Source organism: Bifidobacterium mizhiense (genome assembly GCF_020884755.1).
GTDB lineage: Bacteria > Actinomycetota > Actinomycetes > Actinomycetales > Bifidobacteriaceae > Bombiscardovia > Bombiscardovia mizhiensis.
Map to the genome: position 1 here is coordinate 230,686 of NZ_BPWE01000002.1, position 57,671 is coordinate 288,356.

Sequence of the window (57,671 nt, forward strand, 5' to 3'; positions counted from 1 at the left end):
GGAACAATCGGCCAATCTCCCGGCTGACAGGTAGACTTGGGGCATTATGGCAGCATTTTCATCTTTGACCGATCGGCTCTCCCAGGCCTTCACCCATCTGCGTTCCAAGGGGAAGCTGACCGAGGCCGATATCGATGGCACAATCCGCGAGATCCGCCGCGCCCTCCTGGATGCCGATGTCTCCCTGGACGTGGTGCGATCCTTTACCGGACGCATCCGGGAACGTGCCCTGGGCGAGGAGGTCTCCAAGGCTCTGAACCCGGCCCAGCAGGTGGTCTCCATCGTTTACGACGAACTGACTGACATCCTGGGCGCGGGAGTGGATCGACCACTCAATTTCGCCAAGAACCCGCCCACAGTCATCATGCTGGCTGGCCTGCAGGGTGCCGGCAAGACCACGTTGGCCGGCAAGCTGGGCTACTGGCTCAAGGATGCCGGTCACACCCCCCTGCTGGTGGCGGCCGACCTGCAGCGGCCCAATGCGGTCACCCAGCTCCAGGTTGTCGGTGAACGCGCAGAAGTACCGGTCTACGCCCCCGAGCCGGGCGTGCAGACCAGCGGATCCGAGCTGGCGGCTCCCGGACAGGTCACAGGCGATCCGGTCAAGGTGGCTGCCGATTCGATCAGAGTGGCCAAGGACAAGCTCTACGACGTGGTCATTATTGATACGGCCGGCCGGCTGGGCGTGGATCAGGAGCTGATGGAGCAGGCACGCAATATCCGCGATGCCGTTCACCCCGACGAGATCCTCTTCGTCATCGATGCCATGATCGGCCAGGACGCGGTCGCCACAGCCAAGGCCTTCGACCAGGGCGTGGACTTCACCGGCGTGGTCCTGTCCAAGCTGGACGGCGATGCCCGTGGCGGCGCAGCCCTGTCGGTGGCCTCGGTGACCGGCAAGCCCATCCTCTTCGACTCCAACGGCGAGGGCCTCAAGGACTTCGAGGTCTTCCACCCTGACCGCATGGCCTCCCGCATTCTGGATATGGGCGACATCCTGACCCTGATCGAGCAGGCACAGCGCCAGTTCGACGAGGAGGAAGCCCGTAAGGCCGCCGGGAAGATGTCTGAAGGCAGCTTCGGCCTGGACGACTTTCTGGAGCAGCTCCAGCAGGTCCGCAAGCTGGGCTCCTTCAAGAGCATCCTGGGCATGATCCCGGGCATGGCCCAGCACCGCAAGGAGCTTGAACAGTTCGATGAGAAGGAAGTGGATCGAACCCAGGCCATCATCCAGTCGATGACTCCTCAGGAACGACGCGACCCCAGCATCATCGACGGCTCACGACGGGCCCGAATCGCCTATGGCGCCGGCACTACGGTCTCGGCTGTCAACGGCCTGCTGCAGCGGTTCGAGCAAGCGGCCAAGATGATGAAACGCATGACCAATGGCAGCCGCTCGATCCCAGGCATGGGCGGCATGGGCGCTGGCGGCGGCAAGAAGGGCAAAAAAGGTAAGAAAGGCCGCAAGGGTTCCCGTTCAGGCAATCCCATGAAGCGGGAGGCCGAAGAGAAGGCGTTACGCGAGCGCCTGTCCGGCAAGGGCAAATCCTCCGGCGGCTCGGCCTTCGCCAAGCGCCCTGAGACTCCGCAGATGCCTGAAGGCCTGCCGGATCTGCCCCCCAACCTTGGCGGTGGACTAGGCGGCCTCTTCGGCGGCCGCTAACCGCCTCCCTCCTGCAGGAGACAATGGCACGTGAACACCCTTCTCTGGATTCTCTTGGGACTCATCGCTTTGTGGATGGCCCTGCGCTTCCTGCCGGCCGGAGCCGACTGGCACCGTCCTCTGGTGGAGCTGATCGCTCTGATCGACCTGTTGGCCGTTCCCCTGCTGGCCATACTGATATGGACGGTCTTCACACGCGCCTGGCCTCAATGCCTGTTGGCGTTGGTAGAACTTATCCTGGTCAGCTGCCAGCGACTGGGCTACCGGCTGCCTCCAGCAGACCGGACCAGCCATCCATCTTCCGACCATGGACTGAGTGTCATGACTTTGAACTGCCGCTTCGGCCGAGCCGATCCTGAAGAAGTCGTGCGTTGCGTGCAGGCCTATGGAATTGAAGTGCTCGCCCTGCAGGAGGTAGAGGGAAGACTGCTGGAATCGCTCCAGGATGCAGGCCTAAATCAGCTCCTGCCCTATCTGACGCAAGGGGTTGCAAACCCTGAAGACAACGGTGGCCACAACGTTATTTTCTCGGCCAACCAACCCGTCAAAGCTTCGCCATCGGCCGTGAACCTTCCGGCAGCTGCAATACCCCTGGTCGAGCTCAAGACCAGCTGTGGGCCGATTCGAGTGGCCAGCGTCCATCCCAAATCACCCCAACGAGGTGCCAGACAGTGGGGCATAGGTATCGCTGCGCTGACCAAACTGACCCAGCCGCCCGTACCAACCATCGTCATGGGCGATTGCAACGCCACCCTGCAGCATCCGACCTTCCGCGCCATGCTGGCCAAATCCGGGCTGCATGACGCTTCTTTGCACTTGAAAGCCGGTAGCCATCCGACTTTTCCCTCAGCTAGCGCGCTCCCTCCGTTGATCGAAATCGACCATATTCTGACGGACGGCGACCTGGTCCCGCAATCCATGCGTGCCCTCCGCATTCCAGGCAGCGACCACCGAGCTCTGGTAGCACAATTGACTCTACAGCGTCGGCTCTAGACACCGTACAGGCTTACCACCTGCCATATCCCTCGGTTGAGGTATACTTTTGCTGTTATTCATGTCCGGAGGAGCCCTCTCATTCCGACGGCCGTGAGGAACACGCCAGGAGCGCCACCATGCCCCACATGGAGACGCCGCCGGGCACACCAAGTACCAAGGAGAGCCGTTTTGGCAACCAGAATTCGTCTGAAGAGAATGGGCAAGAAGTTCTACCCCTTCTACCGCGTGGTCGTGGTCGATTCCCGCAAGAAGCGCGATGGCAAGGTCATTGAGGAGATCGGCACCTACGATCCCAACACCCAGCCCTCTTCAATCAAGATCGACTCCGAGCGCGCCCAGTACTGGCTGGGTGTGGGCGCTCAGCCCAGCGACCCTGTCTTCAACCTTCTGAAGATCACCGGCGACTGGCAGAAGTTCAAGGATCTGCCCGGCAAGGAGGGCACCCTTAAGGTGCCGCAGGCCGAGGTCGACGCCCAGGCTCGCATCGAGCAGGCACAGAACGAGGCCCAGAAGCTCAAGGCAGCCAAGTCCGAGGCTGATGCCAAGGCCAAGGCCCAGGCGGAGAAGGAAGCCCCCAAGGCCGATGAGTCGGCAGATGCCGCCCAGGCCGAGCAGGCAGCTGAGTAAGGCACATTCATCAAAGATTGGAAGGACCGGCTAACATGCTTGCACAGGCCGTTGAGCACCTGATCAGGAACATCGTGGACTTTCCCGATGACGTGTCGGTCAAGTCCCACGAGAACTCTCGCGGAGAGCTGTTGAGGGTACGGGTCAACCCCGAGGATATCGGCCGTGTGATTGGCAGGGGCGGCAGGACCGCCAACGCCATCCGCACCGTGATCCAGGCGCTGGCCGACCACAAGGTGCGCGTCGACATCATGGATGTGCGCCGGTGAGCCCCAGCCGGTCCACCAATCACGACCCGCAGGGTCCGGACCCTCAGCAGCCAAGGTTGCTGAGGGTCTGCCGTATCGGCCGCGCCCAGGGACTCAAGGGCGAGGTCAACGTATATGCTTACACCGACGAGCCTGAGCGGCGATTCGCCCCAGGTTCCCAGTTACAAACCAAGGACGGACAGGTTTTCACGGTAGCCTCCTCCCGCCGCTTCAAACAGCGTTGGATCGTCCTCTTCAAAGGGGTGGAAGACAGGAACGCCTCCGAAGCACTGAACGGCATCGAACTGTATGTCCAGGCTGATCCAGCCGAGGAGCTGGCACAGGAGGATGCCTGGTACCCCGAGGATCTGATCGGACTCGAGGTTCGCATGGCCCCAGGCAACTCACTGGGTGAGCCTGCCGGACGAGTAGTCGGCCAAGTCAGCGACGTGCTAGACGGTGTAGCCCAGCAGCAGCTGCAGATCCGCATGACTACCGAAGAAAACGACGACGACGCGGAAGGGCTGATACCCTTTGTCGAAGCCCTGGTGCCCCAAGTCGACATTGAAAATGGGTACGTGGCCATCGATCCGCCTGGAGGACTTCTGCCCGGTCTGGGCTGAGTCCATCTTTCAACAAAACCGTAAGTGGGGAGTCAGCGCCCCTTTTCGAGCCGCTGACTCCCCACTTACGGGAATGCGCCTGCCTAAGCAGGAAATCTTATTGAGCTACATGTCTTCAACCACCAGATATGTCATATCCAGGGGGCCATGTACGCCCACCACGATCACCATCTCGATGTCGCCCGTGTTGGAGGGGCCGGTGATGAAGTTGATGTTAGAGGTCTTGAGCTCGCCCGAGACCAGGGCCGGATCATAGTAGTCCATGGCCTGCCGGGTTCGGGGCAGGATCTTGGACTTGCGGATGATGCTCAGATAGTGCACCGGCAGGAAGTGGAAGGCACGACCCTGACCCGGGGTGGTAGCCACGGTGATGGTGCCGGACTCGGCCAACAGGAAGTCCGCAAAGGCGATGGCCGTACCGGACTCGTCGGCGGTCTTGATGTTCTCTTCGCGGCTGGCTCCCGGCTTCCAAAAAGTAGCGGGCGGGTTCAGGCCGTCCCTCCACTCCTCCAGTCCGAAGTCTGCGAACAGGTCGGAGGTGGGCAGCATCACATGGTCACTGTCATCCTTGCGTGAATCGATGAACTCATCCAGAGCAGTGGGCAGGCCAGCCTTGGTGCAGGTGCGGAAGTCCACATGGACAGCCTCGCTGCTCTTCCGGGCGATCTCCAGCAGCTCATCCTGGGTGTGGCCAGACAGGGTGGTCTCCGGCAGATCGTTGACCGGCACCAGAGGATGATCCTTGAGCTGGTGGCGGGGCCGTCCGCTCTTCTTGGCCAGGTAATCCAGGAATACCTCACGATCGGTCATGCCTGCTGCTCCTTCTTGTGATGAGCGAACCAACTGCGGAAGTTCTGCCCGTGCTTGGGCGGATCCGGCAGATCACGAACCTTGGTCCATCCGCCGAAGACGAAGGGCATCCATTCCACGTGCCGATCACTGGCGAAGAGGTTCTTGGCTGTCTCCGGCTGCTTCTTGGATATGGGCGTCAGCATGGTGTGATCCACCCCTAGGGCGGTGCGGAAGAGCGAGGAATGGCCGGTGCCCAGGCCCATGACCCTCATGACCGTGTCGTCGATCAGATTGGCCTGGGACTGATCATCCATCATGATCCGCCTGTGCTCGATCATGAGCTGATGCAGGGGGATCTTGACCGGGCAGGTGGCCGTGCATGCTGCGCACAGGCTGCAGGCGTAGGGCAGGTCCCCGAAGTCGTCGTAGCCTCCGTCCAGCACCGGCGAAAGCACCGAACCCACAGGACCGGGATAGATGGATCCGTAGCCGTGACCGCCGATGTGCCGGTAGATGGGGCAGACGTTCAGGCAGGAAGCGCAACGGATGCACTGAAGAATAGGCTCGAAAACCGTTCCCAGAGCGTTGGAGCGCCCGTTGTCCAGAATGACCACATAGACATCGTCCGGTCCGTCCGACTCCTGGCCGGTACGTGGTGCGGTGTAGGTCAGATAGGAGGTCAGCTTCTGGCCGACAGCGGACCGGGCCAGCATGTTATCCATGGTCTCGGCCTCTTTCATGGTCGGCACCAGACGCTCCATGCCCATGACCACCACCTGGGTCTTGGGAATGCACATGGCCAGGTCGGCGTTGCCCTCGTTGGTCACCAGGTTGATCATGCCCGTGTCAGCCACAGCGAAGTTGCAGCCAGTGATGCCCATGTCGGCTTCGAGGAAGTGCTTGCGCAGAACCTTACGCGAGAAGCGAGCCATGTGCTGAGGGTCGTTGTCGCCCTTGTAACCCAGCTTCTTCTCGAAAACCTGCCGAACCTGCTCGCGGTTCTTATGCAGGGCGGGGAAGACCAGATGGGTGGGCTGATCCCAGTCGTCCTCTTCCAGGATGAACTCGGCCAGGTCGGTCTCCAGAACCTCCAGGCCGGGCACCGTCATCAGCGTAGGATCCAGGTTGATCTCACTGGTCACCATGGACTTGCTCTTGACGACGTGCTTGGCCTTCTTTTCGATGGCGATCTGCTTGATGTACTGGGCAGCCTCATCGTCGGTCTGGGCGAAGAAGACGTGGCCGCCGCGCTTCTCCACGTTGTCGGCAAACTCCTCCAGGTAGTCAGGCAGGTAGCGGATGACGTGCTGGCGAATCTGCTCGCCCAGGTCGCGCCACTGCTCCCAGTTGCCCAGTTCCTGGCGGGCAGCCTCACGCTTGACCCACTGGGCATCCTGGGCCTTGGCCACGGCCTGTTGGGCGAATTGATCCTGCTCGGACTCTTTGACCCTGGTCAGGAAGGGAGCCTTGCTGGTCCGCAGATATTGCGCGGCCTTCTTGCCATTGACCATGCTGCTCATACCAGAGCCCCCTCTTCCTTGGCAGCCCTGACGGAACCCACAGCCCCATCGCCAGCAGAGCGGCCTTCCACATACTTGACGCGGCTCATGTCCACGTTGTGATTGAGCACCTCAGCCAGATGCATGATGGTGATCTTCTCGCCGCGCCGGTTGAAACGGCCGCCGATGTTCATCAGGCAGCCTGGATCGCAGGAGATGAGGACACTGGCCTTGGTGCTGAGCACGTCATTGACTTTCTCGTCCACCATCTGCTTGGAGATCTCAGGCTCCTTCATGGAGAACATACCGCCGAACCCGCAGCAGTTCTCGATATGCGGCAGGGGAACCATGGTCAGACCCTTGACGTGGTCAAGCAGAACAAATGGGCTGGTCCGCTCCCCCAGCAGCCGTGTCATGTGGCAGGAACGGTGGTAGGTGGCCACGGCGTTGAGTTCGGCGCCCGCGTCCAGCACACCCAGCACACGATAGAGGAACTGCGAAAACTCATAGGTCTTGTCAGCCATGGTCTGAGCCTTGGCGGCATAGACCGGGTCGTTCTTGAGATGGAAGGGCAGCTCCTTGAGCATATTCACGCAGGAGCCCGCCGGACCCACGATGTAGTCGGCATCCACGCTCAGCAGGGCATCGACCTCGTTGCGCATGACCTGCATGCTCTCCTTGACATACCCGCTGTTGAAAGTGGGCTGGGCGCAGCAGATCTGCTGCTTGGGAAGGTAGGTGTCACAGCCGAACCGTTCCAGCACCTCCACCATGGCCTTCCCCACGTTCGGAAACATGAGGTCCACCACGCAGGTGGAGAATATTACTACTTTCATTACCGCACCTCTCTACAACCTTGCACGCCAGGTCCGAACCAACTCCGGATCGCGGAGAAACCCAACATCACTTGAACCCCTGATCCTTCCAACGCATCGCTGCCTTGCGACCAACCACGCCCATGGGGACACCGATGTGCAATCCTGAAAGGACCCATCATTATCATGGTCTCGACCTGGAATTCGCACCGTCGGGAATCGCCCACCCTCAGCTTTTGAACGTGTGAGATTTACCACATATATGCTACCACGGCAGGCTGGGAAGCGGTGGCATGTCAAGGACGAGCGGCGACTCATCCATTCGCTACAGTGGAATACAACCCTGCCAGTTCGTCCTCGGGAAGGGAAATCACGGCATGACCAACTACTTGCAGCTCCTCCTGCTCTATGCACCCGCCATCATCTTCGGCTTGCTCTTCCTCTGGGACCTGCACAAGGAGCCACGACAGTTCCGCAATGCCATCTGGTTCCTGCTCCTGCTCCTGACCCTGGGCGGAGCGCTTCTTCTGCAGTTCGGGATGCGCTGGCTGATCCTGCCCCTGGTCATCCTGCTCATTGCCTCTCCCCTCCTGGTGATCTGCTTCCTGCTGGCCAACACGGTCATCGTCATCCGACACGAGGGGATCTCCCTGACCACCCTGTTGCCGGGACTGCTTGCACTGGCCGTGGTGGCCTACATGTTTCTTTCGCCCCTCCTGGCTGGGTTTGGCGCCCCCTCATGGCTACTGAAGCTGGCTGGGCTGATCGATCTGGAAGCCACCTGGTTCTTCTTCTCCTTCCTGGCTCTGCTGCTCTATTCCAGCTTTTACAGGCTGCTGCCCCGCAAGCGTCGCTACGACTACATCATCATCCACGGAGCAGGTCTGCGCGGCGAAGAACCCACGCCTCTGCTCCGGGGACGGCTGGACAAGGCTGTGGACCTCTGGAAGCGGCAGGGACGCCTGGGGCGCTTCGTGGTCTCCGGCGGGCAAGGCCCCGATGAGGTCATCAGCGAGGCAAGGGCCATGGCTCAGTATTTGCGCAACTCGTGTGGGGTGCCAGCCGAGGCTATCATCATGGAGGACAGGTCGACCACAACCCTGGAGAACCTGCGCTACTCCAAGCAGATCCTGGATAACCGCTACGAGATGGGCACCGGGCCTGAGCATTACCGGGTGGCCCTGGTCACCAGCGACTACCACGTCTTCCGGGCCAGCGAATACGCCAGCAAGGTGGGACTGAATGCCGACGGGATCGGCTCACACACCAAGGGCTACTACTGGCCGACTGCTTTCATCCGGGAGTTCGTAGCCATCACCCGCATGCACTGGTGGCCCTACCTGGTCCTTGCACTAGGCTGGGCCGTCTGGGTCGGTATCTCATTGCTGAATTAACACCATTGGCCTTCCAGAAGGAATCAGAGGTCATACAACCTGAACCCCACCCTTATCCTGACGGGCCAGGCTACGCTCTAGGAACCAGGCCACCAAGAGGATGACCAGGACGATGAGCAAGACGAAAACGAAAGCCCAAACGGCCCCGAACTGGAAGGCCTGAGCGCCGGCATGAATCCCTCTGGCCTTGGGCATGCCCGTGATGATAGCGGCCAGAACGCCGGTCGAGGCGGCGCCTGAATACTGCTGAAGGGTGTTGAAGAGCGCGTTGCCGTCAGGCACCAGTTTGGCTGGGATATGCTGCAGTCCGACCGTGAGCAGATTGTTGAAGACGCAAGCCTGACCGACCATGTAACAGGCGTAGAGAAGAACCATCAGGGGGACGGATAAGTGCCGGCTGAGGACCAGGAAACCTAAGGCCGAGAAGAAGAAGGCAGTGCTTCCCACAGCGAGCAGTCCGCGCAGACCATGGCCATCCAAATAGCCGCCCGTGATGGGCTGGCAGAGGGCCGAGAGCAGGCTCCCCGGCAGCAGAAGCAGGCCGGCCACAGTGGAGGTCTCTCCCAGCACGGACTGGGCCATGTTGGGCAGGACAAATGTCAGGCCAATCTGAACGAACTGGACCAGGAAGTAGAGGATCAGGGCAAGGGTGAAGGTACGGTTCCGGAAGACCACGATGTTGATCAGCCTGGTGCGCTGATGCGTAAGGGCCCAGATCCCTGCAACCAGGGCCAGAACACCGATGAACAGAGACAGCCAGGTAATAGGACCGTGCACATCCAGGGTGCTCAGCCCCAGGGTCAGTCCAGTCAGGAAAATACCCAGAAGAAGGAACTGGAGCCAGGCAAAGGGTCCGACATGGGCGCTCTCCCTGTCTACTGAGATGAGTGCTATGACCCCAAAAACCAGCTCTATGGGCAACACGATCAAAAAGATTGCTCGCCAGGATAAGGCTTGGATAACGGCCCCGCCAAAGGTCGGCCCCAGGGAGGGCGCCAGAGCCACCGCCATGCCGGCGCTGCCCACGTAGCGACCCTGAATGTGAAGAGGGACCTTCCTCATAATCAGAGAGAACACTAAAGGAAGGGCGATACCAGTGCTGATGCCCTGCAAGAGACGTCCCGCCATAAGGACAGGAAAGCACGGAGCAAGGATGCACATCAGGTCACTGCCCAGGAATATTCCCACGCTGGCCAGAATCAATATACGGGTCGTGAATGAATGCTCCAGCCAAGCGGCGGCCAGAACCGTCAGGGCTACCACCAGCAGATAGCCGGTGGTCAGCCATTGGACCGTGCCCAGCCCGGTGTTGAAGTACCGGGTCATCTCTGGAAAAGTGACATTCAGCGAGGTCTCCAAAAGAACCCCGCAGAAGGCGAGCCCGGCAGTGCCGGTAATCAGCAGTTTTGTTCTCTTATCAACATGGTCGACCATGGACCGTCCGCTCCTCACATATCAGACTGTTCGCATAGCCATCACCACGGATCCGTACGGCATGACATCGTCCGATGCCGCTCTCATTGCTGTTTGCGCAACGGTTATAGCTCTCTGGCTGCGTTGATGACATCTTCCAAGGTGGCGCCGGGCTGACAACCGCATGCTACGACGAGCCGGTTCGCCTCCACAACTTTTGAAGACCCAGCCAGTGTAGCACCCGCAGACGCACCAATCCGTGTCCACTCCGAACCTAAACCAGTTTCGGTAAAGTTGGTGACATGCAAATCGATATCGTCTCCGTCTTCCCCGAGTACTTTGACGTAACTGGACTCAGCCTGCTAGGCAAGGCCCAGGAGAAAGGCCTGGTGACCATACGCGCCCACAATCTGCGCGACTGGACCCATGACGTGCATCACTCCGTAGACGATACGCCGGTAGGTGGCGGAGCAGGCATGGTGATGAAACCCGAAGTCTGGGGCCAGTGCCTGGACGACCTGCTGGACATGCCAGACGGATCGACTCAGCAACAACCGTCTACGGACCAGACAGCCGACCCCGCTGATGTTATAGAACACAAAGAAGCAATGAAGAGTTCCAGCGACACAAGCGACGGCATAGCATCCGAGGCAGATTCATCTGCAGACAGCCACGAGGCCGGCGTGACCGAACCAGTCCTGATCTTCCCTAACCCATCCGCGCCCCTGTTCACCCAGGCCGATGCGACCGAGCTGTCACAGGCGAAGAGGTTGGTATTCGGCTGCGGCCGCTACGAGGGCTACGACGCACGCATCCCCGACTACTACCGAAGCAAAGGGGTCGATGTCCGAGAGTACTCCATCGGCGACTACGTGCTCAATGGAGGCGAGGTGGCCGTCTCGGTCATGCTGGAGGCGATCACCCGACTCCTGCCCGGCTTCATGGGCAATCCTGAATCCATCGTGCAAGAGTCCTACACCGGGGATGAGCCGCTGCTGGAATATCGCCAGTACACACGTCCCACCACCTGGCGTGGCATGGCCGTTCCCGAGATACTGACCAGCGGCGACCACGGAAAGGTGGACAGATTCCGGCGCGACGAGGCCATCAGGCGAACCAGTCGGATCCGTCCCGACCTGATTGCCCGATTGGACTGCTCAACCCTCGATAAGCATGACCGCCATCTCTTGGAGGACCTGGGCTGGGATACACGGAAAACCCACCCGAGACCTCTGGACCAACCATCAGACTGATCTGTCGTTAAATTGATCAACCTTTCAATTACAGGACTAATCAGCGGGCTGTCAGATAATAGACTGCAGTTTCCCCATAGGTACGAGCCTGGTCGATGGCCCATCCTTCAGGAGCCGCGGGCGGCGGTGTGCGTGTCGATCGCTCCAGAACGATCATGCCTCCATCGTCCACCATTCCTTGGGTAGTCAGACCGGTCATAATGCTTTGGCAGTCCTCCGTCGACAGGTCATAAGGCGGGTCCATGAAGACCAGGTCGAAGCATGCTTCGGACAGACTGGCATCCTCATGACCAGAGGAGAGGGGACGAACAAAGCGCTCGGCACGGTTTCTACTGACGCGAATATCCATGGTTTGATCCCAGGCCGGATGATGGCGCAACCCTGCGGCCGAACGTGACAAAAGTCCGGCGACACGACCAGAAGACTCCACAGACACCAGGCTCTGTGCACCGCGGGAGAGGGCTTCAAATCCCAAAGCCCCTGTGCCGGCGAACAGGTCCAAGACCCGAGCGCCGGACAACAGGTCTTCGGACTCCAGATGGGAGAAAATGGCCTCCTTGGTGCGATCGGTGGTGGGCCGGGTGCCCTTGAGGGCTGCGGGAATGGGGAATCCCTTGAAGCGGCCGGCAATGATGTGCATATGGTCTGTTGTCCTTTCAGCTTGAGACCAGGAAGCCTTCGTTGCCCCTCATGAAGTCCAGAACGGCGCCAGCCAGCTCGGGCTGCCCGGCCAGAGCGGGGTCGGATTCCAGGAGTTGGCCTGCCTGGGTTCGGGCGCGGGCGATCATGGGCGCGTCGGTGACGACTCGCAGAAGCTTCAGAGAAGAATGGCCACCGGACTGGGCATCACCCAACACGTCGCCGGCTCCTCTGATGCGGATATCCTCCTCGGCGATTTTGGCCCCGTCAGTGGTGTCACGAATGACCTCAAGCCGCTCGGTAGCTAGAGAATCCGCAGGGGCACGCGAGATCATGAAGGCCCAAGAGTCGGTGCCGCCGCGTCCCACCCTGCCACGCAGCTGATGAAGCTGGGAGAGCCCGAACCGATCGGCATCAAAGATGACAATGCAGGAGGCTTGGGGCACATCCACCCCCACCTCCACCACAGTGGTGGCTACCAGCAGGGGCGTGCGGCCCGAAGCGAAATCCGCCATAACAGCATTCTTTGTGGCGTCGTCATCCCGACCAGTCAGCGTGGCCATGGCAATGCCTTGGAATTGCGGCAGAGCAGCCAGTCGCTGACTCATTTCGGCCACCGAGTGCAGAGGCGGACGCTGGCCATCACCTTGGCCTTCCTCAACCAGCAGTTCAGGTTGGGAGTCAGACGCACTGGATTGGCCGGAGCGGTCTGAGGAGACCGACGGGTCGTCCTCATCGTCGATGCGGGCACAGATGACATAGGCCCGCTCCCCAGCCTCGATTCGTCGACGCAGGTGCAGGAACATAGCACCCATGGTCGCTCCGTCAGACTCGGCGATGACGTGGGTACGGACTGGTTTGCGGTTGCTGGGCAGCTCGGTCAGGGCGGAGATGTCCAGATCACCGAACCAGGTCATAGCAGCCGTGCGCGGGATGGGCGTGGCAGTCATGATCAACAGGTGGGGAACGCGATCGGATTTGCGACGCAGCTCCTCGCGCTGCTCAACCCCGAAACGATGCTGCTCGTCGATGACGGTCAGGGCCAGATTGGGAGCCTGGAAGGTCTTGGAGAAGGCCGCGTGGGTGGCGATGACGATGCAGGGACGGCCCGAGGCCGAGACAGCCAGGGCAGAGCGGCGCTGGGCCAATCTCATGCCACCGGTCAGCAACACCAGAGGCAGAACCAGCTGATCCGTCATGCGGATCATGGTGACGTTGTCCACAGGCTTATGGCGGCCTTCTACGGCAGTGGCGGTAACATCGGTGTCCATGGCCTTGAGCATGCCGCCGATGGAGGCATAGTGCTGCTCGGCCAACACCTGGGTCGGAGCCACCAGGACGGCCTGATGACCGGCCTGGACCGCCTGGAGCATGGCTGCCAGGGCCACTACGGTCTTGCCAGAGCCGACCTCGCCCTGCAGAAGTCGCTGCATGGGCTGATCCTTGGCCATGTCAACACCGATATCATTGATGACCTGACGCTGGCCATCGGTTAGCTGGAACGGCAGGGAGTCGATGAAACGGGCAGGCAGGGAGTCTGGATGGTCGGCGCCCGAATTCGCACATGGATAAGTAGGCTGCTGCTGGGTCTGGCGACGGGTCTGCAGGAGTGCCGTCTGCGAGACGAAAGCCTCCTCGTAGCGCAGGGTCTTGCGCGCCGCAGCGAAGTCCTCAGGGCTTTCGGGCGCATGCATGCCCAAGAGGGCACGGGCACGATGCATCAGCCTTTGGTCGACACGGACCTGCTCGGGCAGCACATCAGGTATGGCTCGGCCCAGCGCTTCCGGATCAATGCGGACCTCGGCACTGGGCTGCTCCTCTTCGACCCCATCGGCCTGCGCCAGCAGACGCAGAAAACCCAGAATGACATCGTGAATATGGTCCGAGGAGATTCGGGAGCTGGCATGATAGACCGGCCGCGGGCGACGGACACGTTCCAAGGCCTCGTCAAGGCTGGCTACATCGGGTCGAGAAGCGTCCGCCATAACTTCTCGATCGGCATCGGCAACAACCAGGGTCTCCGGATGGGTGAACTGGAGCTGGTCCATGTAGATGCCGGGCTCACCGGCCACGACCAGATCCGCCCCTACCTGCAGCCGACGGACCATCCAGTCCATATAGGGCTTCTTGTGAGAGAAGAAAACCAGCCTGACCGCCAGTGGAGTGCCGCCTTGACTACCGACGAAGGCTGCATCGTCCACCATCACGTCCAGCCGAAAACCCCGGTGCCCGCTCAGTGGCACCAGACGCACCTGCTCGACCCGGGCTGCGAATGCACAGGGCTCACCCAGCCGAATGCCGGCAATAGTGGTGACCTGCATGGGATCAGTGATGCGGAAAGGATAGTAGGTCAGCGCGTCCCCCACCGTGACCACACCCAGAGCCTTGAGGGCGCTCACCCGACGCCTGTTGGCCACCAGCGAGGCCACGGTACTGTGCAGACCAACACGAGCCACTGCCGACATACCCGATCACCTCCCGTAAGCGCCGACCATCATCCCTCAGGATGACAAGAACCCCCGGAGCTTATGCCCCCGGGGGTCCATATACGACCGACAAACCGCACTCAGGCGGCGATGCGCTGCACCTTGCCGGCCTTGAGGCACTTGACGCAGACGCGCAGACGCACATTCTGACCATCAACGGTGGTGTGCACCGACTGCAGGTTGGGGCGGAAGATGCGCTTGTTCCGGATATGCGAATGAGAAACACTGTAACCGATCTGCGGGCCCTTGCCGCACACCGCGCAACGAGCTGCCATGATGACTTCCTTTACGTTGTTTTCCAAGTCGTCCCAGGTGTCCTTGCCCGCAACGCAAGGCTACGGATGAACACACAACTTTGTTAGACTACTACATTCCGTCAAGTAAGGCAAATCAGCGGTCTCAAGCACGAGGAGGCTTGCGGAAGATGCCAATCAGTGATTGGAGCACTCCGCAGAACACCCCGCCGATGATCCAAATGGCCCAGAATGGGATGCGCCACCCGAAGAGGTTGTCATAATTGCCCGAGAAGAGCATGGTCAGGGCCACCAGCGTACAAAGACCCATGATGGTTCCGCTGATGGCATTGCTTATCCGGTGCTCATACCGGTAGGTATCCCAGCGACCGTCCTCGACGGAATCAATCTGCCTGTTGTAGGCCCGGAGGTTCATCATCCTATGGCTTGTTCCCGCATGGACCAGCAGAAAGACCCCCAGAGCCAGGAGAAGGAAGAAAACGAACCCCCTGACCTGATCGGACCAGCCCCAGATCAGGAATCCAGCAGAGTTGATCCCCACATCCAAGAGCACGACAGCCAGACCGCAGACCAGCTCCCAAGTAGTCTGCCGATAAACCCGCGAGCGCTCCTCATCGGTATAGAAATCCGCTACATAGGGATGTCGGCGGCGAAAATCCCTTCTGGCGGAAACCGCCGGTATCAAACAGGCCAGGCCCAGGACGATGCCGATCATCAGAGCAAGGAAGGCCAGACCATTCTGTGCGTCGGTCGGCTGACTGACTGCGGCGAAGAGACCACTGAAAGCCAGTCCCAGCATGATAAGGGCGATGCCGAAAGCCATCCGCAGGCTGTAGGCATTGCTGAAGGAGGCGTATCCGGTCACGTCTTCCGCAGCAGACTGAACAGGTATAGTCGTGTGCGTTGTCGAAGTCGTCTGCGCGGCATCCTGATGGTCAGGCTTGGACGCACGCTGCCCGGAACCCGGATGCCGAACATCGCCTAGAACCAGGTCATCAAGAGTGCAGCCGAAGAGGTCACAGATGGCCAGGAGCTTGTCCATCTCAGGATATGCCTTGTCCGACTCCCACTTGGACACCGCCTGACGGGATACCCCCACCAGCATGGCCAGCTGCTCCTGAGTCATGTTGCGCTGCGAACGCAGATATTGCACATTGGTTCTGAAACTCATAGTGTTCTTTCTCCAGATCGGCAGATTGCCGATTCAACCAGCAACGAGACCATGATGAAACGTGCAGGGCTCCGACCGCCACCAGCTTTGGGTTGCACCCGACAAAGACACCAATATTTTCTGTCAACCGACGGTTGCATCCTTGCAATTCCAAGGAAGCAGGTGGTCGCTGAATCCCTATCAGCCCCCCTCCGGCAAGCAATACGTCCCCTCTATGTTCACGATACATACCCTTCAGGAGGGAATGCGAATCCTGCAGACCACAACCCTGAATCGTCCCCGATTCGACCCTGAAAACACCCTGACAGGAGCTCTGGCCATGGTCTTATAGAGGTAGGAACCAGGCAGATGACGACTGAAAGGAAGGCAACGATGCAGCATCGGGCGATCAAGGATCCATACGCACAACCGCTCATTCTGGACAAGATCTGCTACGACTACGGAACGCGACAGAAGCAGGGCGCCCGGGTGCTGGACGAGATCAGTCTGGAATGTCAGGCGGGAACCTGGACGGCCATCATGGGTCCTTCGGGCGCCGGCAAATCGACCCTCCTCTATTGCGCCGCGGGACTGCTCCAGGTCAGACAGGGTAGAGTAGCCATCGCCGGGGAGGATCTGACCCGGATGAAAGAGAAAGAGCTAACCAGGCTCCGGCGCGACCACATCGGCTTCGTTTTCCAGGACTACAACCTGGTCAACGCCTTCACCTGTTTGCAGAACACCATGTTGTCTAGCCTTTTCGGCGGCAGGAAAATCTCCGCCCAAGCAGCACTGTCTGCCCTGTCGAACGTCGGATTGGAGGGGTACGCCAGCACCTATCCAGCTGACATGAGCGGAGGCCAGCAGCAGCGCGTGGCCATCGCTAGGTCCCTGGCCGCCAGCCCGGAGATTATCATGGCCGACGAACCCACCGGCGCCCTGGACACTCATAGCTCGCGGGAGGTCATGGACCTCTTCGACCTAGCCGTCCGCAGCGGCCAGACCATCCTCATGGTGACTCACGACCCCAACGTCGCCGCCCGCGCCCACCGGGTCATCTTCCTCCAGGACGGGCGCATTCAGGCCGCTTGCCCGGGCGGAGACCCACAGACCATAGCCCGGCAGCTGGCCAGCATGGATGCTGCGCCAAACCAGGAGGCTTTCAGCCCTCCTCTGACAGTTCCATCCGATCAGCCTCGGTGATGGTACGAATTACCCGGCAGGGCACACCCACGGCCAGGGAGTCAGGTGCGATGTCATGGGTGACTACGGATCCAGCCCCGATAACCGCACCATCGCCGATGGTCACTCCCCCGGCCACGGTTACGTTTGATGCCAGCCAGCAGTTGGATCCGATGGTTATTGGAGCACCCAACTCGTAGTCGAAGAGGGAACCATCCGTATGGCGCCTCAGATTCCGCTCCTGCCACCGCAGGGGATGCAGAGGGGTGGCCAGGGTGACGTTGGGGCCAATCATCACATCGTCGCCAATCTGCACAGGGCAGGTATCCAGAACGGTGAAGTTGAAATTGGCGAAGATGCGTGAACCAAATTTAGTAAAGCATCCATAGTCGAAGTAGATAGGTCCCATAAAGTCAACGTCCTGACCATGTTCGGGCACCAGCTCGTCCAAGAGCCTGCTGCGCAGGTCCCGCTCCTGCTCAGAAGACGCATTAAAAAGACGGCAAAGTTCGTGGGCCTTGACTCGCAACTGACCCAGTTCAGGATCTGAGGCGTCATAGAGCTCGCCAGCAAGCATCAGCTCCCTCTGCGAGCGCCGATTTCCTTTACTGGCTCCGCCTGTCGCACCCGTCAGTTTTGAGTCCTTATCCATGGCCATCCCATCGTTCCCGCGTCACTTCAATGTCACTGCTACAAGTTTGCACTGCTTGCATATTCCCCACCCATGTAATCGTCTGGGTCAGACAGCCGGCAGCCACACGTACATTCGTCATCCTGCTGCGGACATCCGTTCACGCCAAGGATCAAGCTTGGTAGATTGGAGGCAGCGGAGGACCATGGCGAGGAGGAAACATGCGGTATGAGGTGAGCGAGGCTATTCCCGGGGATGCCAAGGCCATCCGTCAGGCCGTATTCGTAGAGGAGCAGGGCTTTCACAACGAATTCGACCAAACCGATGATGCCAGCCTCCATATCGTGGCCTATGACGGGAATAAACCCGTTGGGGTATGCCGAATCTTCCCTGACCGTGGCGAGACATGGACCCTTGGCCGGTTGGCGGTTCTGAAGCCCTACCGCGGCCAGCACCTGGGCGCCAATTTGGTAACCAAGGCTGAGGAAACCGCTCGGAGCCGCGGGGCCGACCGGATCACACTTCACGCCCAGGAGCGGGTGGCGGGCTTCTATAGGTCTCTAGGCTATAGGGACATGGGCGTTCACGACCAGGACGAGGGATGCCCGCACATGTGGATGGAAAAGCCTCTAACGAACAATGCTGGCAGCGAGTCAAAGGACGAGGCCTGATGAACCAGACCGTCAACTTTGCCAGCACAAGCGTCAATCCGGACAAGGATCCCATGGGAAGATCCGAACAGGCCATCTCCAGCTTCAGCGATGCCGTCATCTACTGGTTCCGCCAGAATTTCGGAAAGATCATCTTTCTGATCGTCGTGGCTGTCTGCGCCGCATTGATTTCCAAGATTGTAGCGGCGGCCATGCGACGTGCCCTGGAACGGACCAACCTGCCCAGTGCCTCCATCTTTGTCAACATCGTCCGCGCCCTGATCTGGATCTTTGCTGCTGCCACCGTCCTGCAACCCGTCTTCGGAATCAATCCATCCACAGTGGTCGCCGCCCTTGGCGTCAGCGGCCTGGCGCTCTCCTTCGGATTGAAGGACACGATCGCCAATATCGTCGGCGGCTTCGGACTCATGGTCAGCAAGGTGGTCCAACCCGGAGACATCATCACCATCCAGGGCACCACCGGAACGGTCCGTGATGTGACCTGGCGCCATACCATCGTCATCGACAGGACCGGCAACCAGCTGCTGATCCCCAACTCCATCCTCAACACCACGGCGCTTGAGAAGATCACCGAGGCCGGCGAGGCCGCTACCACGGTTCCCTTCACCCTGCGGGGGGATGCCGATATAGCCAGGTCCTCCCATTCCATTGCACAGGTGGTGGCCCAGGCAACCAAGGGCATGGCCATGCCAGCCAACCCACCCATCGTTCAGCTTCAGGGCTTCACCCCTTACGGCATCAAGGGCCAGGTAGTCATGTTCGCTAAGCAGGGCGTCATCGCCGCCGATATGCAGGATGCCGCCACCCGCGCTCTGGCCGGCCAGGACTACCTGGTTCAGGAAGCCGAAATCCAAGCAAACGACATTGAGCACTAACCAGATGGCCTTTTCATCCTGCCAGGGAAATACAAAAGCGTGGTCTCTTCTCTTATGGAGATGCCGCATGCTCCGAGAACAACTCCACTTTAGGCCGATATACCCTCAATCAGATCGGTGATCAGATCGGTGTAGGTGATCCCAGTTGCTTCCCAGGCCTTGGCATACATGGAGATGGACGTGAAGCCAGGCATGGTGTTGATCTCGTTGACGATGACCCTGCCCTCGGGTGTCACGAAGCAGTCAACACGGCTCAAACCGGCACCGTCCACGGTTCTGAAGGCCTTGGCAGCCAGGTCGCGAACCTCCTGAAGAGTCTCCTCTGGCAGATCCGCGGGGACCTCCACATGGGAGGCGGAGGAGTCCACATACTTGCTGTCGAAATCGTAGAAGGCCTCGTCCTGATCGGTCTTGTCCAGCACCACCTCGCCAGGCCAGGCTGTACGGGGTTTTGTGTCCTTGCTTGAGGCGAGCACGGCGCATTCGATCTCCCGCCCTTCGATCCCCTCCTCTATCAGGACCCGCCAATCGTGCCTTGCAGCCTCGGCAACCGCAGCATCCAGGGCTTCGACTTCAGGCTCTTCTACCTTGACCACACCAAAGCTGGATCCTGCGCGAGAAGGCTTGACGAAAAGCGGGTAATGCAGCTCCGCCTTCTCCACAGCGGCCAGCAGGTCGGCTCCGGATCGCTGTTCACGGGAGTCAATGGTGATGCCGGGAGCCACAGGTATGCCAGCTTGGCTGAGCAGAATTTTGGTGTAGTGCTTGTCCATGCATGCGGCAGAGGCGAAGACCCCGCATCCGACGTAGGGCAGCCCCATCATTTCAAGCAGGCCCTGCAGTGTGCCGTCCTCACCGTATGGGCCGTGGAGCACCGGAAAGACCGCGTCAACATGCCCCAAAGGCTCCAGGGACCCAACTGTCCGGGAAGGTTGGGCTCCAGAGACCAGGTCGTCATGATCGCCGATTAGAAACCCATCCCTGCCGCGGGCCATGTCGAGAATGACCGGACGGCTGCTTTCCGTTATCTGCACCGTAGGCAGACTGGCATCGCCCAGACCCCACTGCTTGGGATCCTGGCCACCTATGGTCCATCGGCCGTCCTTGGTGATGCCAATGGGAATGGGCTCGTATCGGTCGGTATCGATGGCACTGAGCACACCGGCCGCCGACACACAGGATATGGAATGTTCGTCAGCACGCCCGCCATAGAGCACCACAACACGTTTTCTGACCATCATCCCTCGGCTTTCCTCATCCTGGACATGCATTCGAGCCTCACGCATCTGCGCGGGCAGATACACCACTCAAAACAGCAGAATATCCCCTTGGCGGGCAACGGGGCCTGGTCAGGGTCGCTCATCCACAAGCTTGGCACGAACAGGCATAGTCGAGCTGACGCAAGCACCGGACAAGTCAGACACGCGATTGATCCGGAAAACCATATATCGTCAAGCACAATGCTGGTAGCGTCGGCTTCAAAGCCTTCGCACCCTCGATAGCCTTCAGAATGTTCTGATGGCCACCAGACTCACTCTGTGGTGATCTGCCCGCCAAAGAGCTCGTCGATCATGCCCCGGCAGCTCAGACCCTGACCCAGCACATTGCTCATGGCCGTAGCCAGCGGGGTCGCCACCTGGTAACGCCTGCCCAGGGCGACGACAGCATCGGTGGTGGGCACGCCCTCGGCGACACCCTTGCTGACGCGGGTAGCCTCCTCAATGCTTTTGCCCTGACCCAGATTAAAGCCAAAAGTATAGTTTCTGCTCAAGGACGACCCACATGTGGCCACCAAGTCACCGACCCCGGCAAGACCGGCGAAGGTCTTGGACTTGGCCCCGCAGGCCTCCCCTAAGGCAGTGAGTTCAGCCAGACCCCTGGCCTGAATCATGGCGGCCGTATTCTCCCCGAATCCAGCCCCCCGTGACATCCCGACAGCCAGTGCAGTCACGTTTTTCAGCGACCCACACATTTCCAGACCGATCACATCGTCCGAGATGAAGGCCTTGAAATAGTCGGTCGTACAGGCACGGGCCACTCTCATGGCAGCATCGGCATCAGCGCTGGCGACCACGGTAGCGCTGGGCTCGCGGGCGGCCACTTCCTTGCTCAGGTTGGGGCCTGATACGGCCGCAAACCTGACCGGGTCCAGATCCAGCGTCTGACAGACCACCTGATCCATCCGCCTGTCAGTACCCCGTTCAATCCCCTTCATCAGGGAAACCACAATGGCATCATGACCCAGCAGACCCTTGAATTCCGTCAAGGCCTCACAGGCATGCTGAGCAGCTATGGCGACGACCACAATTTTAGCCCCCGAAACGGCCTTGGCCCGATCATCCTCAGCGCTGATGGCGTCAGGCAACCTCTTCACGGTCGGCAGGCGGCGAGCATTCGAATGCTGACTGTTGATTTCGTCCACGACATCCGGGTCGATGTCCCACATGACCACCTGATTGCCTGCGTCAGCCAATACCTGGGCAAAAGCGGTTCCCCATGCGCCTGCTCCCAATACCGCGATCTTCGTCATCATTCTCCTTTGCATAATGCCGTGCGCACGGGAACGCCGACCAGCAGCCTCAATCTTGTCTCTACCATCCTATGACACCACCGCCAGGCAGGGGGAATTAGAGGCGGGTTCCGGCCTTACTGCTCGTTTCTGGGCCGACGGGTCATGGTCACGTAATCGAAGTATCCAGCCGTTGGGGGTTCTTCGCCGCGAATCTCGGCCATGACCTCCTCCATCCGGTTGCGCAGGCGGACACAGAGGGCATGCACGGACTGCTTGGGAGGTTCCGCTCCCCACTGATCCACGTCTTCCAGAAGGTCGGTATAGTCAAGGAGCCGGTCATAGCACATGACCACGTTCTTTCGAGGCCAGGGCCACTTGTGATTGATCGAAGCCGCCCCCCAGGTGATGCTGGGATACAGAGGAACCATGCGACCCAGCTGCCGCGAAGCCTCCAGGGCGATGAATCCGACACCAGGCTTGAGCGACATGGGCCACTTCAGAGGGTCACGGGTCACGGTTCCCTCGGGCCAAATGGTCAGGGGCCTACCCGAGGTGATGATGCTGATCGACTCCTCCTCAATCGACCTGGCCTTGCCGGACTTACGCTCCACCGGCTGCATGCCCACCATGCGAAACCAGCTGCCGATCAGGGGCCAATGGGCCATCTCGGCCTTGGCCATATATCGAGGACGACGACCCAGGTGGAAGAGCGCCATCATAGGAATGAAAACGTCGAACTGGGTCACATGGGTGGCTGCAGTGATAAAGGGGCCGCTCTGCGGCACCCGCTCCAGGCCCCAGGCATAGACCCGGCAGGAGTCCCGCACCACCTGGGAGACTCCGCGCAGCAGACGGGTAGTCCCCACAGGGTGTTGACCGTCTATCTCGTCCAAGGCCGGCGTGCGGTGTCCAGTGGGATAGTAGCGGGTCGGATCCACCAACCTGTGCCGCTGGGCCAGCAGAGCCACCTGCTGGTCAGACAGCGCTGGCACCGCAGACCGTGGGGAGGGTTTGCCTTTGGAAGCCATCTATGCCTGCCGGATCAGTCGATCTGCGCGTCCAGGGCCAGCAACTTGTCGCGGAAGTCTTCGTAGCCGCGGTCGATCAGGGAGATGCCATGGACGGTGGAGGGACCGGATGCCGCCAGTGCAGCGATCAGGTGGCTGAAGCCGCCACGCAGGTCGGGCACGTCGATGTCCTGGCCGGTCAACGGGGTAGGCCCGAAGATGACCGCCGAATGGTTGAAGTTGCGCTGCTGGAAGCGGCAGGGCAGGGATCCCAGGCACTCCTTGTAAAGCTGGATGGTGGCGCCCATCTGAATCAGCGGCTCGGTGAAGCCGAAACGGTTCTCATAGACGGTCTCGTGAACGATGGAAAGACCCTTGGCCTGGGTCAAAGCGACCACCAGAGGCTGCTGCCAGTCGGTCATAAACCCAGGGTGCACATCGGTCTCAATAGCCACGGGCCGCAGGTCGCCGCCCGGATGCCAGAAGCGGATGCCGTCGTCGCGCACGTCGAACTGGCCGCCGATCTTGCGGAAGACATTCAGGTAGGTCATCATATCGGGCTGGTGGGCGCCCTTGACCATGATGTCGCCATGGGTGGCCAGGGCAGCGGAAGCCCAGGAAGCGGCCTCAATCCGGTCGGGTAGGGAGGTATGGGTGAATCCCTTGAGGGACGGCACCCCCTCAATGCGGATGGTCCGATCCACATCCACGGAAATCTGCGCACCCATCTTCTGCAGGACCGCCACCAAGTCCATGATTTCGGGCTCGGTAGCCGCCCCGGACAGCTCGGTGCGTCCTTCGGCCATGACAGCTGCCAGCAGGGTCTGCTCCGTGGCGCCCACCGAAGGGTAGGGCAGGTGAATCTTGGCCCCATGCAGACCGTTGGGCGCTGTGATGTGTATGCCGGCCTCATGCTCCTTGTCGACATTGGCCCCCAGCTTGCGCAGGGTCTCCAGATGGAAATCGATGGGCCGGCTGCCGATGCGGCATCCGCCCAGAACGGGGATGAACGCCTCCCCCATCCGATGCAGAAGCGGCCCGGAGAAGAGGATGGGAATGCGGGAAGAGCCCGACAGGGTGTCTACATCAGCCACATCGGCCAGCTCCACATGACTGGCATCGATGGTGACCACGCCCTCCTTGGGACGGACATCCACCTTGACCCCGTGCAGCCTCAGCAAGTCCGAGACCACATGGACATCGCGGATCTCAGGAACGTTCTTGAGCACTGAAACACCAGGAGCCAGAAGGGCCGCCACCATGGCTTTGCTGACGAAGTTCTTGGCCCCACGAACCTGGATGGTGCCGTGCAGGGGTCTGCCGCCCACCACATGCAGCACATCATTCTGTGTATTCACCTTGGGCATATATCGGCTTCCTTCTCGTATCTGCTCAGAGCCGGGCTTTGGCACATCATCGGCCCTATCTGCAAGTCTGCCACAAGGGGTGTGGGGACACCGTGAATTGTCGCCTCCGGCATAGAGCGTCCACCCGGTCAGGTACTGGTCAGGCACCGGCTGAAACGAAGGGGGTCAGCATCGTGAAGCCCATGATCAGCAGCAGCATGATGAAAAACGGGCAGGCCCAGGCGCCATAGACGTTCGTATAGGTGCGGTTTTCCCGCAGAAAAGCGACAATCCGATGACGGCCCAAATAGAGAACCAGGACGGCTGCCAGCAAACCCGCCAGCATCATGAGCACGTTGATGTAGGAGGACATGTTGTCGCTCATAAACCTGAGAAGGAGCTCCAGCCCGTCGCTGACGACCAGGTTGTTGAACACGTGCAGGGCTATGGACCAGAAGATGGAGTATTCGCAGGCCAGATAGCCCAGGAGCAGACCCATAATGAAAGCGAAGAACCCCTGGCCAAGGTCGCCGTGGAAGAAGCCGAACATGACCGCGGAGGTGACGATGGCGAAGACGTGGCCGTAGGGCTTCAGCGCATGTAGGATGGCACCTCTGAAAACCAGCTCTTCAATGACGGGGGCCAGCAGGCTGACGTAGATGAACATGGGAATGGTACCCGAGGCCTGTTGGATCTGCTCGGTCGTGGTCCAGGACTGCTGCACTCCCAGCCGCGCCGTGGTCCAGTCCATGCCTGACTGATACCAGTCGGCCAGGGTCTGCCCGGTCAGCGTCAGCGCAAAACATCCCAGCAGCACCTGCCAGGTCATGGGGTGCAGATCAGTGTGGAAGATACCCGAAGGACCGGAATCGCAGATCTGCCGGCGTCGTGTGAAAACCAGGAAGCAGAGACCTGTGCAGGCGGCGATCAGATTGATGATGCCCCCATACTCCTTGTCGGCATGGCTCATCACATAGATAAATCCCGAGTGGGCAGGCACTGGATCAAACACGGCATTCCACTCCATCTGAGCCAGAACACCGAACAGAAGGCCGACACTGTTGATGATGAGCAGGTAGACCAGCAGCAGGGCGGCCTGACGGTTGAGCATTCCCCTGGCCGCACTCATCCATGCGCGATCCGCCGTGCCTCGTCTGGGCTTTTGAGTCTGCCCAGTCCCTGACGCGTCGGGCGCCGTCGTTGTCTGCCCCATGTCACCATGCCCTTTCATGATTCTCTGCAGGTTTGACCGTCCGGCATTGACCTCCAGCTGGTCCAAGTTTACGCCACCACTGGTGGCATCAATGCGTCATACTCTAGAGCAGGCCGGGCACGAACTTGAAGACTGTCAGTAGCAGGCAGAGCAGCAAATAGAGCAGGAACCAGGGCTGCCTCCAGGAAACGTATGTGCCCTTAGGGGCCCGATAGCGCCGCCGGTAGTCCAAGAGGCTGGAGCGGTGCAGGAAGAACATGAGCAATCCAGCCAGAACCAAGACCAGCGCCACTACCAAAATCGACAGACGAGCGGTTCTCGGAGCGCTCATCAAATACCGGTTGGGCAGGCCGCTGAAGAGCAGATCACCGACCACACGGGCCCCGATGGCCCAGATCAGACCATACTCCAGGGAGCAGTAGCCCAGAGCCAGCCCCAGCAGGAAGATCCAAAGCCCGGAGACCGGGTCACTCTGCAGCAGGGCGCAGAGCAGGGATGCGGTCAGGATGGCGAAGACTCGCCCATACCGACGCAGCCCGTTGAGGATGATGCCACGGAAGACCAGCTCCTCAGCCAAGGGAACCGCCAGAAGGGCGTACAGGGCCATCATCGGCGAGGAAGCGCCCGTGACCAGCAGGCTGTGCGAGGCAAGGGAGGGGATGTGCAGAAGCAGACAGAAGTGATTGAAGAACTTATTCAGCTCATGAACCATCCCCTGGCCCAGCAAGAGCACCGTTATCAGGGCCAGCAGAGCCGCCAGGGTCATTCTTCTACCGGTTCGCCAATGGACGGCGTCCTGTCCTCGCTGATCCACACCTCGAATAACGCTCCACTCTGAAATGCAGGCATAGGTCAGCGCCAGCAGGACCGACAGGAGGGTGATCCCATCGGACAGAAAGGCGATGGATCTGGGATCCTTGACCTGCTCCATGATGACTGGCAGGATCATCCCCGAACCGACCATGAGCACCAGAACCGATATGGCCAGATAGACGAAGGCGAAGGCAGCCTGGCCGTTGACGGCGTGGAGGACCCCGGAACTGGCTGTGTAGGAGTTGGACTTGTCGGTGGCGGTCCTGGCCGTCTGTGGTTGCGCCTGGACCTGAGGCTGGGGCTGAGCCGCAACTTCAGCAGCTGGCGTGACGGCACCAAGTTGACTGGGAACAGCGATCGGCTGCGAATTGACCGGTCCTGCCGAAGCATTGGAAACGACCCGAGGGGCTGCCGACTCGGCTGAAGGACGGGTACGGTTGCGAGCAGCCCGCCGCTTGGACGACCGACGGACTCCCCTCCTCCTTTCATGACCTCTGGCAGAAAGGCCGAAATGAAGACCATGCGAAGAACGGGTCGGCCTGGTTGCGTTCGTCGTGGCTTCCTCGGTCTGTGCGGACTCGGCCTTGGCTGCCACAGCAGCCGCGGCAGCCTCGGCAGCCTTGGCGGCAAGAGCCACAGAAGCGCCTGGAGCGGATACGGATGTCGAAGAAGACGAGAACTGGACGACCGACTGCGTCGCCGGGACTACCTTTACAGCCTGCGGAGATTCAGAGGGGGCAGGCTGAACGGCAATCTCTGCCTGGTCGGTCTGCATGGGCTGATCGACATGATCCTTCTGCGCGACAGCCGGCCCTTGTCCGTCGACAGCCTCTGACGTAACGACCCGACCACCGGTACCGTCGCCGGAGACTGCAGCAGGCTGGGCAACTACCCGCAGAGTCGAACAGACCCGACGCCCCTGGTGATCGGCTTCGCTGGACACGGATTGTACAGCAGCACCGTTCTCCACAGAAGCCGATGAACCAGTGACCAGGGAATCCCAGTCGGCATCCGAGCGACGGACCACGACTGGTCGGTCGGCAAATACCACAGGGGCTGCGGATGCGGAGACCTTAGAACCTGAGACCTGGGGTGTCCCGGCCGTGGTCGCCGACTTGGGCACAGCTGGCTCGGCTGCAGAAGAAGCGGGAACGGATGGAGTTTTAACAGCGGAAGTCGCAGATTTGCCTGCACGGGTGCCTGCGGAAGGCTTGCGGCGCTTGTGCATATTCCAAGAGAAGACCGGGCCGTTGTTCGTCTCGGGCTTGGTCCAGGACCAGACGACCTTGGCCGCAGGCTTCCCCGGCTGCCCCGAGGTCTCCGCGGCTTTTGCAACCTCCGGCTCTCGATGAACCACCACACGCCGCGGAGAAGATTCCTTGTCGGATCCCTTCCCGACATGCCCGTCAGCTGGCAGATCTTCAGGAGGAAATGCGGCAACTCCCGGTTGACTGGCCATGGTGACCGAGTCCAAAAAATCATAGGATCCTGGAAGCACTGACGGTCGTTCACCGACTGGCCTGGCACCCTTGCCGCCAGCTCCTTCATCACCCAGAACCGCAGTCTTCCTATGGGCTATCCGGCCCGGGTAGGCCAAGCCATCATCCACGGCCTCCCCCGGCAGGCTCAAGGGCGGCAGGTCGATGGAACCCTCCTCATAATCCCAGTGACGGGCGTAGTCCTTGCTGGCACTGTGGCTTGCGGTCATGAGGGCAATAGAGGAGCGCGACACCTTCCAGCGCCCCTGATCGCTTTGGGCATCGGCGGACTCGCTGCCGCTGTCGCGATCCTCATCATCCCTCATCCGTCGATGATCCTTCCCCTTCATGCACTACCGTACGACCGTCAAGGGCGTCCAGCGACACGAACCTTTCCCCACGTTCATATCACAACACTACATGTCCGAGTCTAGCCCGACCCCGCCCTTCCTCGACAGAATCCCGACAATGGCCCGGCGCCACCGACTGTCTGGTCAGGCCAGCCCAGGTACGAATTCGCTCAGAGCCATCAGCAGGCATGCCAGGCAGAAGAGCAGGAACCAGGGCGCCCGCCAGGAAGCGTAGATTCCCTTGGGAGCGCGATTGCTGCGGCAGTAATCACGGAGAGTCCTGATCTTGAACAACAGCCCGATAACACCAATCAGCAGTACCAGGATCATGAGAAAGCCCAGGCCGATGCGAACCACTTCAGGTGCCAGAGGCATGTACTTGGCCAGCAGGCCTGAAGAGAAAGCATTGTTGAGCATGTGCACCAGCAGGGACCAGACCAACCCATACTCCATGGCCAGATAGCCCAGAACCAGACCGGAAATGAAACCGAACAGACCCTGGACCAAGGAGCCGTGCATGAAACCGAAAAGCAGGGAAGAAGTAATAATGGCGAAGACTCGGCCAAAGCGGCGCAGACCGTTCATGATGACCCCGCGAAAGACCAGCTCCTCGGCAAAGGGCCCCAAAAGAATGCCGTAGAAGAGCATGATCGGCGTCTCCATGCCTCCATCACCTGGTGCGGACGGCGGATGCAGCCCAGTACTGGACAGAACGGCGCTCAGTCCGGAGTTGGCTACCCCGGCCACCAGCTGACTGAGGAAGAAGCAAGCCAAGGCGATAATCAAGGCCAACAGGCTGAATCGGCGCGCAGTGACCCACTGCACTTGATCCTGGCCATGTCGTTCCTGGCCTACGATGACCGGCCACTGGCTAATCAAGGCAAACAGCAGAGCCAGCACTACGGAGGTGGCCACTGTCCAATCCCCCAGAGGCCCGTTGATCTGTGCCTTGGAAGCGTGCGGGAAGAGCGCAGGCACAACCACCTTGGCTCCCAAAAGGCCCGCTAGAGTCTCGATAGCCACGTAGATGAAGGCAAAAGCACTTAGGGTATTCACTGCCCGTCTAACGCCCCAGTCGTGCACATCGCCGCTGCTGTGCCTCATGATAACCGCTCCTCTTCACTTGCCAACCGGTCATAGGCGACCAATGGCTGCCAATTCCATGGTAAACGAAGAGGGAGCAAATAACTCTTATATGAGGACTCACGGCCCGTCGGTCAGATGATGCCGCGGTCAGCCAGGGGTCCAGGCCAGTCGATTTGGCCCTCCCTGGCTGAAGTGACCGGCTCTTCGGGCATGTGCTGGGCCGGCAGGGTACGCGGCTTGAAGGGGAAACGCTCAGCCCGCATGCGCTCATAGGCACGGATGTCATCCTCATGCTGCAGGGTCAGATCGATGTCGTCATAGCCGTTCATGAGCCGCCATCGCACGTAGTCGTCTACCTGGAAGGGCAGGGTCACATCCGCGCAGGTGACCGTGCGAGCGCCCAGGTCCACGGTCATCTCGGTACCAGGGTCCTCCTCCAGGAGCTTCCAGAGCAACTCCACTGACTCCTGGGGCATGATGGCAGCCAGGACTCCGTTCTTGGCGGTGTTCCCATAGAAGATGTCGGCGAAGCGGGGGGCGATGACCACGCGGAAGCCGTAGTCCCGCAGAGCCCAGACCGCGTGCTCGCGCGAGGAGCCGATGCCGAAGTCCGGCCCGGCCACCAGAATGCGGGCGCCTGAATATTCGGGCCGGTTGAGCACGAAGTTCGGATCCCTTCGCCAGGCGTAGAAGAGCGCATCCTCGAAGCCGGTCTTCTTCACCCGCTTCAGGAATACAGCGGGGATGATTTGATCAGTGTCGACGTTGGAGCGGCGCAAGGGCACTCCGACCCCGGTGACAACGGAAAGTGGCTCCATGATGACCTCCTGCCTGCTGAATGGCGATGACGATGACGAATGATTGATGGGCCTACAGATCGGCCGGGGAGCAGATGGTTCCCCTGATGGCCGTCGCAGCAGCCACTTCGGGTGAGGCCAGATGCGTCCTGCCGCCCTTGCCCTGACGACCCTGGAAGTTGCGGTTGGATGTGGAGATGGAGCGCTCCCCCGGCACCAGCTGGTCGGGGTTCATTCCCAGGCACATGGAGCAGCCGGCGTTGCGCCATTCGGCTCCGAAGTCCTCAAAGATGCGGTCCAGCCCCTCTTTTTCGGCCTGAATGCGAACTCGCGAAGAAGCCGGAACCACCAGGACACGATGCAGGTTCTTGGCCTTGTGATGCCCCTTCATGATGGCCGCTGCCGCACGCAGATCCTCGATGCGCCCGTTGGTGCAGGAACCGATGAAGACGGTGTCCACGGCGATGTCCCGGATGGGCATCCCCGGCTTCAGACCCATGTAGTCAATGGCCTCCTGGGCTGCCTGTCGCTTGGCCGGGTCGGCGATCTTTTCGGGCACAGGCACATCGGCGCCAATGGGCAGGCCCTGTCCGGGGTTGGTGCCCCAGGTCACGTAGGGAGTCAGCTGGTCGGCATCCAGGATGACCTCCTTGTCGAAGACTGCATCCGGATCGGTGGGCAGGGTCCGCCAGTAGTCCAGAGCCTGATCCCACATGGCCCCCTTGGGGGCATGCGGCCGGCCCTCCAAGTATGCAAAGGTGGTCTCGTCCGGCGCGATCATCCCGGCCCTTGCCCCGGCCTCGATGGACATGTTGCAGATGGTCATGCGCGCGTCCATGGACATACGCCGAATCGCCTCACCCCGGTATTCCAGAACGTGCCCTTGGCCGCCGCCAGTGCCGATCTTGGCGATGACAGCCAGGATGACGTCCTTGGCGCCCACGCCGGGCTTGAGCTGGCCGCGGACGGTGATGGCCATGGTCTTGAAAGGCTTCAGGCTCAGGGTCTGGGTGGCCAGAACATGCTCCACCTCGGAGGTGCCGATGCCGAAAGCCAGAGCCCCGAAGGCCCCGTGGGTCGAAGTATGCGAATCGCCGCAGACGATGGTCATGCCGGGCTGGGTCAGTCCCAGGACCGGCGCAAATGCGTGGACGATGCCCTGGTCGGCATCCCCCAACGGATGCAGACGGACCCCGAACTCGCGGCAATTGCGCTCCAGGGTGGAGATCTGCAGGGCCGATACCTTGTCGGCGATGGGCCGATCGATGTCGATGGTGGGGGTGTTGTGATCCTCGGTGGCGATGACCTGGTCCAGGTGGCGGATCTTCCGGCCTGCCAGGCGCAGCCCCTCGAAAGCCTGTGGACTGGTCACCTCGTGCATGAGCTGCAGATCGATGTAGATCAGATCGGGCTCGCCTCCCTGGCCCTTTCTGACCAAATGATCGGCCCAGACCTTTTCCGCCATTGTGCGTCCCATATCGCCTCCTGAAAACCTACGACCGGCCGGGGCGCCAGCCTCATCGGCACCCCGCCGGCCTCTTACCACCGAGTATGGAACTGCCCAACCGTTATGAACTTTTGCATTTCATATACTGAGATGGCATAATTCAACCATGGACACACCTTCTATGAACGACGACGACAGATACCCCTCCACAAATGATCCGAACCTGCATCAGGAGGAGATTCATTCGGGCGTCGGCGTTCTGGACAAGACGGTGCGAATTCTGGATACCCTGGAGACTGGACCCATGACCCTGGGCCAGCTGGTCAACGCCACCGGGTTGGCTCGACCCACAGCCCACCGACTGGCCATCGCCTTGGAGCGCCACCGCTTCGTGCTGCGGGACGCGCATGGCCGCTTCGTCCTGGGATCCCGCTTCGCCGAGCTGGCCGCTGCCGCCGGCGAGGATCGCCTACTGACAGCCTCGGGGCCCATCCTGCATACACTGCTCAACCGTTCGGGCGAGTCAGCCCAGATTTTCCGACGCCAAGGGGAGGTCCGGGTCTGCATCGCTGCAGTGGAACGCGCCTCGGGCCTGCGCGACTCCATCCCCGTAGGCGCCCTGCTGTCCATGGAGGCCGGGTCGGCTGCACAGATTCTACTGGCCTGGGAGGAACCTGAGCGCCTCCATCAGGGTCTGCGACACGCCAAATTCAATGCAGCGACCCTGGCCACGGTTCGTAAGCGCGGCTGGGCCGAATCCATCAACGAGCGGGAAGAAGGCGTCTGTTCCATCTCAGCCCCCATCCGCAACGGATCCGGGCAGGTCATGGCCGCCATATCCATCTCCGGGCCGGTCAATCGCATGTCCACCACGCCGGGAAGGCGCTACGCCCCCCTGGTCATGGCCGCCGGCAAATATCTGACCGAAGCCCTGCTGCGAGCCTCTTCTCCCGCTCGTCGTAGGGTCTGAGCGCCTTCCTGGCTCTTATCGCCGTCCTTACCGTCGCCGGGTGGAGCCCCAGGAGGCGATCAGCCCTGCCAGGGCCGTCAGTCCGCCCGCCAAGAACCCAGGCCGACGCAAGAGATTGACCGCGTCCCCGGTAGAGGTCGGCACATGGCTCATGGCGAAGGTATAGACCTTGTGGGATCCTGGCCGCCCTACCAATTGCCCGAACTCCAGGAGCTGCGTGCGAGGATGATGGGGATGGCGGATGTCGAACTCAAAGAGCCGCGCCGCCCGCTTGCTGGGCACCGGCCCGTATGAGCCGAATCCGCATGTGGGCGTGGCCCCCAGCATCAGATCCCCACTACGACCGACAAAGCCATTGCGATGGTCATGCCCGGCAAAGAGGGCGAAATAGCCGCGATTCCGGGTCAGCAGGTCATACTCGCCGCTGTCCTCATCCGGACAGGAGACTCCCTCGCCCAGGTAGGAGCCGGGGCAGGTGCGCGATTCGTCCAGAATGTAGCAACGGGAGTCGAAACTTCGGTAGCCCTGAACCGCATAGGCTGTGGTGGCTGGCACCGGCTTGAGCAGATCATAGAACTGGGGAATGGGCATGTGCTGGAAGACTATGGATCGGTTGCCCAGAAGATCGGGAGCGGCCGCCAGAAAGTCCAGGGCCTGGGCCGACGGTGAGCCATAGCCGCCTGACCTGGCATAGTCGCCAGAGTCCAGCAGGACCAGTCCCATGACCACCCCATGACCGTCGCAATCCGCCACAGGCAACGCGAAGGTGCCCGGAGCGCAGACGAAGGCCGTCTGGGAGGGCAGGGCCGACCCGATCAGCGCATGGACCCGATCAGGATGGGCGACCGTAGCCTCGGGGTTCAGGCAACCGGGCACCTCCCGATAGATGGCATCCATTTGATCGGTGTCCAGCCCGCACTGGAAGTCATGGTTGCCATAGGTGACCACGAAGGGAATCCCACGTTCAACCAACGGGCCGGTGATCAGACCAACGGTTCTGCGGACCAGATCCTCGGTGTGCTTGATGTTCTGCTGACGTACACGCTCGGCATCCCTGCGGTCTGGTTCCCGACGGTCGCCGGCTGCTTGACCATCCTGAGGCCTGGAAGAGCGCTTCAGGGAGGCTCCCCCAAATCCCAGAGCGCCGCCCATGCTCAGACCAGCCGAGTAGATGCCGTCCAAGGGGGTGCTCCAGCGTCTCTTACGGAAGGTGCGCTCGTAAGCCGTGTCGTAACCGGCTACCTGGTTGCCCGAGAAGACCACCAGATCGGGCTTTGCCGCATCGCAAGCCGCACCTATCAGTCTGATTGTGTCCGGAGAGACCTTGGGACCCTCTTGGACGTCGGCCAGCTGCAGAAGTCTGAACTTGCCCGAGTAATGGAACTGAAGTCGTCCCAGCCGGGCCGAAACGGACAGCGGTCGATCATGCTCTCCCTCGCCGCCTTGTGGGGAGACTTGATCCGCGTGGTTATGCTGACTCATACGTCTAGCCTACTTCACCCGGCTTCGCTCCTAGGACTATCTGTGCAGCCCCCTTACGAACCGAATTCAGGCTTCAGCGTCATTACAGCACGGCAACACCCCGATGTTAGCTTGGCCACAGTGGTTACGACGACAGCCGGGACCGGGCGGACAATCTTCAGACCCGGCTCCGGTCTTGGTATATTGGATACGTTGCGGTTCTTAACGAGATAGAGGGAGCGTACCTCCATGGCAGAAGGACAAGAGCTCCTGTTGCGCAAGGATCTTGAGCGGGTTGTCGACCGCCTGCACCAGGAGCGTACTCATGTGGCACCCTATCAGGAGGATTACCGTCGTCTGCTGGATAACCACGGCAAGATGATTCGCGCCGCCATGGTGGTTCTCTTCGCCCGGGCAGGGGCACAGATCGAAGGGCGCTTGGACGATACCGTCATCACCGGCGCCGCCGCCATCGAGATGCTTCATCTGGCCACCTTGGTCCATGACGACGTTCTGGACAACGCCCCCATCCGCCGCAACAAGCCCACGGTCCACACCATCCGGGGCAACAAGGCCGCCATCTATCTAGGAGATTTGATCCTTTCGCGTTACATGGAGATCATGGCCTCCATCGCTCCTGACACAGCCTTTATCCGCGAGCAGGCCGGTACAGTCTGCGAAATCGTAGGCGGCGAACTTTACCAGGAGTCAGACCGTCACCACACGCATATCACCATTGACGATTACGATCGAGCCATCTCAGGCAAGACCGCAGCCCTCTTCCGCCTGGCCTGCCTGACCGGGATCCGCCTTGATGGCCAGCCAACTGACTCGGCCTTGGAGCAGACCGCCAGGGACTTCGGCGGCAATCTAGGCATGGCCTTCCAGATCATCGACGATATCAACGATTTTGATCTGGATCGTGACACCGGCAAGCCCAAGCTGGAGGATATCCGCGACGGAATCTACACTCTGCCGGTTCTACTCGGATTCCAGGAGGACGAGAACTTCAGGACACTGGTGCAGCAAGACGATCCCGACCGGGTGATCGACTACCTCAGAGCCCATCCCCAGTTGATGGAGGGCAGTCGGCAAACCGCCAAGGACTATCTGCAACGGGCTGCGGACAGCCTAGAGGACTCCCCCATGGACAAAGGCGTACGTAATCTATTGCAGCGGATTACAGTCAAGCTGACAGTCCAGGTCTGACCGAATTCGCACGACTGAACCAGCTCGGTCAAACCTGAACGAGTGCAGTTAGTTCGGTTTCGGATATACCCCGAATACGCATCAAAACCCCGTTCCTTGCTTGGCATTGCTTTACGCTGTCTGCAGCTGATGGCAAACACCCTATGACAGCAAATCCCCCGTTCCGAACCATACGGTCCGAAGCGGGGGATTTACCGAAGGGGAAGGAAGGGTTGAGGTCAGGCGACCTTTATGCCAAGGCTACCCGAGCCGGTGCACCATGCACCTTGGCAGTCTGCGGCCCATTGCCGTCATCCGGCTTGTAGAAGGGTCCCTGGTGCAGGGTTCTCCTGGTGTAGAAGATCATGACTCCGCCCAGAACCAGGAAGAGCAGGAAGTAGACGATGCAGGTGAAGAGCAGGTTCGGCACCGTGCTGGTGGGTGAAACGCCATCGGCAATGGTCTGATAACCGTAAACCAGCCATGGATAGCGACCAAGCTCAGTCACCAGCCAGCCACTGGTCGTCGCAGCGAAGGGAGCGAAGGTAAAGATACCCATGATCCAGAGCTTCCAGCGTGTGGTGAACAGGGTGTTCTTCTTCTTCCGTGTGAACCAGAGCACCAATGCTGATATCAGGGCAAAAGCAAACCCAATTCCGACCATCAGACGGAAGACCCAGAATAGGGTGGTAACCGGCACGTAGTAGTTCATGTCCTTGCCAAATTTGGCGTCATACTTCTCGTGCAGCTCCTTGTTGACGGTGTTCATGCCCTTGACGGCGCCTGTCTTCTTGCCATAAGCCAGCTGCGACATGGCTCCGGGAATCTCGACGGACCCTTCAATCTTATGGTCCTTCTCGTTGATCAGAGCCACGGCATTCCATGGGGCGGGATCACCGGTGTCCTCGTAGATGCCCTCGGTGGCAGCCAACTTCATGGGCTGATCAGTCACGATGTACTTGCCCTGCAAATCACCGTAGGTGATCACGCAGATGGAACCGATAAGCCCAAGCAGAGCGGCCAGACGGATGGACTTGGTGAACAGGTTGACCTTGGCCTGCTTCTCGGAGTCGGCCTCGACAGCGGCCACGGCCTGGTCCTTATTCCCCATATGCATCCTCAGCAGGCTGAAAGCGCTGCAGCCCATGACCACAAAGGCCCCTGTGCAGACGGCGGCGAAGAAGACGTGGGGGAACTCAATCCACAGCTGGGGATTGGATATGACATCACCAAAACTGCGCAGCCGCACATGGCCGGTGGCCTGGTTGATCTCAAATCCGACCGGGTGCTGCATGAAGCTGTTGGCAGCCAGAATCCAGATGGCCGACATGGAGGAGCCCAGGAAGGTCAGCCAGATGAAGACCGCATGCACGGCCGGCTTGAACCGATTCCAAGTGAACATCCACACGCCGATGAAAGTAGACTCCAAGAAGAAGGCCAGCAGGGCCTCAATGGCCAGGGGGGCACCGAAGATGTCACCCATGAACCTGGAGTAGTTGGACCAGTTCATGCCGAACTGGAACTCCTGGATGATGCCGGTGACCACGCCGACTGCGAAGGAAAGCAGGAAGATCTTGGACCAGAACATGGTCATCTTCTTGTAGACATCCTTCTTGGTCACAACATAGGTGGTCTCCATGATGGCGACCGCCAGGGCCAGACCGATGGTCATAGGGACATAGAAGAAGTGGAATATCGTCGTCATGGCGAACTGGAATCTAGACAATCCCAATACAGTGAACATCGTTCCTCCCAATCTCTGCAGGGTTCGTCGGGCGCGGGTACACGGGTCGAATCCGGACGGATTCAGATATGACCAGGCTTGTGCCCACGAGAACCTTCAGCTCTCCCCGACTTTGCCACCTGGTCGCTTCCTCGGGCTCCGGTTTCCATGCCGTCCAGTCCATGAACCGACGGCGCACGGTGACCGGCCGGGAAGCCATCCGCCAAGATCGGCGACCCGACAACCGTGCAAAATTCATTGCTCGGGAAACAGCCTGATGGTCATTCAACAGGGTTCCGTCCATCTGAATCTGACTGCTTCTTTGAGTATATCCCTTGACCGGCACCCTTGTCCACGTCCGAGACGTCCATGCGATAAAGTTCACGGAAACGGGCGTTTTCATGGTACAAATCAACAGGCCGACCCTGCATGGCTATATGACCATCCTGCATGAAGATTACCTGGTCGGCCTCCTCCAGCCCCTGAAGGTGGTGGGTCACCCAAAGAAGGGTGCGATCCTGGCTGACCTTGAAGATCATGGCCATGAGCCGCCGCTCGGTTATGGGATCCAGACCGATGGTGGGCTCGTCCAGAAGGATGATCGGCGTGCGCTTGAGCACAATCCTAGCCAGGGCCAGACGCTGACGCTGGCCACCTGAAAGTCGGCCGCCGGCCTCATCCACCGGCGTGTCGATTCCCTGGGGCATGTCATCCACGACCTGATCCAGCTGCACAGCCTTCAAGGCCTGGCGAACCTGATCGTCATCGGCCTGGGGGGCGCCCAGACGCACATTGGAGGCAATGGTGGTGTTGAAGAGGAAAGCCTGCTGGTTCAGGTAGCCAAAGAGCTCAGGACGCTGATCCTGCAAGGCATCGACCGGTATTCCATTGATCAGGATGCGGCCACTGGTGGGGCGCAGGTCGCCCAGAAGCAGCTGAAGGACCGTTGTCTTTCCCTCGCCGCTGGGACCGAGCAGGGCCACACGTTGACCGCCTTCGATCCGCAGGCTGAAGTCGTCCAGCAGCAGGGGGTCATCAGGACCGTAGGAGAAGCTGACGTGGTCGAAGACGATTGACTTGATCGGCCCCTCCAACCTGGTCTGGGCACTCGGTTCAATTCGCCGGGACTCGACGCGCTCGGTCAGATCATTCAGGTGGTCCAGCGAGTCAGTATAGAGGGGAACCTCAGCCACAGCCTGGGAGACCACGATGAAGCAGTCGACCAGGGGGAAAACCGCCAGGACCACGGCTGCCGCGAAGTCAGCAATGGAGGTGGAGCTGGTCATGCGTAGATCCGCTCCAACAATCAGAGCCACCACCATGAGGGCGAAAATCATCTGGATGCCACAGTTGCGCCAGCGTTCGAACCGCTTCTGCTCTCTGCGGCCGGTGGCGATGTCGTTGAAATCACCGGACGCCGTGTCCACGAAGCGGCGCCGACGGCGAGTGATCACCCAATCGCCCAGGCCCATGTAGCTCTCAGTCACGGCCGTGTACTGATCCTGCCGCCTTGCCTTCTCCATGTCGTAGCGCCCATCTGAATAAGCCAGCGAGACCAGCGGTACCAGGATCAGGATCAGGGCGAAAAGCAGGAAGAGCAGGAGCGAAGTCAGCCAGGAGAAGACGCCTACAGCGATGGTGACGACCACCCACATCATGTAGGCCACGACCGTGGGGAAGATGGTGCGCAGGTAGAAGTTCTCCAGATGGTCCAGGTCGTCCGAAAGCATGCCCAGAACCGTGCCCGTGCGCTCATGCTCGTTCAGGAAGGCCGCGTCCTGCGAGAGGGTGCGGTAGAGCTGCACCCGCAGCTTGGAAACCACCCGGAGCACCCAGTCATGGCTCTTGATGCGCTCCAGGTACTTGAATGTGGGCCGTCCAATGCCAAAGGCCCTGGTCAGCACCACCGGCACGTATACGGCAAAGATGTTGAAGGGGTGGCGGGCCGACCTGCTGATCAGGAAGCCCGAGGTGAACATCAGCCCGGCCGCGCATACGAAGGTGATGGTCCCCAGGAAGAAGATCAGGGCAAGCAGCCCCTTATTCTGACGAAGGTAGGGCCAGAACCAATGATCCCGGTGCCAGATATGCATATAGCCTGACAGCCCCCGACCGCGGCGGGAGGTCTTCGACGATCCCATGCTGTCTCTTCCGGCGGTTTCAGTCCTGCTGGTAGTCGGCAATCTGGTTCCCTCCCATCTCATCGATCAGCGCATCCAATGGTCCACCCTGACCGATCAGCTCGTGCGGATCGCCCTGGGCCACAATTCGTCCATGCTCCAGCATGATCACCCAGTCCATGTTGGCCAACCAGTGCAGCCGATGGGTGGCCAGGACTACCAGGTGCCCGTCCATGATGGGCAGCAGGGTCTGCTTCAGGTCGTATTCGGTCTCGATGTCCAGATGGGCTGTGGGCTCGTCAAAGAACAGAATCTCGCGTGAGGGATCCAGGATGCCCCTGGCCAAGGCGATTCGCTGGGCCTGGCCGCCGCTGATACCGCGGTTGCCTTCTCCGATTTGGGTGCCCAGACCGTCGGGCAATGTTTTCAGCCAGTCGGTCAGTCCAGCCCGATCGGCTGCACGGGCCACTTGGGCATCATTTGCTTCTTGGTTGTAGAAGCGAATGTTGTCGGCCACGGTACCGTGGAAGATGAAGGGGTTCTGGGGAATGTAGCTGATGTGCCGCTGCCAGGCAGCCACGTTGCAATGCTCCAGCTGATGACCATCCAGATCGATGGTGCCTGCCTTGGGCTGATCAAAGCCGGCCAGCAGATCCATCAGCGTGGACTTGCCAGCTCCGGAACGACCGACAATGGCCACCTTGGAAAAACCATGCAGGTTGAAGTCCAGGCCGCTCAGTGCCAGTGGCTGCTCTTCTGAACCCTCCTCGGACCCATTGATCGGTGAATCCGCGACAGCCTCGACTCCAGCTCCTTGTGGTGCTGTAGAACCGGACTCAGCCGAGACGGCCCCTCCATTACCGCCATGAACCTTGGGTGACTTGGGCTTGCGGCTCTTCTTGCTGGTTTTTTGGCTCTCGGACTTGGCCATGGCATCCATCTGCGCCCCGGCTGAAGCATTGCTCTCTACCGGTTTGGGACCAGGATAGGCGAAGTCGATTCCTTCCAGGTGCAGGTGGCTGTCTTCCTTCCACCCGGACCAGTCCAGCTCCTCCAAGCGCTTGGGCTCTGGCTGGGCCAGCATATCCGCAATATCGTCCAAGGCGTTCTTGCCGTTCAGCGTGGCGTGGAAATCATCCCCAAACTGGCGGATGGGCATGAAGTACTCAGGAGCCAGAATCAGGGCCAAGAGGGCTGGAAAGAGCTCCACCTTGGCATTGATCAAGTTGTTGCCCAAGAAGACAGCCATGATGGCGATGGCCAAGGTAGCAAAGAAGTCCAGAGCAAAGGTGGAGGTCATGGCCACCCGGATAACGCTCATGGTCCTCTTGCGGAAACGGTCCGAGACCGAATAGATCTCGTCCTCGTACTCCTTGTCAATGCCCAGCATCTTCAGGGTCGGCAGACCAAGCACCGTATCCATGAACCTGGTGTTGAGCTTGCGGAATTGGGCATACTGACGGCTGGAGCGATCCCTGGCTGCCAGACCCAGGATGACCATGAAGAAGATGAGCAGGGGCAGCATGAGCAGGAGGATGAGCCCCGAACCTGCATCCTGAGTCCAAACCACAACCAGGACAATCAATGGGATGAAGATGAGATCCATCATCTTTGGCAGGACCGTCAGTACGTAGGTGCGCACCTCATCGAGCCCATCCACCAACATGGTGACGGCCGAGCCTGTGCCACGCCGAGCCAGAGCCGATGGCCCCAGCGAGAAGACCTTGTCCTGAATGCTGGGTCGCAACTCGGCTACGATGGCGTCGGCACGATCAGTGGCACAACGATCCTTGGCCACATCGCAGATCTGTCGACAGGTATAGGCGGCCAGAAAGATCAGTACCGGCACCACCAGCACCTTGAGGTTCTGAAGGTGCCAAATACGCACCAGAGCCAAGGTCAAACCGTAGGCCTGAACCACCACGCCTATTCCCTGGAGCAGGGACAGCGCGGCCAGCAGGCCCAAGGTGGACCGGACTCCGTCGAAACGGAAGAGATTTTTGTCAATCAATGCATTATCCTCCGGATGCGCTCCGGTCCTGCCAGCACTGCCCCCCTGCCTCCTGTAATTTTCAGACGGTCTCAGCCACAGTGGCCGAAGGGGCCACAGGCGAGGTCAAATGGGCACCATCAGTGTCCAGCCGCTTGCGCTGGATGAAGTAGCTCCAGATGAAGTAGGCCAGCATGATGGGCAGGAAGATGCAAAGCACCACGGTCATGATCTTCATGGTCAGCGGTGAGGCCGAGGCATCCTGAATCAGCAGGTTGTGAGCCGGATCATCAGCGATCATCACGCGCGGGAAGAGCCCGTTGAAGATGAAGGCGATGATGGCCATCAGGGTGATGCCTGAGCAGGTGAAGGCATAGCCGCCGTGCTTCTTGAAGACGGCAACGTGGCCTCCAATGACCGATGCAAGGATGATGACGGTGATCAGCCAAGTGGACAGCGGGCGGGCCTTGTAGAAGTCGGTGTTGAAGATGGCCAGAAGCACGAAGACAACCAGGGCCGGATAGGCGATCCAGTAGGCCTTCTCGCTGACGTTGAGCATCCGGCGGGAATCCATGACGCCCATCTTCAGGCTCAGGAAGTGTAGGCCATGAACGAAGCTGAAGAAGACGACAGCAATGCCACCGACCACGGACAACCAGTTGAACACGTCGAAGAACCCGGGCCAGGCATCGCCGTTCTTATCCATGGGGATGCCCTGGATCAGGCTGGTCAGCATCATGCCCAGGAAGAATGGCGCAAAGAGCGAGCCTATAAAGTTGGCCCACTGCCAGACACCACGCTCACGGCTGGTCAGTGCGTGGGAGGCAAACTCGAATGAAACACCACGCAGAATCAGGGAGACCAGCACCAGGAAGAGCAGAAGGTAATACCCCGAGAAGAGGGAGGCGTACCAAAGCGGGAAAGCGGCGAACATAGCGCCACCGGCGGTGATCAGCCAGACCTCGTTGCCATCCCAGTGGGGGCCAATGGCCCTCATGAAAGTGGCGCGCTCATCACCGTCGCGGGCCACGAACCTGGTAGCCATGCCAACGCCGAAGTCGAATCCTTCTAGCAGAAGGAATCCCGCAAAAAGCAGGCCGATGACAAAGAACCACAAACCTTGTAGAAAACTCATGCTAATGCCACTCTCCTCTCGCTCCTGCCGATCCGCGCACGGGCACGGGGGCCTCCACTGTCCCGACGGAGGCCGCAATCGGCCACGGTCTTCGCCGGAATGAGGAGGAGCAGGAGGCAGTCAATGATATCGATGGACGCAGGGCCGATGGCCATCGTCGCCCAGAACGATCCAATCCGAGGCTGGAAAAGGACGAACATGTGCCGTTTCCTCATGACCCGAATCATGTTCATCCTCCTCTCCCTCGTCGTCTAGCCCCTTGCGTCCCTTGAGACGCTGGTTTAGTTGCTCTCCAACATGGTACGCACGTCAGCCAATTCCAGAACCGACCGCTCGTTCACGATCCACTTCAGAACCGAGACCGCCTTGCCCTTGAGCTTCAGCGTGCCCATACGGTCAATTTCGGCAACCCCGGCGTGGGGGCCAAGGGAGCACACGGTCCCCAGGCTCCGGAAGGTGAACCGCTGGGGCTCCTGCCCCCGCATTCTGGCGAGGACATTCGCAGCCGCGGTATCAGCCTGGGCCATCGAAATCTGTGCAGTGGTTGGGTAGAGCCGACCCGATTGGGGGTCGGGAACGGCACTGACATCACCCACCAGGAACTCCTCTGGATGCTGCTCCACCGACAGGTCATCCCTGACCACTACACGGTTACGCTTCTGATTATACCCGGAATCAGCAATAACGTGGCTCCCACGCACACCCGTCGTCCAAATGATCGTGTGGGCCTTGAACTCCTGGTCATTGGAGACCACAGCATCCTGCTTGACCTCGGTGATAGGAGTCGAAGTGTGGAAGTTGACTCCCCGCTTGCGCAGGTAATCCACAGCCCAGTCAACCAGGTCCTTGCTGAACATGGGCAGAATCTTGGGCGAGGCCTCTATGCAGTCCACCTTGACCTGATCCATGGGGAAGCCCAGGCGCTTTGAGAGCTGAGGCAGACGGTAGACCAGCTCGCCCAGATACTCGATGCTGGTGAAGCCAGCACCGCAGACCACGATGCTCAGATCCAGCGGATCATGGCTGGTCTGGTAGCGGGCCAACGTTTGCTCAAGTTTCTTGCGGGCCGCCAGAGCGGTGTCCACATCAACAAGAGGCCACCCATACTCATCGGCCCCCTTGATGCCGAAGGTTTCGGACTCGAAGCCCAGGGCGTTGACCAGGTAATCATAGGACAGAGGATCGTGATGCTCCAGGCTGACCTTGCGGTTGTCCTGATCGATGCCAACCACCTTGTCAATAATCAGCTCCACCGAATCAGGCAGGGACTTGCGCAGGTCGAAGACCACATCCGCCGGCTCCTTGGTTCCTGCCGCCACCTGGTGCAGCTGGGTGGACTCGTAGTGGTACTCGTTCTTATTGACCAGGACTATATGGGCATCGGTCTTTGCACGAGCCAGCTTCTTGACCACGCGAAGACCCGCATAACCAGCTCCCAACACCATGATTGTCGTCATAATCACACACCTTTACCGAAAAAATCGTACAATGATTCATATACCGGGTGATGTAGCCCGATCAGCCGATGATTGGGTTCCTCACTCAAGCTTCTATGCTCAAAGTATCAGATTCCATCATCGGAAACTCTGACATAGCGGTCTGCCGGGCCTCCTCTTTTTGTTTGCTTGCTCACACCGTGAGCAACTCTCGTGGATACCGCTGGCCGCCGCTTTGCAAACCAGAAGCATTCCTAAAACCCATGGTAATCCGTAAACAAAAAGAGCGAAACACCGTGTCGATGTTCCGCTCCTGAGGATCTCATATCTCAATCGCTGGGGTACCTGGACTCGAACCAAGAATGGATGAACCAGAATCACCTGTGTTGCCAATTACACCATACCCCAATTGGCTGTGCGACAACCGCTTGGACGGTTGCCACATGTCGTACCCCCGACCGGATTTGGACCGGTGTTGGCGCCGTGAGAGGGCGTAGTCCTAGACCGCTAGACGACGGGGGCTTCACTTTTCGCCGCGTACGAACCCGGTTCAGCAGGTCAGTAGCACAACAAAAAAGAAATATACCCGCTCAGAGGTTTTGGCGCAAGTTGGACATCCTTCGGAGTGTTGTACTCTTACCCAGGATCTCCAGGGACTCGAACAGAGGCGGCGAGACCCGCCTTCCCGAGACCGCCACCCTGACCGGGCCGAAGGCCAGACGGGGCTTGTATCCGCCCTCATCCACCAGCGCCTGAGTGAGCAGGTCGTGCAGGTGATCGGTCTTCCAGTCCTGGTCGGGCACCTCCTGTAAAGCGGCGATAGCCAGGTCCAGAACCTGCCCAGCGGAGTCCTTGAGCTGTTTGCGAGCATCTGGCTCGGGTTCCAGGTACTCATCCTGGCTGAGCAGACTGCCCACCATGCCGGAGACCTCGCCCAGCAGGCGCACACGAGGTTGGACCAGGGGGGCGGCCGCGGTCAAAATTCGCTGCTCACGACCGCTCAAGTCCTGCCAGCGCTCGGCACTCACCAGCCCATCGCGCTTGAGGTAGGGCAGGGAACGGTTCAGGAAGTCCTGTGGCTCCAGCATGCGGATGTGCTCGGCGTTGATGGCTACGGCCTTGTCAATGTCGAAGTGGGCCGGATTGGCCTTGACGTCGCGGATGTCGAAGTGCTCAACCATCTCATCCATGGAGAAGACATCCCGGTCTGGGCCGATGGACCAGCCAAGCAGGGCCAGATAGTTGAGCAGACCTTCGGGAATGAAGCCATGCTCCCGGTGCAGGAAGAGGTTGGACTCAGGGTCACGCTTGGACAATTTTTTCTTGCCCTGACCCATGACGTAGGGCAGGTGCCCGAACAGGGGCATAGCCCGGGCAATGCCCAACTTCATCAGGTACCGGTAGAGGACGATCTGCCGGGGGGTGGAGCTGAGCAGATCCTCGCCGCGCAGGACTACATTGATGCGCATCAGGGCATCATCGACCGGATTGGTCAGTGTGTAGAGAGGATCGCCGTTGGGACGCACGATCACATAATCGGGCACGGACCCGGCCTTGAACTCGATATGCCCGCGAATCAGATCGTCGAAGGCGATGTCCTCGTCCGGCATGCGGATGCGCAGGGCGGGTCGCCGACCCTGATCACGAAAGGCCTGGCGCTGCTCCTCGCTCAGGTCGCGGTCATAGCCGTCGTAGCCGAAAGCGGCAGGACGGCCGGCGGCCAGGTTGCGCTCCTTGATCTCTTCGGCGGTGGAGTAGGACTCGTAGGCGTAGCCGGCATCCAGCAACTGCCGGGCCACATCGCGGTAGATATCGCCGCGCTCGGACTGCCGATAGGGGCCATCCGGGCCGCCGACTTCCACACCCTCATCCCAGTCCAGCCCTAGCCACCTGAGTGCCTCCAGGATCTGCTGGTAGCTCTCCTCGCTGTCCCGCTGGGCATCGGTGTCCTCGATGCGGAAGACGAAGGTGCCGTGCGAGTGCCGGGCCTGGGCCCAGTTAAAGAGAGCGGTTCGAACCATGCCCACATGCGGGGTGCCGGTCGGCGAAGGGCAGAAGCGGACCCTCAGATCCTTGGGCAGGTCGGGTTTGGCGTCATGATCATGCTCATCAGTCATGACACCCATTGTGCCCCGGCAAGGCGACGTAGACCAATTCAGAGCAGGAGCCGGTATCAGCCCCGCTGCTGCTCCTGCTGCCGATCCTTGCTGTAGGTCTCCGGGATAAACCTGGTCTGGTCATGCAGTTTGGGCCAGATGACCACCTGGCCCTGCTCCAGGGACCGCGGTACGTCAATGATTCGCTGGTTGTCCGAGCCCCGGAACTGGAGCAGGCTGTTCTTCCGATTCTCCAAATAGCGCCCATCCACCAGCACATCAAGATAGGAGATCAGCTGGGCCTTGTCCGGGGTCTCCCCCGGCCGGTTCAGTTCCTCCCAGGTGTAGCCGGTCCAGCACCAGATGTCCTTCTCGTGGCCGAACTCACGCCGTATCCGCTTCGAAAGGCCGAGCAGCATAGGAGTGTTGAGCAGGGGCTCCCCGCCCAGGTAGGTGATGCCCTGTACATAGGACAGTGACAGGTCCTTGATGATCTGGTCTTCAAGCTGCTGGGTATAGGGATGCCCGGCACCGAAGTCCCAGATGGATGAGTTGTAGCACCCCTGGCAGCGGAAGGGGCATCCGCTGACATAGAGGGAGCAGCGGATCCCCTCGCCGTCGGTCATGACCAGTCGCTTGTAGTCCGCCACAATTCCCCGGCTGAGCCGACGACCGTCCCACTGGCCGGCCCTGGGATTGTTGGTCAGCACAGAGGGGACCCCAGGACCGCGCCCCTGTTCATCAGCTGCGAAGTCACGGTGGCCGCCTGTCTTTCTCATGGCCCCCTGTTTGTCCGTCATACGGTCCTCCTCATGACAATGGCGGGCCGCAAACTGCCCGGCCCGCCATTGGTTGCGTCTTTTCAGAGCCTATTCGGCCTTGTCGTCGAACCACTCCTTGGTGGATCCATCCTTGAGGACCACGTGGCCGGTCTCACCCTCCATGTGCTTGACACGGTGGGCGATCTCCTCGTGTCTGCCGTGGACCATGGGCCGCTGGACGGGGTTGCCCAGATAGCCGCAGGTGCGCTTGGTCACGTTGCACTTGTCGGGGTCATCGTTGCCGCACTCAGGGCACTTGAAGCCCTCCTCGGTGGGCTCGAAATCGCCCTCATAACCGCATACGAAGCAGTGATCGATGGGGGTGTTGGTGCCCAGGTAGCCGATGCCGATGTCATAGGCGTAATCCCAGACCGCCTCCAGGGCCTTGGGGTTCTGCTGCATGGAGGGGAACTCGCAGTAGTTGATGAACCCGCCGGAAGCCAGGTAGGGGAAGTCGCGCTCGTAGTTGAGCTTCTCCATGGGGGTGGGCCGCAGCCAGACCGGGTAGTGGAAGCTGTTGGTGTAGAAGTCGTGGTCGGTCACGCCGTCGACTACGCCGAACTTCTCCTTGTCCATCCGGGCGAAGCGGTCGGTCAGCGACTCGGCCGGGGTGGAGTAAACCGAATAGTGGTACCCCTCAGCCTTCTCCCACTGCTTGCAGAGCTGGTTCATCCGGCGCACGATGCTCAGAGCGAATTCCTTGCCTTCCGGATCCCAGGAATGATCCTTCATCCAGTCCTTACCATAGAAGACGCTAGTGGCCTCGTAAAGGCCGATGTAGCCCAGCGAGACGGTGGCGCGGCTGTTCCGGAAGAGGGTGTCAACGCTGTCGGTTGGCTTCAGCCTGCCAAAGGCGCCGTACTCGTAGAGGGTGGGAGCATTGATGGGCGTGGCCTGCTTGCAGCGCATGATGCGGAACTGCAGGGCGTGGTGGGCCACCTCCATACGCTGGTCGAAGATCTTCCAGAAGCGATCCTTGTCGCCGCGGGATTCCAGGGCAATGCGAGGAATGTTGACGGTGACGACACCCAGGTTCATGCGGCCGTCCTCTTCGTCCTCGCCCGTCTCGGGATTGGTCCAGGCCTGCAGGAAGGAGCGGCAGCCCATGGGGGCCTTGAAGGAGCCGGTGATCTTGATCAGGTTCTCGTAGAAAACCACGTCAGGGTACATACGCTTGGTCGAGCACTCCAGAGCCAGCTGCTTCATGTCGTAGTTGGGATCGCCCTCGTCCGCGTTCAGACCATGCTTGATGGTGAAGACCAACTTGGGGAAGATGGCGGTGTGGCGATCCTTGCCCAGTCCGCGGATGCGGATCAGGAAGATGGCCCGCTGGATCTCCCGGGCGAACCAGGAGGTGCCCAGGCCGAAGCCCACGGTGACGAAGGGGGTCTGCCCGTTGGAGACACGGTTGGAGTTGATCTGGTACTCCATGGTCTGCATGGCATCGTAGATGTTCTTGCGGGTCAGAATCTTGGCGTAGACCTGACGCAGCCGAACGATCTGCGGAGCGTCCAGATCGAAGGGGGCATCCTCACCAATGGGAGCACGATCATCCAGGTGCAGCCAGTCGGCCTCCCTGGCCTTGAGGCCGCGGACGACCTCCTTGGCCACGTCGATGGGCTCCTCGTCCGGCAGAACGGCCTCAGCCATGGAATAGTTCTTCTTATAGTCCAGACGCGCATACTTGTCCAGCATCTCGTCGCAACGGTTGACGGTCTGGCCGCCGTACTGGGAGCCGGCGATGTCCTTGATGATCTGGGTGATCTGCGTGGCAGCCGTGCCGATGGACTTGGGCGAGTCCATCATGGCGTTGCCCAGCTCGAAACCGTGGGCAAGCATGTCGCCGAAGTCAGGCAGGGAGCAGTTGGTCTCGGCCGTAAAGGGTGAGTAATCCGCGTCATGGAAGTGAATATCGCCCTTCATGTGGGCGTTGGAGACATCCTTAGGCAGCATGGCGAAGGCTGAAGCCTTGGAGACTGCGCCGGCCAACAGGTCACGCTGGGTGGCGTAGACGTTGGCATCCTTGTTGGCGTTTTCACGCACCAGGGTCTCGTCCTTGCTGGTCAGGCGGTGAACGGCCTCATTGACATCGGTGGCCTTGGCCCGCTGAATGTCGCGGTCAAGACGGTAGGAGGTATAGGAGCGAGCGATCTCGTAAAGGTGGGCATTGACCAGGGCATGCTCGACCAGGGTTTGGATGTCCTCGATCTTGACCGGGTTGGTGTAGCGATCGGTGATCTCGGACTGGACGGTCAGGGCCATATCCCGGATCTGCTGGCGATCCTCAGGGCTGACCTCGTGCTTGACATCCTTGAAGGCGGCTTCGATGGCGTTCATGATGTTGACGGGATCAAAATCGACGATCCGGCCGTCGCGCTTCTCGACCAGAATGCCATCGACAGCATCGCGATCCGAAATGCCACGCTCCTTCACGCTATCGGTCATGACCTCAGTATCCATCGTCACTCCTCATACGACTCATACGGTTACTCATGTGCAGTTGCTTTGGCGTTCCCAAATTCCAGACTGGAAACGGCGAATCACATGGATGTCATTCTTTGATGACAAGACTCACTCTAGCACGCTGTGACCACCATATGTAGTGTCTGAGGATGATTCGTTGCCTACATTTAGTTATTCACGTGTTTTGTGAACTGAGTCACAAATAGAGGGGTCTGGACAAGGGCGGCAAATGGCCGAAAGGCCATTGGAGGTTATTTCCAGGGACGACACAGCCGCCCGACACGCACATATTTTGTCGAGCCCCGACCCCTGCATCAGGCAGGAACCGACCTAAGCCAACAGACCCCGGGGAACAAAGAGGGTTTGGGTGCGCAGACGGCGATCCACACTCATGCCCTCCGGAGCCTGTCGCCCCGGCTCAATCATGGACAGGAGCATGTCAACGCCTTGGCGACCCATGCGATCCACCTGCTGGGAGATGACCGACACCTGAGGACTGATCAGTTGAAAGACCTCCAGGTCGTCGAAAGAGACCAAGGGCACTCGCGAGCGCTGGTCGCCGTCCCACTCCATGGCAACGGCCTTGATGGCATCGGCAGAGTAGCCGAAGATGACGGCATCCACCCCCTGACCGAGCAGGTGGCGCATGGTCGCGGCCGCGCGGGGGCGATCCTCGAACCCTTGGCGAACCACCAATCCCGTCAGCCCCTGACGGGTCTCTACGCCAGACAGGAAGGCCTGCTCGCGCTCGCGGAAAGTATAGGAGCGGCTCTCTGGGCCCGGAACAAAGGCCACTCGTCTGCATCCCCTCGCTACCAGAGCGTTCAGGGCCGCCTCGAGGCCGGGCACAGGATCGGAATCAACCAAAGGGACACCGGGCAGGGTCCGGTCGGGACGATCCACAAAAACAACGGGGAATTCTCGCGACAGCATGGTGCGCAGCATGGGCGACGTGGGCCCATCAGGCACGACCAGGACACCGTCCATATGCCGAGACAGAAGGATGCGGTAATAGTCCTCCTGCCTGCTGGCCTGGCACGAGGACACGCCGATCAGGGGCGCGTAGCCTGCCGAGTAGAGCTGGTCCTGGACGGCGTAGACCAGCTCAGAGAAATACGGATTGCGGATATCGGGGACCAACAGGCCAACGGCATGCGAGCGCGAGGAACGCATGGAACGGGCCCGGCTGTCGGGGATATAGCCCAGCTCCATGGCCGCCCTGCGAACCCTGTCCTTGGTGGGCGGCGAAATGCGCCCCTTGTCGTTGAGCGCCTGGGAGACCGTGGACACGGACATACCCGCCTGCTTGGCCACATCACTGATGGTCACCGACATGGGAACCTCCGTCGACCCCTACCGTGATCGGTTGTCTTGCTCCGAACGAGACCGACAGCGGCCGGCCCGCGCGGACCTCTCGTGAGTTTCCAGTATAGAGGCATACGATGCAACCTTTCATCACGGCGAGGCAGGACTGGCGGTCTTGGACTAGAGTGGTCTTGTTCGCGCGGCTGGTGGCAGCAGCCGTGGCACATATCGCAGAATTCCATCGGTCAAGACCGTACCGGATCGTCGCGCGGGCTCCTCACCTTCCCGTAGCGGCCCCGATGCGGATGGGCACCAGGGGTGCCGGAGAGGCAAGGTGACAGTGATGAGCATGTCGAGGAACAGTAGCTTCCGGAGAATTCCCGGCCACAAACTGATCGTGCGGGCACTCGCCCTGACAGCGGCGCTCTGCATGGCGGCTACGAGCGCAGCCTGCGGGACCAAGGGGGCAGACAACAAGGCCGACGACGGCTCCAAACTGTCCTTCATGCTGGATTGGACGCCCAACACCAATCATGTGGGCATCTACGTAGCCCGGCACCTGGGCTACTTCGACAAGGCCGGCCTGAAGCTGACCATCCTGCCGACGGCCCAGGCAGGAGCCGAGACCTCCGTCCAGAACGGGGTCGCCGACGTAGGCTTCTCCAAGCTGAGCAACCTGGGCACCTTCAACTCCCAGGGAGCCGACCTGCGGCAGGTTTTCAACATAGGCCAGCATTCCGTGGCGCGTTGGTGCTCGCTGGCTTCGCGCACCGACATCCAGACCCCCAAGGACTTCGACGGTAAGACCTTCGTCAGTTTCGGCTCGGCCGAGCAGACGGCCGTAGTCAAGCAGATGATCCGCTATGCAGGCGGCAAGGGCGACTTCAAGCGGGTGACCAGCGGTACCAACACCTTCGCCACCCTGACCAGCGGCAAGGGGGACTTCGCGGGTTTCTACGCCAATTGGGAGGGCGTGGAGAGCGAGCTCAAAGGCCCAGCCCTGCACTGCTTCACCCAGGCCGACTGGGGCGTGCCCGGCAACCCCGACCAGCTGGGCTTCGTGGTCAAGAATTCCTGGCTGCAGCAGGCCGGCCACCGTCGCGCCCTGACGGCATTCGTCAAGGCCTGCCTGAAGGGCTATAACTACGCCCTGAGCCATCCCGACCAGGCGGCGGACATCCTGGTCAAGGAGACCAAGGGGTCGGCCATCGACCCAACCCTGGCCAAACGCTCCATGGAGAGCATCGTCAAGGAGGGGTACTGGGTTGACAGCCCGAATCAAAAGAGCATCAGCGGACTGATCAATGTCAAGGATGCCCAGGACTATCTGGACTTCCAGTTCAAGGCGGGCACCTACAAGGGCGCCAAGAAGGGCGATCCCAATAAAGCCCCTCAGGCCACTGACCTGTGGACCGATCGCTACGTTCGGGAAGCAGCCGGTCGATGAAGGTAGGGAAGCAGAGCAGAACTCGGGCGCTGCCTCCGACCCTCACTCTGCTGGCGCTCTTGATCATCTGGGAGCTGGCATCCCGCCTGGGCGGGGTCAGCGAACAGGCCCTACCAGCGCCAAGCCGAATCCTGGTTGCCACAGTGCAGTCTCGAGAGGATCTGCTGCCTGCCACCGCCATCACCGCCCTTGAAGGCCTGCTGGGCTTCCTCCTGGCCTCGGTCCTGGGAATAGTGATCGGCCTGGCTCTCTACAGCTGGCGCACCCTGCATGATGCTCTCTACCCCCTGATCGCCGGCGCTCAGATGATCCCGCTGATCACCATCGCCCCCCTGTTCGTGATCTGGTTCGGGTTCGAGCCCCTGGGCAAGGTGGTCATCGTGGCCGTCTTCGCCCTCTTCCCCATAGTGGTCCAGACCTACCGGGGGCTCAAGTCCGTGCCCCGTTTCTACCAGGACGTGGCGCTGAACTGCGGCGCAACCCGGACATGGACACTCTGGCACGTCAAACTGAGGGTGGCGGCCGGGCAGATCTTCGGCGGTCTGCGTATCAGCGCCGCCTATGTCTTCGCCACCGCGGCCACTTCGGAGTATCTGGGTGCCAGGAACGGCCTGGGCATATGGCTGCAGTCGGCCTTCAACTCCTTCAGAACCCCACTGATCTTCTCGGCCACCCTGGTCATCATCCTGCTGACTGCCCTCTTGCTGGGCCTGATCACCCTGACCGAGCGGCTACTGCTGGGCGATGCCGGCGATGATCATATGGTCAATCCGGACGACGAGTGAAGAGTACTGCGACAGCAATTACCTACCGAATCTGACGGCTTGGCCCAAGTAAGTGGGACGAGCCCCACATTCCCTTTACTATCCATGACTGGCCGGCAGAAAAACCGGCCTGCCATAATAGGGATATACGGAAAAGTCAGATTCCGGATATCAATCGAAGATGAGAGGGACGACATCCATGAACCATCCAGATGATACGAACAACGGGAACCAGCCCCCCAATGACCAGGGCTTCGCCAACGGCTGGCCCCAGAACAATCGCACAAAGGGAACCGATTCAGAACCCGCAGCCTACCCGAACCAGCCGCAACCAGACCAACCCGGCTATGCACAAGCAGCTTCTGACCAGAGCGACGTCTACCATCCAATCAGCGAAGCCCAAACACCTGTCAACGATTATCGCCAGGAACAGCCGCAGGGTCAACAGCCAGGCTACAACCAGCAACAGCCCTATGGTCAGCAATACTACGGACAGCAGCAGGCGCCTTACGGTCAAGATCCGAATCCCGGCCAGCCCAATGGCACAACCCCGTCAGCTGGCTATGCATCGAACAACTCTTATCAAGCACCCGAGGGTTGGACGCAGGCAGGCTACCAGCCCGGACCCCAAGTCCCGCAGTATCCGGCCTACCCCTATGCAAATGCCGGTTTCAACGGCGAGCCGCCACTGAACGCACCCTGGTACGGCATTGACTTCGTAAACGCCTGCAAGCGTTTCTTCGTCAAATACGCCGTCTTCTCCGGGAGGGCCTCCCGTGGGGAATTCTGGTGGGCTTTTCTCATGATCTTCCTCATCAACCTTGCGATTCCGATCATCACCTCAGAATCCATCTTTGCGGGACGGGTCGTGTCCTTCGTGGTCACCCTAGGACTTTTCATACCCAATCTGACCGTGAACATACGGCGACTTCATGACACCAATATGTCTGGCTTCTGGATACTCCTACCCTTCGTAAGCGAGCTGGTGGGTAGCATCCCTATGGTCTTCGCCATCGTGGCTATTGCAGACGGGCATCCAGGATCCGCCCTCTCTCTGCTTGGCTTGGGTGCATTGATCATGATTGCCGGAATTGTCGCCTGGGTCATTCTGCTGGCCCGGCCTAGCGATCCACGAGGAGCCCGTTTCGACCGCTGAATCCACCCTGCCCTTCGCCTTGACCGATGCCAAGACGAAGGGCTGAAGGTCTTAAAATCTTAAAGCTCCACAGGAGGCTTATTGGGGTCCTCAGGCACATGGGCGAACTTGGCCTGCAGGGCTTCGCGACTCTTGCGTTCGTCATCCTCCTTGGCCTTGCGCTTGGCTTCCTCGGGGTCCCAGAGCACCTCCTGACGATGGTGGTCCCACTCAGCGCCCACCAGAGGGGCCAGCAGGTCAGCGAAAGCCTCGGGATCATCTAGTAATCCCAGGGCGCGGATGACATCCTCGTCAGACAGGAAGGCCCGGGGAATGCCCAGTCGCTCGTTGAGCTCATTGACATAGACCAAAATTGGCGCGGCGGTCGCCGCATGGTCAGGGTCAGCACCTGCACGCTGAAGCAGATCACGGCAAATCATCAGGCTAGTGGCCAGGGCCCGGGCCACTCCCTCCTTGTCCTGCGGAGATTTGGGGGATGTGCCCTGGTCATCCACGGATTGCTCGGCCTTGGCCACGCCAGCAGCCACCTCCTGCTGCCGGGCCTGATCCCATCCACTGCCCAAGGTTTCAGCCAAATCCGCAAGCATCTTGGACTGGTCGCCCTGCGCCTGTGCGGCAGCCTCAATGGCATCGTTGGCCGCCATGAGTGCATCCACCAAATCCTGGGGACGGCCAGGGATATCCTCAGCGCCCTCATAGACGTATTCAGCGTCGGGGATGGTCACATCCTCTCCCGTCATCAGTTGCGCCAGCACCATGCTGATGCGCACCTGCAGATCCTCCGCATATTTGGCGTCGTTGGCCATATGCTCGGCATTCGTCAAGGGCCAAAGGTCCACCAGCCCGGCCCCCTGCTCAGCCGCCTGGGCCACGGAGGGCCGCCCGGCTACCGCCTCCGTGCTTGCCTGTACATCCACCATGATCATCACGCTCCTTCATCGGGTTCTCGGACAGTCATCCACGACAGCATCCTCAGCCATCCTAGGACGCTCAAGCGGTCTTCACACGCCTGCCGCCGGATCCGCATAGGTGATTCCCAGCACTTTACCGGTATCACAGTCCAGGGTAATGGAAGTCACCGATGCCAGGGCAGTGGCTCGAAGGAGCATATTGTGCTCGGGGTGACCAGTCTCCAAAAGATGACGGTACGACCAGATGGGCGACTCATGCGAGACAGCCAGGACCTGTGCGTCAGGATGGCTGCGGACCACCTGCCGGACGAAATCCCCCACTCGTCGGGCGATCTGCCGATAGGACTCCCCCCAGCTGGGACGGCGCAGATCCAGAATCAGCCGCAGGTTGGAAGGCCGCCAGAGGGCCCCCTGCCCGTGACCGATGCGCTTGCCGCGGAATTCGTTGCCGGCCTCGATCAGACGACGGTCGTAAATAGGCTCCAATGGTTTCAAGCCGTGATGGACACGAGCGGGGTTGATCTGCTCAAGCAGGATGGCCGTGGTTTCCCTGGTCCTGTCCAGCGGAGAGGAATAGACGGCTTCCAGATCACGCATGCCAGGAGCTTCGGCCATAAAGCGTGCCGTCGCCTCGACCATGGCCCTGCCTCTGTCAGATAAATGGAATCCTGGCAATCGCTCATAGAGAATATGATCGGGATTATCAACCTGGCCATGACGGACGAAATGAATGGTCGTCGCAGGCACAACCCACCTCCCATGCTCCCCGGCGGGCCCCATAAGTGACCATAGCGGAGGATAGAATTACTACTATCCGAATGGCACCGATCAGGCGCCGATATGGTTACCACTGTAGCAGTCCCCCCAGTAGCCCCACATCCCTTCATGCGTCTGGAAGGCCCTGCGGAAAAACATGCTTCGGGACCGTGAAAACACCCAAGGAAAGCGAGACGAACAACCCATGCCACGGCAATTGAAGGCGGCTTTGATCGAAGCCGGTCACAGGGTATTCGGAGGTTACTCGGCGCTCCTGCGACTGCCTCATACGGCGCGGTTCGCAGTGGGGTCGGTTATCGCCTCCATGCCCTTCCCCATGGTGGGCATGACCATCACCATCTCGGTGCAGCACTACTATGGCAGCTACTCCTTGGCCGGAGCCCTGACCGCCATCCAGGCCGTGGCACTGGCCCTAGTCAGCCCCATGCTGGGCAAGATGGTCGACAAGTTCGGCCAGCGACAGGTCTCCATCCCCACGGTTCTGGTCTGGATCGTGGCCGCCACGGTTCTGATCACAGCCATCACCGCCCACGCTCCCACCTGGGTGCTCTACCTGGTCACCCCCTTCATGGCGGCCATTCCGCCCTGGGGAGCCATGAGCCGTAGCCGGTGGACACATCTGCTGCGCGGTGACCACCGAGCCACCAACCAGGCCCTGTCCCTGTCAGGGGTCTTCGACGAGGCCATGTGGGTAATCGGCAATCCCCTGGCCTCCATCCTGGCGGTCATTTCAGGCGTGCTGGCTTTCTCCTTCACTGGGATCTGCGTGCTGGTGGGAGCCTTTATGTTCCTATCCTGCCGGGAAACCGAGCCGCCTTCGCAGACGGACATGGCCCGCACCCAGGGCATCACCCGTAAGGAGTACCGGGAGCGGCAGGCTCAGCAGGTGGCACGTCTGCGGGATCAGGAGGGCGGCAACGGCCGTAGTGGCGCCTTCTGGAGCGCCGGCATGATCGCCGTCTGCGCCACCTGGTTCGGCCTGGGAGCCTTCCAGAGCGCCGCATCCATTTCCATCATCGCCTTCGCCACTGAGCAGGGGATGAAACAGATGACCGGGTTCGTCTTCGCCTGCTTCTCCTTCAGCTCCCTGGTCGGCGCCCTGCTTTACGGGGCCAAGAACTGGACCATCCCCCTCTGGAAGCGTTTCTACTTCTGCCTGCTGGTGGTCAACCTGGGCATCGGAACCTTCATGTTCGCTAGGAATCTGTGGACCATCATGATCATCTACCTGATCATCGGCGTCTGCCAGGCACCCACCTGGATCAACGGCAACCAGCTCATGCTCCACCTGGTGCCGCCCATCCGCTTTACCGAAGGCATGGCTTGGCTGAGCGCCATGAATTCGATCGGATCCTCGGCGGGTTCGGCTGTGGCCGGGCAGTTCATCGACCGTTACGGATCCCAAGGCGGGTTCGGGGTGGTCACTACTCTGGCTCTGACCTCGCTGGCCATCGCCTTTGTAGGCTTCCGTCAAATCCGCAACAGCACCGAGGACCCCATACTGACCGAGCTACCCGCCTGAGGGCGCAACGTAAGGCTTTTGCGCACAAGCGGCTCCCGCTACCCCGTGAGCACAGGATGAATGATTGAATGGGCTATCGTGCGTAGATTAATCGGACAGCTGCTCAAGTTCGGCATCGTGGGCGTCATCGCCTTCCTGATTGACATCGGCATCATGAACCTGCTGATCATGGGGCCGCACCTGAACAACGTCCTGGCAGGGGCCATCTCCTTTCTGATCTCCCTGGTCTTCAACTATCTGGCCAGCATGCGCTATGTCTTCAAACACCGGGAGGACATGGCCCGGTGGATGGAGATGGTAGTCTTCCTGGTCTCCTCGGTGATCGGCCTGGGGATCAACGAGGTGATCCTGTGGATGGGCACTGCCATGCTGCCGCCGGACGCCATCACCACCATGCACGCCCGTTACCTGCTCTACGCCAACATCGCCAAGATCACAGCCACCGTGGTGGTGGCCATCTGGAACTTCCTGATCCGCAAGTGGCTACTGGATGCGCCCGCCCCCGACAAGCCGGTCAACCCCCGTTCTGTGGCCCACCGTCTGGGGGCCTGGTCCCTGAGTCATCGTCCCTTCGGCTGGCGCTAAGCCAGCCTGCCCGGTCGAGGCTACTATGGGACGGGAATAGTCAGCCATCCGGCATACGGACTGAGTCATCCTGATTGGTCATGCCGGACGGATCGGAAAGGAAGCGCCATGCCCGTCATCCACACCCATGTAAGCACACCCATCACCGCCGAACAGCGCGAACGGATCAAGACCGCCTATGGCAAGGCCATCACCGCCGTCCCCGGCAAGTCCGAGGGCTGGCTCATGTGCCCCTTCGAGTCGGACATGCCCATCTACTTCGGGGGTAATGACAGCAAGCCTGCCGCCTATGTGGAGGTCAACGTCTTCGGCAGCGACGTACCCAAGTCTGCCTGGGAAAGCCTGACCAAGACCATCATGGACACATTGGAATCGGAGCTGTCCATTCCCAAGGACCGCACCTACATCCGCTATACGGCCACTACCGACTGGGGTTGGAACGGCGGCAATTTCTAGGCGAGTAATCCCCTGTAACGCATAAGGAGGCCTTCCCGCGCATATACCTGCGGCGGGAAGGCCTCCTGCTTAAGCCCAGATCCCT

Annotated in this window: 48 protein-coding genes and 2 tRNA genes; 18 read left to right on the forward strand and 32 right to left on the reverse strand. The window is 60.3% G+C overall.

All coding sequences use genetic code 11. The annotated features are described in order from the left end of the window. Positions 1 to 46 precede the first annotated feature (46 nt). From ffh to rimM, 5 genes are all read left to right on the forward strand, one after another. Positions 47 to 1,663, forward strand: coding sequence for a signal recognition particle protein (gene ffh, locus LPC22_RS04440; protein WP_029676245.1), 1,617 nt, complete (start codon positions 47 to 49; stop codon positions 1,661 to 1,663). A 30-nt stretch (positions 1,664 to 1,693) separates the two neighbouring features. Further along, complete coding sequence (locus LPC22_RS04445; RefSeq protein ID WP_229132671.1) at positions 1,694 to 2,656, forward strand: endonuclease/exonuclease/phosphatase family protein; 963 nt, start codon at positions 1,694 to 1,696, stop codon at positions 2,654 to 2,656. Positions 2,657 to 2,827: 171 nt separating this feature from the next. Continuing rightward, positions 2,828 to 3,286, forward strand: a complete 459-nt coding sequence (gene rpsP / locus LPC22_RS04450) for a 30S ribosomal protein S16 (protein WP_046322448.1) — start codon at positions 2,828 to 2,830, stop codon at positions 3,284 to 3,286. A 35-nt stretch (positions 3,287 to 3,321) separates the two neighbouring features. Then, complete coding sequence (locus LPC22_RS04455; protein WP_015021362.1) at positions 3,322 to 3,555, forward strand: RNA-binding protein; 234 nt, start codon at positions 3,322 to 3,324, stop codon at positions 3,553 to 3,555. Then, entirely contained in the window at positions 3,552 to 4,157 is a 606-nt protein-coding gene (gene rimM, locus LPC22_RS04460) for a ribosome maturation factor RimM (RefSeq protein WP_229132673.1), read from the forward strand. Before LPC22_RS04455 ends, rimM begins: the two co-directional genes overlap by 4 nt. A gap of 105 nt (positions 4,158 to 4,262) precedes the next feature. Here the strand turns inward: rimM and LPC22_RS04465 are convergent, their stop codons facing one another. Genes LPC22_RS04465 through LPC22_RS04475 form a run of 3 tightly spaced genes read right to left on the reverse strand, consistent with a single transcriptional unit; the run spans position 4,263 to position 7,284 of the window. Further along, a complete protein-coding gene (locus LPC22_RS04465; RefSeq protein WP_024627630.1) occupies positions 4,263 to 4,967 on the reverse strand; it encodes a LutC/YkgG family protein in 705 nt (234 codons plus the stop codon). Next, on the reverse strand, positions 4,964 to 6,469 hold the full coding sequence (locus tag LPC22_RS04470) for a LutB/LldF family L-lactate oxidation iron-sulfur protein (RefSeq protein ID WP_229132675.1): 1,506 nt from the start codon (positions 6,467 to 6,469) through the stop codon (positions 4,964 to 4,966). The genes LPC22_RS04465 and LPC22_RS04470 overlap by 4 nt, the downstream gene beginning before the upstream one ends. Continuing rightward, positions 6,466 to 7,284 carry a (Fe-S)-binding protein gene (locus LPC22_RS04475; RefSeq protein ID WP_229132677.1) on the reverse strand — a complete coding sequence of 273 codons (819 nt, stop codon included), beginning with the start codon at positions 7,282 to 7,284 and terminating at the stop codon, positions 6,466 to 6,468. The genes LPC22_RS04470 and LPC22_RS04475 overlap by 4 nt, the downstream gene beginning before the upstream one ends. A 356-nt stretch (positions 7,285 to 7,640) precedes the next feature. On the opposite strand from LPC22_RS04475, the gene LPC22_RS04480 reads away from it, so the two are divergent. Then, the gene (locus LPC22_RS04480) at positions 7,641 to 8,657 is read left to right on the forward strand and encodes a YdcF family protein (RefSeq protein WP_229132679.1); all 1,017 of its coding nucleotides are present in this window, start codon (positions 7,641 to 7,643) and stop codon (positions 8,655 to 8,657) included. A 30-nt stretch (positions 8,658 to 8,687) separates the two neighbouring features. On the opposite strand, the gene LPC22_RS04485 is transcribed toward LPC22_RS04480, so the two are convergent. Then, positions 8,688 to 10,091: an MFS transporter gene (locus tag LPC22_RS04485; RefSeq protein WP_229132682.1), complete on the reverse strand. Its 1,404-nt coding sequence runs from the start codon at positions 10,089 to 10,091 to the stop codon at positions 8,688 to 8,690. A gap of 281 nt (positions 10,092 to 10,372) precedes the next feature. Between LPC22_RS04485 and trmD the strand changes: the two genes are divergently transcribed. Beyond that, positions 10,373 to 11,323 (forward strand): tRNA (guanosine(37)-N1)-methyltransferase TrmD, encoded by a 951-nt coding sequence (trmD, locus tag LPC22_RS04490; protein ID WP_229132684.1) that lies wholly within the window; start codon positions 10,373 to 10,375, stop codon positions 11,321 to 11,323. A 40-nt stretch (positions 11,324 to 11,363) separates the two neighbouring features. Here the strand turns inward: trmD and rsmD are convergent, their stop codons facing one another. From rsmD to LPC22_RS04510, 4 genes are all read right to left on the reverse strand, one after another. Beyond that, positions 11,364 to 11,963: a 16S rRNA (guanine(966)-N(2))-methyltransferase RsmD gene (gene rsmD / locus LPC22_RS04495; RefSeq protein ID WP_229132686.1), complete on the reverse strand. Its 600-nt coding sequence runs from the start codon at positions 11,961 to 11,963 to the stop codon at positions 11,364 to 11,366. A 16-nt stretch (positions 11,964 to 11,979) separates the two neighbouring features. Continuing rightward, positions 11,980 to 14,427 carry an ATP-dependent DNA helicase RecG gene (locus LPC22_RS04500; protein WP_229132688.1) on the reverse strand — a complete coding sequence of 816 codons (2,448 nt, stop codon included), beginning with the start codon at positions 14,425 to 14,427 and terminating at the stop codon, positions 11,980 to 11,982. A gap of 101 nt (positions 14,428 to 14,528) precedes the next feature. After that, positions 14,529 to 14,723 (reverse strand): 50S ribosomal protein L28, encoded by a 195-nt coding sequence (gene rpmB / locus LPC22_RS04505; RefSeq protein ID WP_229132690.1) that lies wholly within the window; start codon positions 14,721 to 14,723, stop codon positions 14,529 to 14,531. A gap of 124 nt (positions 14,724 to 14,847) precedes the next feature. Further along, complete coding sequence (locus LPC22_RS04510) at positions 14,848 to 15,873, reverse strand: helix-turn-helix transcriptional regulator (protein ID WP_024627618.1); 1,026 nt, start codon at positions 15,871 to 15,873, stop codon at positions 14,848 to 14,850. A 372-nt stretch (positions 15,874 to 16,245) separates the two neighbouring features. Between LPC22_RS04510 and LPC22_RS04515 the strand changes: the two genes are divergently transcribed. Continuing rightward, entirely contained in the window at positions 16,246 to 17,055 is an 810-nt protein-coding gene (locus LPC22_RS04515; protein ID WP_229132691.1) for an ABC transporter ATP-binding protein, read from the forward strand. Here LPC22_RS04515 and LPC22_RS04520 read toward each other — a convergent pair. Continuing rightward, positions 17,015 to 17,686, reverse strand: a complete 672-nt coding sequence (locus LPC22_RS04520) for a sugar O-acetyltransferase (protein ID WP_284143462.1) — start codon at positions 17,684 to 17,686, stop codon at positions 17,015 to 17,017. The two genes, LPC22_RS04515 and LPC22_RS04520, sit on opposite strands and share 41 nt — an antisense overlap. A 200-nt stretch (positions 17,687 to 17,886) precedes the next feature. Here LPC22_RS04520 and LPC22_RS04525 point away from each other — a divergent pair, with 200 nt between their 5' ends. Continuing rightward, complete coding sequence (locus LPC22_RS04525) at positions 17,887 to 18,336, forward strand: GNAT family N-acetyltransferase (protein ID WP_229132706.1); 450 nt, start codon at positions 17,887 to 17,889, stop codon at positions 18,334 to 18,336. Continuing rightward, positions 18,336 to 19,211, forward strand: coding sequence for a mechanosensitive ion channel family protein (locus LPC22_RS04530; protein WP_229132708.1), 876 nt, complete (start codon positions 18,336 to 18,338; stop codon positions 19,209 to 19,211). The genes LPC22_RS04525 and LPC22_RS04530 overlap by 1 nt, the downstream gene beginning before the upstream one ends. A gap of 89 nt (positions 19,212 to 19,300) precedes the next feature. Here the strand turns inward: LPC22_RS04530 and LPC22_RS04535 are convergent, their stop codons facing one another. The 9 genes from LPC22_RS04535 to leuC form a co-directional block, all read right to left on the reverse strand. Next, positions 19,301 to 20,449 (reverse strand): D-alanine--D-alanine ligase family protein, encoded by a 1,149-nt coding sequence (locus LPC22_RS04535; protein WP_229132837.1) that lies wholly within the window; start codon positions 20,447 to 20,449, stop codon positions 19,301 to 19,303. A 293-nt stretch (positions 20,450 to 20,742) separates the two neighbouring features. Further along, positions 20,743 to 21,741 (reverse strand): NAD(P)H-dependent glycerol-3-phosphate dehydrogenase, encoded by a 999-nt coding sequence (locus tag LPC22_RS04540; protein WP_229132710.1) that lies wholly within the window; start codon positions 21,739 to 21,741, stop codon positions 20,743 to 20,745. Between the two features lie 116 nt (positions 21,742 to 21,857). Beyond that, the gene (locus tag LPC22_RS04545; RefSeq protein WP_024627610.1) at positions 21,858 to 22,751 is read right to left on the reverse strand and encodes a lysophospholipid acyltransferase family protein; all 894 of its coding nucleotides are present in this window, start codon (positions 22,749 to 22,751) and stop codon (positions 21,858 to 21,860) included. 14 nt (positions 22,752 to 22,765) lie between these two features. Continuing rightward, entirely contained in the window at positions 22,766 to 24,097 is a 1,332-nt protein-coding gene (gene murA, locus LPC22_RS04550) for a UDP-N-acetylglucosamine 1-carboxyvinyltransferase (protein WP_024627609.1), read from the reverse strand. 139 nt (positions 24,098 to 24,236) lie between these two features. Then, the gene (locus tag LPC22_RS04555) at positions 24,237 to 25,289 is read right to left on the reverse strand and encodes a CPBP family intramembrane glutamic endopeptidase (protein WP_229132712.1); all 1,053 of its coding nucleotides are present in this window, start codon (positions 25,287 to 25,289) and stop codon (positions 24,237 to 24,239) included. 103 nt (positions 25,290 to 25,392) lie between these two features. Continuing rightward, positions 25,393 to 27,906, reverse strand: a complete 2,514-nt coding sequence (locus LPC22_RS04560) for a CPBP family intramembrane glutamic endopeptidase (RefSeq protein WP_229132718.1) — start codon at positions 27,904 to 27,906, stop codon at positions 25,393 to 25,395. A 168-nt stretch (positions 27,907 to 28,074) separates the two neighbouring features. Next, positions 28,075 to 29,034: a CPBP family intramembrane glutamic endopeptidase gene (locus tag LPC22_RS04565; RefSeq protein ID WP_229132719.1), complete on the reverse strand. Its 960-nt coding sequence runs from the start codon at positions 29,032 to 29,034 to the stop codon at positions 28,075 to 28,077. 113 nt (positions 29,035 to 29,147) lie between these two features. After that, positions 29,148 to 29,834 (reverse strand): 3-isopropylmalate dehydratase small subunit, encoded by a 687-nt coding sequence (leuD, locus tag LPC22_RS04570; protein ID WP_110412409.1) that lies wholly within the window; start codon positions 29,832 to 29,834, stop codon positions 29,148 to 29,150. A gap of 52 nt (positions 29,835 to 29,886) precedes the next feature. Then, entirely contained in the window at positions 29,887 to 31,290 is a 1,404-nt protein-coding gene (gene leuC, locus LPC22_RS04575; protein WP_024627604.1) for a 3-isopropylmalate dehydratase large subunit, read from the reverse strand. A gap of 151 nt (positions 31,291 to 31,441) precedes the next feature. Here leuC and LPC22_RS04580 point away from each other — a divergent pair, with 151 nt between their 5' ends. After that, positions 31,442 to 32,230 carry an IclR family transcriptional regulator gene (locus LPC22_RS04580; protein ID WP_229132839.1) on the forward strand — a complete coding sequence of 263 codons (789 nt, stop codon included), beginning with the start codon at positions 31,442 to 31,444 and terminating at the stop codon, positions 32,228 to 32,230. A 27-nt stretch (positions 32,231 to 32,257) separates the two neighbouring features. Here the strand turns inward: LPC22_RS04580 and LPC22_RS04585 are convergent, their stop codons facing one another. Then, a complete protein-coding gene (locus tag LPC22_RS04585; RefSeq protein WP_229132721.1) occupies positions 32,258 to 33,712 on the reverse strand; it encodes a metallophosphoesterase family protein in 1,455 nt (484 codons plus the stop codon). Positions 33,713 to 33,940: 228 nt separating this feature from the next. Between LPC22_RS04585 and LPC22_RS04590 the strand changes: the two genes are divergently transcribed. Beyond that, on the forward strand, positions 33,941 to 34,900 hold the full coding sequence (locus tag LPC22_RS04590; RefSeq protein ID WP_229132723.1) for a polyprenyl synthetase family protein: 960 nt from the start codon (positions 33,941 to 33,943) through the stop codon (positions 34,898 to 34,900). A 229-nt stretch (positions 34,901 to 35,129) separates the two neighbouring features. Here the strand turns inward: LPC22_RS04590 and LPC22_RS04595 are convergent, their stop codons facing one another. From LPC22_RS04595 to LPC22_RS04645, 11 genes are all read right to left on the reverse strand, one after another. Further along, positions 35,130 to 36,623: a cytochrome ubiquinol oxidase subunit I gene (locus tag LPC22_RS04595; protein ID WP_121914354.1), complete on the reverse strand. Its 1,494-nt coding sequence runs from the start codon at positions 36,621 to 36,623 to the stop codon at positions 35,130 to 35,132. Between the two features lie 260 nt (positions 36,624 to 36,883). After that, positions 36,884 to 38,743 (reverse strand): thiol reductant ABC exporter subunit CydC, encoded by a 1,860-nt coding sequence (gene cydC / locus LPC22_RS04600; RefSeq protein ID WP_229132726.1) that lies wholly within the window; start codon positions 38,741 to 38,743, stop codon positions 36,884 to 36,886. Between the two features lie 19 nt (positions 38,744 to 38,762). After that, positions 38,763 to 40,733: an ABC transporter ATP-binding protein/permease gene (locus tag LPC22_RS04605; protein WP_229132729.1), complete on the reverse strand. Its 1,971-nt coding sequence runs from the start codon at positions 40,731 to 40,733 to the stop codon at positions 38,763 to 38,765. Between the two features lie 61 nt (positions 40,734 to 40,794). Further along, positions 40,795 to 41,847, reverse strand: coding sequence for a cytochrome d ubiquinol oxidase subunit II (gene cydB / locus LPC22_RS04610; protein ID WP_024627597.1), 1,053 nt, complete (start codon positions 41,845 to 41,847; stop codon positions 40,795 to 40,797). Between the two features lie 281 nt (positions 41,848 to 42,128). Beyond that, a complete protein-coding gene (locus tag LPC22_RS04615; protein ID WP_229132730.1) occupies positions 42,129 to 43,304 on the reverse strand; it encodes an NAD(P)/FAD-dependent oxidoreductase in 1,176 nt (391 codons plus the stop codon). Between the two features lie 315 nt (positions 43,305 to 43,619). Continuing rightward, a tRNA-Gln gene (locus tag LPC22_RS04620) sits at positions 43,620 to 43,691 on the reverse strand. A gap of 41 nt (positions 43,692 to 43,732) precedes the next feature. Next, positions 43,733 to 43,805: transfer RNA gene (locus tag LPC22_RS04625), tRNA-Glu, on the reverse strand. Positions 43,806 to 43,873: 68 nt separating this feature from the next. Further along, entirely contained in the window at positions 43,874 to 45,400 is a 1,527-nt protein-coding gene (gltX, locus tag LPC22_RS04630) for a glutamate--tRNA ligase (RefSeq protein ID WP_229132732.1), read from the reverse strand. Positions 45,401 to 45,456: 56 nt separating this feature from the next. Further along, complete coding sequence (nrdG, locus tag LPC22_RS04635) at positions 45,457 to 46,179, reverse strand: anaerobic ribonucleoside-triphosphate reductase activating protein (protein ID WP_229132734.1); 723 nt, start codon at positions 46,177 to 46,179, stop codon at positions 45,457 to 45,459. A gap of 69 nt (positions 46,180 to 46,248) precedes the next feature. After that, positions 46,249 to 48,645: an anaerobic ribonucleoside-triphosphate reductase gene (gene nrdD, locus LPC22_RS04640; RefSeq protein ID WP_229132840.1), complete on the reverse strand. Its 2,397-nt coding sequence runs from the start codon at positions 48,643 to 48,645 to the stop codon at positions 46,249 to 46,251. A gap of 348 nt (positions 48,646 to 48,993) precedes the next feature. After that, positions 48,994 to 49,998, reverse strand: coding sequence for a LacI family DNA-binding transcriptional regulator (locus tag LPC22_RS04645; RefSeq protein ID WP_229132735.1), 1,005 nt, complete (start codon positions 49,996 to 49,998; stop codon positions 48,994 to 48,996). A gap of 313 nt (positions 49,999 to 50,311) precedes the next feature. Between LPC22_RS04645 and LPC22_RS04650 the strand changes: the two genes are divergently transcribed. The 3 genes from LPC22_RS04650 (at position 50,312) to LPC22_RS04660 (ending at position 53,335) form a co-directional block, all read left to right on the forward strand. Continuing rightward, positions 50,312 to 51,415 carry an ABC transporter substrate-binding protein gene (locus LPC22_RS04650; RefSeq protein WP_229132737.1) on the forward strand — a complete coding sequence of 368 codons (1,104 nt, stop codon included), beginning with the start codon at positions 50,312 to 50,314 and terminating at the stop codon, positions 51,413 to 51,415. Then, positions 51,412 to 52,200 carry an ABC transporter permease gene (locus tag LPC22_RS04655; protein WP_229132739.1) on the forward strand — a complete coding sequence of 263 codons (789 nt, stop codon included), beginning with the start codon at positions 51,412 to 51,414 and terminating at the stop codon, positions 52,198 to 52,200. The genes LPC22_RS04650 and LPC22_RS04655 overlap by 4 nt, the downstream gene beginning before the upstream one ends. 178 nt (positions 52,201 to 52,378) lie before the next feature. Continuing rightward, complete coding sequence (locus tag LPC22_RS04660; RefSeq protein WP_183129737.1) at positions 52,379 to 53,335, forward strand: DUF805 domain-containing protein; 957 nt, start codon at positions 52,379 to 52,381, stop codon at positions 53,333 to 53,335. Positions 53,336 to 53,394: 59 nt separating this feature from the next. Here the strand turns inward: LPC22_RS04660 and LPC22_RS04665 are convergent, their stop codons facing one another. Further along, on the reverse strand, positions 53,395 to 54,255 hold the full coding sequence (locus tag LPC22_RS04665; RefSeq protein ID WP_229132740.1) for a hypothetical protein: 861 nt from the start codon (positions 54,253 to 54,255) through the stop codon (positions 53,395 to 53,397). A gap of 81 nt (positions 54,256 to 54,336) precedes the next feature. Continuing rightward, positions 54,337 to 54,993 carry a histidine phosphatase family protein gene (locus LPC22_RS04670; RefSeq protein WP_024627587.1) on the reverse strand — a complete coding sequence of 219 codons (657 nt, stop codon included), beginning with the start codon at positions 54,991 to 54,993 and terminating at the stop codon, positions 54,337 to 54,339. Positions 54,994 to 55,207: 214 nt separating this feature from the next. Between LPC22_RS04670 and LPC22_RS04675 the strand changes: the two genes are divergently transcribed. The 3 genes from LPC22_RS04675 (at position 55,208) to LPC22_RS04685 (ending at position 57,586) form a co-directional block, all read left to right on the forward strand. Then, complete coding sequence (locus LPC22_RS04675) at positions 55,208 to 56,545, forward strand: MFS transporter (RefSeq protein WP_229132742.1); 1,338 nt, start codon at positions 55,208 to 55,210, stop codon at positions 56,543 to 56,545. Between the two features lie 78 nt (positions 56,546 to 56,623). Continuing rightward, entirely contained in the window at positions 56,624 to 57,130 is a 507-nt protein-coding gene (locus LPC22_RS04680; RefSeq protein ID WP_024627585.1) for a GtrA family protein, read from the forward strand. A 108-nt stretch (positions 57,131 to 57,238) separates the two neighbouring features. After that, the gene (locus tag LPC22_RS04685; protein ID WP_121914342.1) at positions 57,239 to 57,586 is read left to right on the forward strand and encodes a phenylpyruvate tautomerase MIF-related protein; all 348 of its coding nucleotides are present in this window, start codon (positions 57,239 to 57,241) and stop codon (positions 57,584 to 57,586) included. Positions 57,587 to 57,671: the final 85 nt, after the last annotated feature.

Coding starts and splice junctions, on each gene's coding strand:
- LPC22_RS04650 (WP_229132737.1), top strand. CDS start 50,312: ATGAGCATGTCGAGGAACAGTAGCTTCCGGAGAATTCCCGGCCACAAA.
- LPC22_RS04655 (WP_229132739.1), top strand. CDS start 51,412: ATGAAGGTAGGGAAGCAGAGCAGAACTCGGGCGCTGCCTCCGACCCTC.
- LPC22_RS04510 (WP_024627618.1), bottom strand. CDS start 15,873: ATGAGTTTCAGAACCAATGTGCAATATCTGCGTTCGCAGCGCAACATG.
- cydC (WP_229132726.1), bottom strand. CDS start 38,743: ATGGGATCGTCGAAGACCTCCCGCCGCGGTCGGGGGCTGTCAGGCTAT.
- LPC22_RS04500 (WP_229132688.1), bottom strand. CDS start 14,427: ATGTCGGCAGTGGCTCGTGTTGGTCTGCACAGTACCGTGGCCTCGCTG.
- LPC22_RS04585 (WP_229132721.1), bottom strand. CDS start 33,712: ATGAGTCAGCATAACCACGCGGATCAAGTCTCCCCACAAGGCGGCGAG.
- LPC22_RS04470 (WP_229132675.1), bottom strand. CDS start 6,469: ATGAGCAGCATGGTCAATGGCAAGAAGGCCGCGCAATATCTGCGGACC.
- LPC22_RS04660 (WP_183129737.1), top strand. CDS start 52,379: ATGAACCATCCAGATGATACGAACAACGGGAACCAGCCCCCCAATGAC.
- LPC22_RS04545 (WP_024627610.1), bottom strand. CDS start 22,751: ATGGCTTCCAAAGGCAAACCCTCCCCACGGTCTGCGGTGCCAGCGCTG.
- LPC22_RS04475 (WP_229132677.1), bottom strand. CDS start 7,284: ATGAAAGTAGTAATATTCTCCACCTGCGTGGTGGACCTCATGTTTCCG.
- LPC22_RS04480 (WP_229132679.1), top strand. CDS start 7,641: ATGACCAACTACTTGCAGCTCCTCCTGCTCTATGCACCCGCCATCATC.
- LPC22_RS04560 (WP_229132718.1), bottom strand. CDS start 27,906: ATGAGGGATGATGAGGATCGCGACAGCGGCAGCGAGTCCGCCGATGCC.
- nrdD (WP_229132840.1), bottom strand. CDS start 48,645: ATGACCGATAGCGTGAAGGAGCGTGGCATTTCGGATCGCGATGCTGTC.
- LPC22_RS04665 (WP_229132740.1), bottom strand. CDS start 54,255: ATGGTGGATGTACAGGCAAGCACGGAGGCGGTAGCCGGGCGGCCCTCC.
- LPC22_RS04580 (WP_229132839.1), top strand. CDS start 31,442: ATGAACGACGACGACAGATACCCCTCCACAAATGATCCGAACCTGCAT.
- LPC22_RS04535 (WP_229132837.1), bottom strand. CDS start 20,449: ATGGTCAGAAAACGTGTTGTGGTGCTCTATGGCGGGCGTGCTGACGAA.
- LPC22_RS04485 (WP_229132682.1), bottom strand. CDS start 10,091: ATGGTCGACCATGTTGATAAGAGAACAAAACTGCTGATTACCGGCACT.
- LPC22_RS04465 (WP_024627630.1), bottom strand. CDS start 4,967: ATGACCGATCGTGAGGTATTCCTGGATTACCTGGCCAAGAAGAGCGGA.
- cydB (WP_024627597.1), bottom strand. CDS start 41,847: ATGAGTTTTCTACAAGGTTTGTGGTTCTTTGTCATCGGCCTGCTTTTT.
- LPC22_RS04515 (WP_229132691.1), top strand. CDS start 16,246: ATGCAGCATCGGGCGATCAAGGATCCATACGCACAACCGCTCATTCTG.
- rpmB (WP_229132690.1), bottom strand. CDS start 14,723: ATGGCAGCTCGTTGCGCGGTGTGCGGCAAGGGCCCGCAGATCGGTTAC.
- LPC22_RS04565 (WP_229132719.1), bottom strand. CDS start 29,034: ATGAGGCACAGCAGCGGCGATGTGCACGACTGGGGCGTTAGACGGGCA.
- LPC22_RS04455 (WP_015021362.1), top strand. CDS start 3,322: ATGCTTGCACAGGCCGTTGAGCACCTGATCAGGAACATCGTGGACTTT.
- LPC22_RS04525 (WP_229132706.1), top strand. CDS start 17,887: ATGCGGTATGAGGTGAGCGAGGCTATTCCCGGGGATGCCAAGGCCATC.
- LPC22_RS04615 (WP_229132730.1), bottom strand. CDS start 43,304: ATGACGACAATCATGGTGTTGGGAGCTGGTTATGCGGGTCTTCGCGTG.
- LPC22_RS04540 (WP_229132710.1), bottom strand. CDS start 21,741: ATGACGAAGATCGCGGTATTGGGAGCAGGCGCATGGGGAACCGCTTTT.
- LPC22_RS04590 (WP_229132723.1), top strand. CDS start 33,941: ATGGCAGAAGGACAAGAGCTCCTGTTGCGCAAGGATCTTGAGCGGGTT.
- LPC22_RS04675 (WP_229132742.1), top strand. CDS start 55,208: ATGCCACGGCAATTGAAGGCGGCTTTGATCGAAGCCGGTCACAGGGTA.
- murA (WP_024627609.1), bottom strand. CDS start 24,097: ATGCCCAAGGTGAATACACAGAATGATGTGCTGCATGTGGTGGGCGGC.
- gltX (WP_229132732.1), bottom strand. CDS start 45,400: ATGACTGATGAGCATGATCATGACGCCAAACCCGACCTGCCCAAGGAT.
- LPC22_RS04555 (WP_229132712.1), bottom strand. CDS start 25,289: ATGGGGCAGACAACGACGGCGCCCGACGCGTCAGGGACTGGGCAGACT.
- leuD (WP_110412409.1), bottom strand. CDS start 29,834: ATGGAGCCACTTTCCGTTGTCACCGGGGTCGGAGTGCCCTTGCGCCGC.
- LPC22_RS04530 (WP_229132708.1), top strand. CDS start 18,336: ATGAACCAGACCGTCAACTTTGCCAGCACAAGCGTCAATCCGGACAAG.
- leuC (WP_024627604.1), bottom strand. CDS start 31,290: ATGGGACGCACAATGGCGGAAAAGGTCTGGGCCGATCATTTGGTCAGA.
- rsmD (WP_229132686.1), bottom strand. CDS start 11,963: ATGCACATCATTGCCGGCCGCTTCAAGGGATTCCCCATTCCCGCAGCC.
- nrdG (WP_229132734.1), bottom strand. CDS start 46,179: ATGACGGACAAACAGGGGGCCATGAGAAAGACAGGCGGCCACCGTGAC.
- LPC22_RS04645 (WP_229132735.1), bottom strand. CDS start 49,998: ATGTCGGTGACCATCAGTGATGTGGCCAAGCAGGCGGGTATGTCCGTG.
- LPC22_RS04685 (WP_121914342.1), top strand. CDS start 57,239: ATGCCCGTCATCCACACCCATGTAAGCACACCCATCACCGCCGAACAG.
- trmD (WP_229132684.1), top strand. CDS start 10,373: ATGCAAATCGATATCGTCTCCGTCTTCCCCGAGTACTTTGACGTAACT.
- LPC22_RS04595 (WP_121914354.1), bottom strand. CDS start 36,623: ATGTTCACTGTATTGGGATTGTCTAGATTCCAGTTCGCCATGACGACG.
- ffh (WP_029676245.1), top strand. CDS start 47: ATGGCAGCATTTTCATCTTTGACCGATCGGCTCTCCCAGGCCTTCACC.
- LPC22_RS04520 (WP_284143462.1), bottom strand. CDS start 17,686: ATGGATAAGGACTCAAAACTGACGGGTGCGACAGGCGGAGCCAGTAAA.